Consider the following 57,671-nt stretch of genomic DNA (forward strand, 5'->3'; position numbering starts at 1 on the left):
TACAGTTTTCATAGCGGATAGATTCCTCCTGTTGCTTTTTTGGTTTAGCAACTTAACTGTAACACAGAGGTTCTCTATTCGCTATACTTTTTTTGCTTTTTGTAACACATCAATTGTAATCCTACACCCCCACAAAATTGGTTACAAAATTTTATTTGATTTTTACATTTCATAAGTGTATAATTATTGTGTATTTATCTGCCGTATTTCAGCGACAATGTTGCCGGATAAAAAACTATGGACCGGCATTAATGCTGCTATCGGCATTCGGAGGATATTAATATGAAAAAGAGATTTATTTTAACCTCTTTGGCTTTTATATTGACTGCTTCCACACTGTTTGGCTGCTCTTGTATGAGCAATGAGCAGAACAAGATTGCAAAAGAAAACGAAAGCGTTTCTAAAACAATCGCCGAGGAATATCTGAAGTCTAACTATGAAAACGGCACAGTGAACAGCTTAAGCTGCATAACCTACACGCCAAAGGAAAGCGCACTTGGCAGCCGCAAGGCAAGCAATTATGTAAGAGCGTCGGCAACGGTAAATGACAAAAACTTTTATATACTTGTAAACACAGACTCAAAGCAGTGTCTTGACAACTACAATTCCGATGACGTCAAGGAAATGATCAAGCAGCGTGCGGCGGCAGCTCTGCCAAACAGCACTCCGGCTGATATTACTGCAGAGATTTTTGCAAACATTGTTCCGGATGATATAAACGGCAACGATTACGAGGGGTATTTAAGCATTACCGATAAGACCGCCGACGATATACTGACAAGCGGCAACTACTCGGTGAATGTGACCTGCTCATACATTGACGATACGGCTGATTTTTCAGCAATTGACACCTCGTCATTTCTTCCGCAAAATGCTAAGTTCGGCAGTGTTACCCTTACATATTTAAATTACAAAGATGAAGCCCGTTTCCGCAGCGGCGGCAACGCATCATACACACTCAACGACAGCTTTACTTCAAGCTTTGACGGCTCCTCAGGTCAGCCTCAAAACGAGTACAAGGCTTACACCTCAATATCCGTTGACGATGTTGAAATTGCCTGGGATTCCACTAAGCTTGATCTAACCGTTGGCAAAGCTGACGATACTCCTGAGCCAGAGATAAAAAACGAGGATTACCCAAACCTTGTATTTAAGCCAAAGAGCGACAATGCGATTGAGATTAATTACAAGCTGCTTGATAAAGCAGAAGGCGTCGGTGACATTGATTTTTATTTTGACGGAACACTTTACGGCAGCTACGGAATTTTGAATGACAGTCAGAACATTCTAAACCCGAACACAGTAATGGAAATTAACGAAACCAGAAGCGGAGTTAATTTTGTTCCGTTCACGTTTGCCCACGATGAAGGCAGTTTCACACTTGCTATTTACACAGGTGAAGAGAGCAACACGCTTTCTGAGCTTGTAAGTGGTTTCCAAAAATAATACACAGCCGCACCTCAGCGTTGAAGTATGCTGCGGTGCGGCGTTTTATTTTTATATTGCTGACAAATCTTGACAAACCTTGTATAACTGATAGAATATATTTATTCTTTTCAAAATTTAAATTCAATTCGGAGGTCACAAATGATTGAATATTTAACAAATTACTTTTCGGCTTTTCAGCCGCAATCGCAGGAACAATTCACAATATTTGTTGTTATTTCAATGATTTTCTCTGCGCTGAGCATCTTTCTTGGCTACAAGCTCACAAAGCTGTGGTCAACTTTAGCAGGCGGAGGAATCGGTTTTATCGGCGGCTACATAATCGGCAGCATTATCTGGAACAACAGCGGAGCCGCCCTTATTTGTGCAATCGTACTTGCGCTTATTTTAGGCGCACTTGCATTTTTCATTTACAAGGCAGGAGTATTTCTGCTGTGCGGCGTTTCGGTATTTTTGTTGACCTATTCGGCGCTGTCAACATTTATTGACATACCAATTCTAACTCTTATACTGTCAATTGTTGCAGGAATAATAGCAGGCGTACTATCAATTATTCTGCTTCGTCCGTTTATTATAATCACAACGGCAATCAGCGGAAGCTTTGGCTTTGCACATTCGCTGTTCTCGCTATTTCCTGCGTCAACAGCAGTTCCGGGTTTGCCCACCGCAGCTGCAACAGCAAAATTTCTTGGTCTTTCGTGGCCGATAATGCTTGTCGGCGCAGTTTTGTCAATAATAGGTATAATTGTGCAGTTTGTTTCAACAAAGAAGCACGGATAATAGTAGAATAACAGCACACAACGCCCCTCGGTTTTATCCGAGGGGCGTTGTGCGTGGGGCTAAACAAAACGATTCAGCGCAGCGTCGTATTCATAATCTATTGAAGCAAGCTTGCTTTTTATCTCCTCTAAATCAACGCAAAGCGCAGCTCCAAGCTCCTCAAGGGAAGGATAAAAGTCCCTGAGCTGAGTGTTAATATATGATAACAAAATAGTCGGATCATTTGGGATTGACATATTTGTTCTCCTTTCACGCTTTTATCTTTATTATACACACAGCATTATCTGTGGTCAAATTTAATTGGCTTGTAAAAGTAATTGATAAACCGGGATTTGTCAATGGGTCTACATATATTCTTCTTTAACTTTGTCAATCGTTTTTCCGCCGATACCAAAATTTTCATCTGATGGTTACTTTTTAGCTAATTTATAGCTCTCATCAATTCTGCGGCAAATTTCCTCAGTAGATATCGATTTATCCAAAATAATGGTGTACCAACTCTTTTTATTCATATGCCAGCCTGGAAAATAGCATTTGTGATCTATGGTCTGGTTCATTTGCTCTTGTTGCAAGCGCAAATCAATAATCTCTACAACTTCATTTGAAGGTAAGCCAAGTTTATCTTTTGATACTGTTAGAATCAAACCATACCATTTTTTGCTGTCTTTTCTCCTCCATACAGCATTGTCTGAGAATTTAACCCACAAAAACTCAAGCTCATCGCCATAAGTATCTCGCACATAGTCAATTATCTCCAACGCCTGTTCCGCTTTGAACACAGACAACTCATAACATTCATCAGCAATCAACCTAAGGACACTTTCTATTTCAGCTCTCACTTCTCCAACAAAAGTTCCGGTTGCATTGGTTTTGTATAAGATATAAGGTTCATTCGTCTCGTTTTCGATAAGATTTGTTTCAACATTCCCATTCTCAGAAATAAAAATATGCAATGTAAAAGTATTTTCCATAATGGCGGTATCATAAATCCAGCAATTATCTTTTAATTCAAAGCCATAGCATTTCAGATTATTTATATTCAATTTTCTACCATAGAAAATGTCTTCAAACATTTTACTCCTACCCCACCTCTAAATACCGGTTGTGCAAACACCGATTAGTCATAGAAATATTATATCTTAGTCCAAAGCAACGGTCAACATCATTTAAGAAGTTTGAGTAACACCTTCCATTTCAGCTTACAACAAGTTCTCAGTTTTAAAATCAATTTACCGTTTTTCAAAAACCATAATATAAGTCGTCATATTTCTTATTCTCAAACGTTTTGTTTCAAACATTTCATCACTCCAGAAAATCAAATTTGCTTAATTTAAATTATACCATATCAATAAAAAAAAGAGAGTAGAAAACTCTACTCTCTTGTGGCTCCCCCAACTGGGCTCGAACCAGTGACATCATGATTAACAGTCATGCGCTCTCGCAGACGTTAATTCGTACATCATAGTAAATGGTTTGTTGCCTTGAGGGATATCGCACTGCAACAGTTTACGTACCTGATTGCAGTTTTATTCTTGCGTTATTATACACGCTTTGGTGTATTCTGTCAACCCCTGCTTACGATGCCAAGAACTGCTGATATGAAGCGTTCATTAAGATTTGTATTTCGTATCCTCTGGAGATGGACACTTGGCTTAGTAATTCGTCAGCTATCATTCGCTTTCTTTCGAGTGATGCTTTGTCAAACTCATCAGCCCAGCTTACGAATTGGTTATAGTAATAATCAATCCTGCCCATTTCAGATTCTTCGTTTGCTAATCTGATTTCAAGTTCTTTAATTTCGGCTTTGTTGTCAGCAATCTTCTTTTTACTTCTTTCGATTGCTACAGCTAATACATCCGGAGTGAACTTGCTATCCCCTATCAGCGCGTTGGCAATTTCCTCTGTCAATTCACCGAGTTTCATCTTTTGGGACTCGGTTTCTTTCTCGAGGGTTTTGATTTGCTTTTTTATATCAGTCATCTGCGCCTTGAATTTTGATTCGAGAGCAACATCTCTCGGCGTCAGCTTAATCCTTTTAAAGCACTCTCGCATAAAGTCTATTACCTGACTGTCCACTCTGCTTGCTACATAAGCACTTTGTCCGTCACAATCGTTTCTCTTCATTGCTTTTCCTGAACAGATATATCGGAAACGTCTTGGTGTTTCATGTCTGACTCCATCCTTTGTGGTGTAGTGGTCAACATAACTTGTAGCGTTGAGCTTCTTGCCGCAATGGGCACAATATAAGGTGCCGGATAACATTGAGGAGGCTTTTGTATAACGGGCGATGTCCTCTTTTTCCTCTGCTTTATAAGATCTGGCTTGCAGAATCTCTTGAGCACGGTTGTAGGTTTCATCTTCGACAATTTGGAGATGTTCAAGTCTTGGTGATATAGTTTCTCCCTTGACTATGAATCCGCAGTAGAGTGGGTTCTGAAGAATTCGCTTGATTGTGATTGCCTGAAACTCGCTGCCTTTATGGGTTTTGATTTTCCTTGAATTCACATATTGAGCCATTACGAAGGTTCCTGCCCCTTCAGCCACCGTTTTATCGAAGATGGTTTTGACGATTGTTGCTTCTCTTGGTTCAACCTCAAGCGTCATCAGTTCCTTGCCACGCTTGTTAACCTGTCCGCTTTTTACGAGCTTATATCCAAACGGTGTTGTACCGCCTGTATATATACCCTGTTCGGTAAGCTGTCTGAGTCGTGTCTTAACTCTTGTGGAGGTTTTTCTACTCTCACCACCGGCTTGCCAGTAACGCATATAGTTGATGAGATAATCGGCTTCACTCTCGAATCTCTGTTGACCTTCTTTGGTTGACCAGACTTCTACGCCCATACTGTTAAACCATTCTACAATAAACGGCGTTTCGTCTTGCTTTCTTCCAAGTCGGTCAAACATGAATACGAGAAGAACATCGAATTCGTGTCTTTCTGCTGCTGCCTTGAGTTCTTGGATTGCGTCACGGTTCTCGGCGCTAACTTTGAAGCCTGAAACACCTTTTTCCATAAACTCTTTTTTGAGCACCCATCCATTTTGACGTTCCGCAAACTCTCTACATTCTTGCTTTTGCATCGGAATGTCATCCTTATCAACCTGTCCTTTGGTCGAAACTCGGTAGAGACAATACACAGTTTTGAATGCTTTTTCTTCTCCAACTTTCTTTTCGGGAGTTCTACGATTCAGTTGAATCATTTTGAATCCCCCTTCCTAAATCCACATATGTTATTATTCTCTTGAACTGTGGCGAGCGGTTCAGTGATTATATTAGTACGTGATTTGCAAGTTAGTTGAGATTCAGCATTTAACTGATATGTAAATTTAATTGTATTCTGTGTGGTTGGTGTGAACATCTAATCAATCCTTTCTTTCTTGTTCGCACCCCACACTAACGGGTTTGTATTCAGATAACGAGATTTCTCGTCTATGTTCATTATACCATAAATACTTTTAATATCCAGACCAATGAGGTGCGAACATTAAATATTTGTTTTTACGCAGCAGGCTTGATTCTTTTTTCATAGGCATCCGCAAGTCTTTTAGCAGCTTTTTGGATTCCACTTTGCTCACATTCTTTAAGAAAGAAAACTGTCACACTTCCTATCTTCATAACATGGTCTTGATCAACATCGTTTCTTTTTTCAAACGGAACAAATGTCATTCGTTACCACCTTTCTTTTTTCCAATTTCTATTTTGTTCATTTCTTCGTCTGCTCTCGAAGCTACATTACAAAGGCACATAATCAGAACACCTAAGAATGCGCCTACAAACAATCCAATTATAAATCCTATCATTTTATTTCCTTTCCTTTATATATAGAAGTTTTTGTCTAATGCTTTTTCAATTTCGTTTTGGCTCTTCCATGAAAGCGTTCCTATTCTTTTAATCAACCGCTTTTTATCAATTGTTCTTATTTGCTCTAAAAGTAAGGTCGAGTTTTTAGTGAGAAAACTCTCCTTTAACTTTACATGCATAGGAACATAACTTTTCTTTCTGGTCGTCATAGGAGCAACTATCGTGGTAGAGCTGTATTTATTTCCGATGTCATTTTGTAAAATTACTACTGGTCTGACTCCACCCTGCTCACAACCTTTGACAGGATTTAAGTCAGCGTAATACACGTCACCTTTATGAATCATAATTTACCTCTTAAATATGTATAAGGCAACAACCACTTGGCTGATGCCTTATATTATCAATCATTATTTCTAATGTTGCACGATTGGACAGTCACTCTGCACATATATCTCCGTCAGCACACAGATCCGAGCCTCCTGGGAGTTGATGGTGTGCTTTTGCATCAATATATAGTATAGTCCTGCAAAGGAACTGTCCTTTGTCCGGTATTTATTCTCAATCCCCCTCGGACAACGGGAACACTTAAAAGGTCATGCATTTGACTCCATTAGCCTTTCAGCTACTGCGAGGTTCTCTCGCAGCCACACTCATTGCCTGCGACGGTTTTATCACGCTCGGACTGTGACTATGCGGAAGTATCATTATCCTCTCTGTTGGTTTTGGCTTTCTCGGAGTATGCCTCTCCGAGTCGAAGTCCTGAAGACCAACGGTGTTCGCTTCTGTAGCTCACAACAGAAAGAAAGTATTTTAAATGCTGATATTAAATTTTCAAAAAACAACATCCTGCTCTTCTTTCCGGCGAGTTAAAGAAAAACAGGCAGAAGTTTTTAACGCTTCCACCTGTTTGGACACTAAGAGCAGATTTTTTAAGTGTAATTTTAAAAAAATTTATTAAATTTTAATTTTTCAGCACTTTAACTAAAAATCAATAATCTTTTTATACAACATGGTATGTAAATTATTTTTTGCATACCATAGCGAATACCATATCGCTGTAGAAGAACAGCCCTCATATTCTGCTATTTCTCTAAGTTTCAATCCGTCAAAATAATACATATACACTCTCCTACGTTGTTTTTCTTTCAGGCTGTCTATTGCCTTATGTAATTCTGCATTACTAATTTTCTTCAGTACCGCCTCATCCATGGCGATAGACTTGAATAAACTTTTTTCATACAGCTTATTCTCTGTCGTTTCGGACTTTTCGTTATGTCTGCGAGCTTTTCTGCCTTGAGCAGAGTCATCTCTATGGTTTTTATTAAGCTCGTTATAAACTTCTTCACTGATTTCTATTTCAATATCCGAATCGTTATCAATAATTAATTTTGCGAAGTATTTAATTACTCCATTTTCTTCTTCGATTCTGCATTCATAGTTATCAGAAATATCTTTACTCAAAATGAGTTCCTCCATTCAATTTGAAATTCTTTAGTTTCAAACTGAACCGGAGGAGCACGGATTTTTCTGCTTCTGTGAAAAATAAAGAGAAATAACAAAAAATCACATAACATATGAGATGAATTTGTCGAACAAAAAAGCGCTGCATCGTCAGTTGACAATACAACGCTAAAATTGCTGAATATTCTACTTAATATTTCGTTTTTTCTATTTAAATAAGATTTTAAGTCAACGTATTTTGTAAAAATTTCCACCACTAAACATAATAGCAGTTGTTCTTACATTATTTTGTCGAAAATAAGTTTAAGTGATATTATTAAACAGCCTATTATAAAACACTGTCAAGTTCTATATAAATACCAAGGCGAGCTCAAAACTCATTATGAGCTTTGAACTCGCCCCTTTTTACTATAATTTTGTTTTACATAAGTTGTAATTTATTATTTCCTACTATTGTAATCCTTGTTTATTCTATCACTCCATGCGGGAGATAACGGTCTGCTTGCTCTTACTGAACACACCGTTTCGGCTACGGTATCAAAAACTACCGCTGTTCCCTCTTTGTCGGCATGGTAATTTACAGATCTGTCAGCTCCGATTCCATAGCGTCCCGCGGTTTCAACTGAGTCAATATTTGCTCCTATAAAAAGAAATTCCCAACCGTATTTTTTCTTCTGGCGTTTAATCATTTTCTTCAACTGATCGCTGCTATAGATATGGCTTGCGTTTTCCAATCCGTCTGTCATAATAACAAACATAGTGTTTTCGGGTACATCTTCTTTTCTTGCGTACTTATGGATATTGCCGATATGGTGGATTGCACAGCCTATAGCGTCAACAAGCGCTGTACATCCGCGAACCGTGTAATCATCCTCAGTCATTTTCTTAATCTCTGACAGTCTCACACGGTCATGCAAAACCTCGCTTACATGATCAAACAAAACGGTTGAGACAAAGCACTCTCCCTCCTGCTTACGCTGTTTCTCAATGAGCGAATTAAAGCCTCCGATAGTATCGCTTTCAAGTCCTGACATCGAGCCGCTTCTGTCGAGAATGAATACCAATTCTGTAATGTTGTTTTTCATAAAAATAACCTCCAAAAGTTTTATCGTTCGGTCTTTGACCTTGATAACATTATAACTTTTGGAGGTTTTTATTTGGTCGCTTTCGAAGCGACAATTTTATTGTCCCAACAAAACTTGGTCGAATTCAAACAACGCTTCATTTATTCTGAAGATATTGTATTCTTTCCTTTTTATAAAGAACTCAATAATTATATCAAATTTATTGCTATGGGAAAGTGCATAGCCTGCCTTTAAGAGCAAATCCCTTGTTTCATCCAAAGAAAGCTCAAGTGCTATCGCAAATGCGATTGCTGTCGTCTTGCTCGGCTTGTAATTCGGATTACTCCTGATTTTTGAAAACAGCTTACGGTCAATATTCGCCTTTTTGTAGCACTGAGAATCCGTCATTCCCTTTTCATCAATCTTTCTCAAAAGCATTTCAGAAAAGCTCTCGTCAATACTGCCGATTACATCCGACAAGTCTCGCATCATACTGCTTTGAGGGCTTGCACATGGGCGACATTCATCAAGAGGATATGTAGTAAGCCTTGTGCTTCTTCCCACATAATGTGCCTCTATATAGCACTCATCTATATATTCCGTTATATCGTCAATCAGTTTTTTGCTGATTCTGAAGCTATCCTTGTCATAAACAACTATGTATACAAGCATTTCGTTGTTCAGCAGAAATTTGCTGATCTCATTCATAGCAATGTACAATGCTTGTTCTTTAGGATAGCCGTAAACGCCTGAGGATATTAGCGGAAAGGCGACTGATTCACATTTGTACTGCTTTGCTAAGCTCAGAGAATTACGATAGCACGAGATTAACTGCTCCTCCTCTTGGAACTTACCACCGTTCCATACAGGTCCGACTGTATGAATTACATATTTGCAGGGAAGGTTGTATCCCTTCGTTATCTTTGCATCTCCCGTTTTGCAGCCGCCGAGGGTTCTGCATTCTTTGAGCAGCTTCTCCCCTGCTGCACGATGAATCGCACCGTCAACTCCTCCGCCCCCGAGCAGCGAGGAATTTGCAGCGTTCACAATTGCGTCGCATTTAATCTTTGTGATATCATTTCTTACAATTTGAATTGGCATATGTATTTCCTCTATTCAGCACAAGTTAAAATATTAATTGCTTTCTTATATTTTTCAACTCTTTCAATCGCCTTATTATCAACAACATCAAGTCTGCTCAAATCACTGTTGTGCTTCAAATCAGCTAATTTAACCTTGCTTGCAATTGGATTTGTTTTAATTATTTTTACATAATCAAGATACGGTATGCTGTCATCGTGAGTCATCAACTCTATCGCATTAATCACTTCACTCGGAAAGCCCTCGGATTTCAAATCTTCTATTGTGATATCGGTATCCTCAACCACATCGTGAAGCAAAGCTACACAGGTAGAGTATTCATCGTCCATCTGCTCAGCAAGATGAAACGGATGATACACATATGGCATACCACTTTTATCCACCTGATTTTTATGGGCGCTGAAAGATATATTCAATGCTTTTTTAGTAAGTTTGGTATACAACATATAAACCTCTCCCCCCCTTTTATAATCCAAACAACTACACAATTGGCTATCGTAGTTCTATTTTCATGGAATCCATAAAATGATGGCTCTCACAATACTGTTACCTAATTATTCAAACACACTTATATCAATCCATTACGCCATGCTTCATAAGTATCTTGAATTCCGTCATTATCCTTGATGTCATTTTCCATCATACGCTGATTTTTCTCATCTTCAAAACTGAATTCTTTTCCATGGATGCAGGGATAAAAAACTTTACATTTTTCTTGATTTACGGTTACTTCTAATATATTACAACCGTTTCCTAACTCCTGAAGATCTGAGATGACTCCAATTTGTTCATTCCCCAGAATAACCTTTTCCCCATAAGGCCAATCAAGATACCAACCTTTATCATAAGGAAGTGAAGTAATAACTTTCGGTCCCCAATTGAATGCACCCACACCAATCTTCTTTACCGTATTGGGAATTATCAATTCAAAAGATCCTCCACTATAAAAAGCATGAACATCTATCTCTTCAAGTTCTTCCGGCAAAATCATTTCAACATCTGTCGGCAAATAGCAAAAAGCAAATATACCTGCACTCAATATCTTTAGGTGCTTGGGCATTACAACTTTCTTTAATCCGGTGCAATCCCTAAAGGCGTGAACACCTATTTCAGTAATTGAATCGGGTAAATCAAATTCTTTTATCCCCTTGCATAAAGCAAAAGTTTCCTTACCTATAGAAACAATTGTAGAAGGGAATACTATTACAACGATTTCCGGATGATTAAAGAAACAAGAATCACCGATAACGGTTACCTTTTTATTGTTAATTTTCGAAGGAATCTCAACAAAATTGATATCATTAGAAATGTATTGCCTTAACACTACATAATCATCGTATTCTTCTGCATAGAATTTCTGGATTTGTTTTTTACTGTTCATTATATCCACCTGATACCTCTGCATGATCATTTCCTCCCATAAAGAATTATATAAAGATTATACCATATTTTCTGTCAGATAACAACTGAATTACTTATAATACAGATTCTTCGTTCTTATCTATATACCAATGCTTTCCATTCTTTATCGGTGTCTTATATCTGCCATTTCGAACATCAATAATTAGGTAATTATAATCCAATCCATAAATTTCAGCATACTCTTTGAGCGTAACATACTCGTCTGAAGGTATTATAGAATACTCGTAGTACTTAGCATCTAATTCTACTTTGTCAGCATACCATTTGTTGCCGATTTTCTTGGCAGTTTTCAAACTACCCTTTCTCGCTTGTCTTATCAAGGAAATACTCGATAAGCCTTTGGCTTTTGAGTATTCATCTAGCCTTATCATTCCTGTATTAACAATAACATTTTTTGACACAAAAAACTTCCTCTCAATAATATGGTATTGTCATATTACCATATATGAGAGGAAGAACTGTTTATTTGGTTTTTCAATAAAATCCATATAGTGATTAAGCTATTTCCAACTGCATTTGTTTCAGTAATTCTGCTAATACTCCGCCGCACATATCACCAAGAGTGTTTCCACCTTCTGCTGAATGAGTAAAGCTATATACGCATTCCACTTGGCTCTTATATTCTCCATTCAAGATTGGAATGAGCAATTCTGCGGTTATTTCAGCATCGTATAAAGCATTATGTACCTTTGTGTTATCAAATTTTATATCAAAATACTTTAAAGCCTCTTTTAAAGCTATCTGTTTCCTTTCACGCGTAATATTCATCATTCTCGGAAACACCTTTTGGAAGTCACGCCATTTTCTCATGTTGATTGGGAAAGTTATTCCTTTATAATCACACTCCGTCCTAAGTTGTTCTAAATCATTATTGCTCCAACTATAAATTCTTATATTACTGCTTTCACCAATCCACAAAGATAATTCATGTAAAGCAATCTCCAATATCTTTGCTTTCATAGTGGATGAAGATTCTATGCCTGTAAGTCTTGTTATATAAGGTGTAACTTGGTAATTCAGTTCCGGCTTAACAAGGCAATTAAACCTATCAACAATCTCCAAATTGCTATTAAGCTTAACAGCGCCTATCTCAATTATCTCATTCTTAAGTATATTAAACGCTTGTACATTTTCTTTTGAAATAGGATTCATTTCAAAATCCAAGATAATATGATAGTCATACATTATAAATCGTCACCTCAATCCAAAAATAGCTTTGCCGCTAAATCCACATCGTATGTTTTTGCAAAATACGAATTAAAGAATGCAATGTAGATTCTGATTTTATCTTCATTTTTATTTGTCGGAACAACCACATATGATTCTGACCAATACTGAACTCCTTCGAGCTTTTTAAGAATATCAATAGAATTCTTTTTGTCAACGACAACAAATGTAACGATGTGTTTCTTTGATGATAACATATAGATATAATCTAAAAGAAGGGATTCGATTTCAGCCTCTTTACACTCAATAGAGATTGTATCATATTCAACCTGAGATTTAAAGTTATTTATCATTTTCTCAAAACCGTTGTTTAACAACTTTTTGCGTGTTTGCTTATCGAACCTTTCAATATACGAAAGTATATCTTTAAGAACTTCCTGTCGATTGTTTTTATTAATAAACAATTTGCACCCTCCTAATTGTTTTCAAATTCTACCGGCTTCGTTATTCTGTAATATCTCATCATCTCTGTTTCTTTTTTCATGATAATCTTATTATTCGAAAAACCATTAAGAGATGTAGCCGTAATCATAACATCTCCGTTATCCATAAAAATATTGTCTATTCTAAATTTGACAATTCCTTCACGAACTTCATCGCCTACTTTATAAAATGTTCCTTTCGGATCGGGAAAAGGAAACAATCTCGCTTTTACCTCGTGTATCTCTATTTGAAGTTCTTCATAATTTAAAAATGAAACATTCATTAATCTGCAGATAACTCTCGCAAGTTTATTGGGATTAATCAACAGCTGAACAAATTCTTCGTTTTCATTTATGGAGCCGCGTCGTGATATCTGTGCGTCTAAGAGGATTGTATATGCGTGAATGATGTGTAGCTTTTTCTGCTCTTCTGAAAGATTGTTAAAAAGTTCACTCCAACAAATGATTTTATTTTCTATGCAATTTGCGTATAAAGCATATCTATACAATGTTGCTTCTTGTAATTCCACTTTCACATTGGTATCCATTGCTTTATTGATTTCGTTTACATAGTTTAAAATATACTCTTTATCCATTTCCTCATTCTCCTTAACAAATTATTTGGGTTGTATTTTTCAAATCCTATTATATAATAGGAGTCAGAAGGAGATGGGATTTATGTTTATCACTATCAATGGACATCTTGGCAGCGGAAAAAGCACGGTATGTGCGCTTATAAAAGAACAATATGATTTTGAGGTTTTTAATACCGGAAGTATACAACGAAAAATCGCAAATCAAATGCAGATATCCACTTTAGAACTCAACAAAAAATCAAAAGAAGATTTCTCTGTTGACAATTTGATTGATAATACGATTGTAGAATTCGCAACTGAGCATAATGGAGAGAACATTATCTTTGATTCAAGACTAGCATGGCATTTTGTGCCGAAATCATTTAAAGTGCGCTTAACTATTGATCCTGCAACAGCTGCTCAACGAGTTTTTAATAACCGAAAGTCACAAGAGGAAAGCTATTTATCTGTAGAAGAAGCGCTAGATAAATTAGCCGACAGACAGCAAATTGAAGCAGAACGCTACAAGATGATTTATAATCTTGATATTAATGATGAAAACAATTATGACTTGATTGTTGATACTTCCTACCTTTCTCCGCAGGAAGTAGCTGATATCATTATAGATAAACATAAACAATGGATTAAAACACCCTAAAATAAATTTGAACCCCTAATGACAGGGGTTCTGTTTTTAGTCACTATTTTCCAAATGACTTAGTATTTTATCTTTATAATCTTCCGCTGCCTTCTCACTATATTCTCGTGCGTCTTCCTCTACAGCTTGCCAATAGTAATCTTCGCTGTCACCATCTTTATAATTAGCAAACTCTTCTTTATATTGTATTGCACGATCAAACGCCATCAACTTCTTTTGTTCATCATCCACATTGTCATATAGATTTACCAGACTTCTTTCATAACTATGATAGCATTCATGAGTCACTGTAGAAAGCACAGAATAAGAACTATCTTCTTCAAGATGCTTAATGTTAATCAAAACTGTATTGTCCTGATATATGTATTCTCCTAAAAGATTGCTTTTAAAGGCTTTAGATTTGATGTAGATAGGTTCCTGAATTCCTAGTTTTGCCTTCTCTGCATTACAAACCACTTGCAGAACATCTAATTTTTCGTTTGGTGTCAACTTATCCCACGTATTCTGTTCGAGTTTATCAAAAGTAGCGGCATTATCCTCGTAATACTCAACAAAGCTTTGAGCACCACTTTCAGCTTTTGCATTACTTGGTCTGAACAATTGTATACCTGTTACTGTTGTTGCCAACAAATAAACGACAACGAGCATTGAACAAGCTGTTACAATCGTTCTTGTTCCAAGAATACTGAAACGTTTAAAGTTAAAATATTTGGGCTTTCTGGTTGATAATGAACTTGAAAACTTCTTTGTCATTGCAATGTATACTACACTTACAAATATAGCTATCACTAAAACTGAGATAATAAATGCTCCCAAATAATTATAATACGCAATAGCTGTGTAAATAGATAATGGAAGTGCAATATTTATAAAAGTATTAACAGAATTCCTTCTACGCTCCATTGTTAAGGCAATTCCAATAAAAACAAAAACCCCCACAATTAAATACAATATCCATTTGGAAATATCGTCATCAAACATAAATATATTGGTAAAACAAAGCAGCTTATACCAATATATCGCATATATTGCCCAAAATACATTTTCTATAATATATCCCCACTTGCTCATTGAGTTAATATCTCTCACAATTGCACCTCCTCTGAAAATTTCAACCCTATTAGTATGTATCCCCTGTTTTCACTGCACAAATCATTCTTTCATATAATTCATAAGGATAGCGTCCCAACTCTTTCACTTTCCCATCGCCATGAAAGTCCGATGCTGCAGAATACAAAAGACGATGCTTGTCCGCAAGAAATTTTAGTTTTTGCCTTTGTTGTTCGTTGTAGGAAGTATAATAAACTTCCATTGCTCCTTGATTATATGTTATAGTTTCGAAATAACTGAGTAAACCTTCTATTTCTTCCGCATCGAGATTATAGTCATAAAGATGGCAGATAGAGGCGATACCGCCTGTTCCAACAATAGCCGCTACTACTTCCGATAGTGAAGCATAATATATAGCGTTGGAAACATATGCAGGCTTATCTTTGCCTAAATATGTATCAAAGGCATCATCCACATCTTTAGAGAATCCCTGTCTAACCATTTCAACCGCTATATGCTTTCTGCCTATCGTTTTCGAATTACACCTTGAAACCAGATCCTCGTAAGTACACAGTTTTATTCCGCACTCCGATTGGAGCTTTGATAAAATCTTCTCGACATAAGGCCGCATACTATCACGATTATGTTTGAGTATTCTCTGTATGTCACTATCAAATATATCAAATCCTATACCGCCAATATGAAGACGTATTATTCGTCCTCTAATAGTTTTATAGTGACACGAAAATTCGCAGCCTGTCGGGAGAATTATTTGAGGATACTTGCTTCTCAACTGTTCGAGGTTCTCGTTTACGGCGTTATGATCCGTCATACAAAGAACCTTAAGTCCCAACTTTATAGCTCGTTGCACTAATTCTTCCGGACTATAAATCCCATCTGATATTGTCGTATGTGTATGAAGATCTATCATTCGACTTCCATCCCTTCTTTTTAATCTAATTATATCATATATTTCATTACCACCACAGAAAAAGTTCATCAATAAAATATCTACAAGTTATAAAGTTGTCATTGTTAGCACAAATCATAGATAAAACGGTCCCTCTTGAGTTGTAAAGAGGAACCGTTTTTATATTACAAAGGAGGTTTTACAGGAAAATCAACGCCTAAATGTAGCAATTTGATACTGTGTTTATTGCCCACATTTGACACTTGCCGACGTTAATCCAGTCTTTTGCAGATGACTTAATTTTCTTCTTTGCAATATAAACTCTGTAAACAGAGTGATCGTTGCCGAGCTTGAGCCTTCTTCCGGATTTTGTGTCGAATTCACAAATCCATCTTCCTCTATTATCTCTTAAGGTAATATGTATTTCGCCGCTTGTTTTTCTTCCTGTCACATCATAAGTATAGACTTTAATGTATCCGGCTTTCTTGGTATTGGACAGTCTTACGGTTGTGTAACCATTGGCGGTATATCCGGAATCGAACCTACCTGTTTGCCACGAGGCTGCCGATACAGTTACGGCGAAAGATGCGAAAATGCTCATTACGATGATTAACATTGCGGCAAATGATAAAATTCTTCTTTTGTTTGTCTTTAACATGATAATCTCTCCTTAAAATATAGTTATTCATTATTGGCAGTTTTTGAGGATACTTTATTGGCCGTCCTCTACATCTTAAGTCCTTCATACAACATTTCTCCTTTCATTTTCTATATTATAATTTATCTATGCTTTGATATTGTGATTATCATTTTTCAGTACTCTTTTGGTTTCTTATTTCATTCAGGCTAAAGCGATTGAAAATGCTTTATCTAAAATTTCGAAAGGATCCCAATGATTAGCAACATCGAATTTCTTGATATAGTCCTTCTTATTCCTCTTCTTAATAAAATAATCGGCAATCAAGAAAACCGATTCATTATCATTCATAAAATATGAATAAAGGATTCTGATCTGCATATTTGATTTCTGGATTTTAAATGTAAAAAATTTTCCGTGTTTATCGTATTTCACCTTATCGTCATTAAAAATCCGTTCAAATGAAATTCCTTGTTTTTCGTACATTTTGATCCGTTTATACAACATTTTAATTGAACTGCATATCGCGTCTTTTACCTCTCTAGATTCCTTGTAATAATCTTTTTTATAAATATACAATTTCATATAAAAAAACTCCCCTTACAATTAAGATTGTATCTTAATTGTAAGGGGAGTTTAGAGCAATGCTGTGGTTTTTATTTATTCTGTATATAAAAAACCTTCTTCTTGGACTATGAAGCCTTTTTCCTTCATTTTGCTTCTCATATAAGCAGTTTATTTTAGAAGTTATTTATAGCATCAATGATTTCGCTTCTTGAATAATATTGATCCATAGTCTTTGAGTTACTGAAGTCAAACGCATTATTCAATTTTGCTTTATAGTAATCTTCATCTACAGATTCATTGTCAATAAACCATCCCGGATTGTCAAATCCATTTTCTTCAGGTAGAATTGTTCCTTGAAACAGCGTAGACAGTGAATTATTCTCCATCTTATAAACACTATCAGTGAATATACCATGATTTATATACTGACAATAAAACCAGCCTTGCTTTTCATAATACCTAACTTCGCCATATCCTATGCCCTGTATTTCTAATTTCCCATCTTTTACCCATGCCATTCTTGTACCACCAACCGCTGAACCGGTAAAAATCAATTCCGGAATATCATCGTTATCTATTTTAATCAAGCTAAATGATGTCGGATCTATATCATTTGCAATCATATCAGTATAAAGCTGTTTCCAATCATCATTGTTATTATTTTCTTCCTCTGCTGATATATCCTCCTGCTGTGAGTTATTGCTCGTGGTGGGATATACAATGATTGCATGTAACTTAGGATTATGTTCTTTCAGCCAATCTTTTTTTATGTTTCCTCCATCATATGAACTAAGTAATGTATTATCCGCTTTAAATAAATATATCGTTTGACTTCCTAATGTATCAGTATAATAACTATAATCGTTACCACCGGCTATACCGCCACAGTCAAATTCTCCTAATGAAGTAGTTAACTCATTATATGTCATATTAGCTTTGATTTTATCGGTAAGCTTTGCGTTGTCAAGTAGCGCTAAAAATGAATAATTTTTATAACTACCGCTCTTTATTTTTTCCTTGATATTTAAACCGTTTTCATAGTCCATTACAGCATCATCAATGTAAAAAGCAAATCCGGGTAGTGTTTTGTCATTATACATTATAATCGTAGGACTTGTATAATAAACTAATTTATCTCCACCATATTCCACCTCGAAATCCCCGCCCATAATATCAACAATTTCAGGCAAAGATTTATCTATTAAATCCTCTGCTTTATATTCTGTATTAATTTTTTCATCGGATAATCTGGTGCTATCATCGCCCCAAATTCTAACATTGGCAATACATCCTGTTTCTTCGTATACATCTGCATTTGTATCCTTTGCTTTCTCTAATGCGGTTTGAATATCTTGATATTTTTTATCCGAAACAGTAACCAATTCATCAAAAACAGATGATATCATTTTCAAATTATACTCTGTGGGAATCTCCTCTGTGTTTCCGATAACTGCTTTTGCTCCTTTTGTTACGAATGTATTTACTAATATATCATCCTTACCAGAGTCACACGCTCCTAAATAAATTATACTGGAATCCAGATTCTCTAAGTACTTTTCAAAAAACTTATATGATACCATTACATATCCGGAATCACTACAAAGAATGCGTCCGGTTAAGTAATCGTTGGTGTATCCTAAATTTTGAATATAGTATATGGGATCGAGTAAAAACTTCTCCTCATCCAACTTTAAGCCTGTCAGTAATACAGAATGAGTTTTTGTGTTATAACCACCATGACCATGCCATATAACTATTTCATTTGGCCCTATGCTTTTTAGCAAGTCTAAGGTAATAGTTTCATTATCATAGTTATTTTCAAAACTATACTCGTTAAGTACGGATTGAACCTTACTTGCTGCTCCATCAACACATTTACTGCCTAATTCCTGCAAGTCTGAAGGATACATGGTTAAGCACGGCTGATATGTAGAAATAGTTGATGAATCTATTCCTTCGACAAGGGGAATATAAATATACTCTACTCCGCTATTAAATTGAATCCATACAGACTTTCCTTCGGTAATTTCATAGTCTTTTATTTTTTTGTTTTCATATAGTTCTTTTGCGTATGCTCCAACAGCCAAAACAGAACCATTTATATTGTGTTTTTCTATATAGCCCTCAGAGTTTTTATAACCCGATGTAAGCTCTGACACATAGTTTTTAACATCGAAATAGTCCTCAAAGCCTTGTTGGACTATTTCGCTTTCAGTTTTCTCTTTGTTGAATACACCACTACATACTAAACCAACAGTGCCTAATACGGCAACCAACGCTATTGTTACAAATAATGGTATTAAGTGCTTCTTCTTTTTCTTTGGAGCTTTCGTGTTAGAATCGGTTTTTTCTGTAATTCGGCTACCACACAAAACACAGAATTTTGAACCATCATCTATTTCTTTTCCGCACTTAGGACACTTCATTTTGTTTTCCTCCTTAAAATATTAGCTCTGCACATAAACTAATGCGCAGAGCTAAGCTTACATATTGCTTGATCTTATTATCCTTTATACGAAAGGCATCCCTGTCTTTCTCTAGGATAGTAGTAATGTCCGTAATGGCTGCAATACTGTCTGCCATTGGAATCCCTGTCATAAGGATTCCAGTAAATACATCCATCTGAACAATTGTGTCCGCACATTTTTCCGCAGGGGAGTTTGATTTCCTGCTTAGCCTGATTGTTATTCATTTTGTTCACCTCCACTCTCAAGGAACTAAATCAATTGTATCACACATTATTTTAATGCTGTGATTTTGACTTATCGCCTTGTAGGAGATTATGCGAGATTTAGGAATCACAATCGGGAAATATAATTCTGTAATAGTTAGTGGTAAACACGAAAATATTGTTTTAATGTACTCTATGTCGTCTTTTGACAGTGTTTCTTGTCCTTTAATATGGGAATGAAACAGACCACAAAACAAGATATTATTCTTTTGCCATTCGGAAAGTATATAATTCAACCTTTCGACATTAGGAACATATATTGCCGACTCTAATATCTTATTACAGTTGTCAAAAGCTACCGTATCAACGATAGTTGAAGATGATCCAATTATACCTCCTGTTTCCGGTGGAACAAGGGGACAGAAACTCAAAATTTGTTTGTAAACCGACTCTTTAATTATCATATCTTAACCCTTGCAAATATAGGTCTTATAGTATTTTTCAAGAAAATCAAATATCTCTGATTTAGCTCTCATGATGATACCATTCATTTTTTCTATGCTTACCGGAATCAGCTTATCCCTTTGCGAAGTCAATCTATATTTAAGAGCGTTGTCCTCAAAATAGAAATTTTCAGCTAACTGATCTTCATCGGTAAAATCTTCAAGATTTACATTTTTGAGTTCACCTGACAAAACAACATTTTCGTTATCGGAATAAAAATCCACTATAACGGATTCGGTTATTGTATTATGAATACTGCTTTTATAATCAAATCCGATTTCTATTTGTCCTTTTACTCTGGAAAACCCAATAATATAGTAATACTCACTTTTAACCATAGTTAAAAGAAGAATCGTATTATTAAAGGATTCTCTTTTTGATGATGAAATATCTACTTTATAGAATTCTTCTTTCATATTATTTCCTCCATTCCGACCATATTATATATTAAGACTAGATACGAAATGGAGAATCAATTTTTTATCCAAACTCAGCTTCATTCATAAATGAATACTCTATAATGTTTTCAAACATCTCAAATGGAATTGATGATAACAATGATAACATTATAAGGTTTTCAAATCTATTTGCCGGGTATAATCTTGACATACCGCAGCGTACAAGCATTGCATTGCATTCATCAATAAAATCAAGGTAATCTGAATTAGTGTAGCTACCCTTTTCCTCTGATTCACGAGAAAAAACATAGAATTTCATAAACACTAAGTCTTTGCGTGTGACGGGTTTACGTTCTTTTCGCAAATCCTCTAATCTATCGCTGACCAGCATATTCATTGTAATTTCTTTTGGTAACGCAGTTGTCTGTATCTTTTTGCTTTTCTGTCCTGCCTCACCATTGCTTATAGGGATAAAATCATTACTATAAATCGTTTTGTTGTTTTTCTGACGTTTGTATGTTACTCTTGGCACAAATTCATACATTGCTCTCGCCAGTTGTTCAGAGTTTGTTACTTGAACTAACTCATAAGTGCCGCCGTTGATATTTGGAAGCTTAGATTTCTTTATAGCTTTGTCATACAGAATCATAAATTCGTTGTAGGCAGTCTGAGAGTATCCAGCAAAATTTGGAATGTTGATAACAAGAAAATCCAACAAATCATCTTCTGTTTTAATTGATTTTTCAAAGGAAGTCACTGCAAACTCAGTATAATTATTTATTGGTTGTTCCATATTAGGTTTAGAGGCTTTAACTGCATCATTAAATCTTTGCTTTATTCTCAGATAATCACCATAAGTATTGATGCTTTCATTTGACTGACAGTAAAGTGCAATTATTTCTTCAGGATCACGGTAGTTATAGGTTTGTTCAGCAAGCACATCTGTTAAAAATTTTTTCATTTCTTCTGATTTCATATGCAGCGCAAAGCTAAGAAGAAACATCTTGGAGCGCATACAAGATGTTGTAGAACGCAGCAATCTTCTTATTTCCGGTTTCGGGATTTCTATCAAGAGATCGCCTGATTCTGATGTATTGTATTTTTCATTGATTGCTTGGAATATCTCAATGTATTCATTTACATCATCATTCTGCAAATCATAGTTTTCAGATTGATAATCTTTCAGAAAGTATTTTTTTCCGTTAAAAAGCTCAACGGAATAGCCACCGTCACAAGACTTTCCGAACTTATTGCAAATATAACGTCTGAGTGCGGTCCCCAAAGGCATAGAATATCTAATATCTTTTAGATATTCTATTAGCTCAGGTTCTCTGTCCTCCAACGCTGATATATCATCCTCTATTTCGTAGATCCTGTCTAACCCCCAATCAGTTATTTTAATTTCTAACATTTGTGTGTAATTGTCATTATACATTTCACTCATAGAATTAAACCTCCTAATTGTTATCGTTCATGTTATCTACCATTCGTTTGATTAAATCATCCATTTGCTGATCTTCTGCCTGTTTTATATTAGTGCATACCAGTTCATATAATGGATTCTCTTGTTCTTCAAGCTCCTCAAGTAAAGCTTTCGCTTTCTTAAAATAGTCAATAGCAGTTCTAAAATCCTCTTTTAAATCCAAGAACGCAACACCAACAAAATTCAACTGGCTTGCTTGAATGACTGATTTTTCAAGTTTAGCCTTTTTAATTAGTTTTCGTGTCATTTCTAAGAACTCAAAGGAATCGAGATAACCACCGTACTTGAACACACCTGATACCTTTTGCAAATAGTCTATACGCTCAATGCTGCTTTTGCCGTATTTCTTTGCAAAGTTTTTATCTTCTTTAAGTGCGAAATCATAAGCGTTTTGCCCCTTGTTGCTGGCTAACAGTCCTAATACAATACCAGTGCAAATATAAACTTCAGTAGAATAATCACTTTCATTTACTTTATCAATCTTATTGTATAAATCAAGAAGTAATGATAAGTTTTCTTCATATCTGTTCTGACTTGAATAAACAAGCGAAAGATTATATTTAGCGGTAATATACTCAGTTGATTCGATAAAATCATTTGATTCATAAAATTTGATGGCTAACATTATGTATTTTTCAGCAGTTTCCGAATCATCTAAGTTGTGTTCAATCCAACCGTAGTTTTGACAAATCAGAGCTTCCATATAGTTGGAAGGATTAATTATATCAGGCTGTATCTCCAAAAGGATTTTATAATACTTTTCCGCTTCGGAATATTCATCCTTTTTGTAATGGACGAGGGCTATATTATTGTAAATCAATAGATTAACTTTAGGGGATAAGTTATATTGAGTTACTATCTCATTACACTTTTCAAAGTCCTTTTCTGCTTCTTCGTAATCGTTTAGATAAGTATTATATACTCCTCTATCCTGATAGCAAGAAAGCAGATTGAAACTAAGTTCATTTTCAAATAAACTTATAGCTTTATCTATGTAAAATAATGCTTCTTTATTATTCTTTTTTCTTGACTTAATACGAGCAAGAAATCTGAAATAAATAACTAAATATGATTTTGCATATTCTAAAGTTGTTAAGCCATCAATTAGTTCTTTAACTCTATCTAAATAATATTCGGCTTTCTCTATTTCGCCTTTACGCTCATGATATACTAAAAGAACTTCTAAAGCTACAATCTTACTTAGGCGGTCAACATTCTTTGTGCTGATAACCTTGTTAGATAGAGCAATCATCTCATCATAGAAGCCCAATTCAAGATACACTAAACCTACACTACGAATAATGTCGGAAAGATAATCAGCGCCAGAATACTTTGTTAAATCAAGTTCTTTTGCAAATTCCCCGGCAGCATAATAATCGCCTAATGCAACATTAGCTGAGATTAAATCCATTTTTGCTTTTGTATAAGCATAAGACTGTTCTTGATTCTGTTCCTCGCAGATTTGTATCGCACGTTCTGCAAGTTCTATTCCATACGGAAAGTTCGCATTATCCAGCATTTGAAAGGAAAGGATAGAAAGGAATTCTGCCATCTCTAAGGAATCACTACCGTAAGTACTTTCGATGAAAGCCATGTTTTCAGCTATCTGTCGATTAGCTTCTGTTTCTTCATGATTTAATAAAGAGTAAACCCACCTGTACTGAGCTATGTCTTTGTAATACGGTGATTCTTCGCCAAGTTCTTCTCTTAACTCAGAAAGTAACTTTTCATATTCCTGTCGAGCTTGAGAAAATTCACCGGAATCTAACTTTTGCGATAATACATCCTCAAATGATGGCTCTTCTTCGTCTTGAGGTGAGGTTTCGTACTGTTCCAGCAAAGATGAATAGTATTCTACATCATCCTGATGTCCTAATTCATCCGATAATTTTATTATATCTTTAATAACTCCATCTGCAAATTCAAGATTATGTTCAATAATATGGTTAAGGAGCTTTTTATATTGCTCTACAGCTCTTTCTAATTCATTATTATTTTCATAACATTCCGCTATTCCTAATATTGCATCACTAATGTCGTTATATAAATCCTCATCAGGTTCTTCGCTACTACAAAGACTTTCTGCAACATTTATAGCTTCGCCATAATAATAAATTGCCTTAGAGTTAGAACCAAATCTTGCTTCATAATCTCCCAATTTGTTGTAAACGACCGGAAGAGATTCATAACCACCGATTGCTTCTAAATCCATTAAGGCTTTTTGCAGATACCTTTCTGCCTCTTTTTGTCTGTATAATGAGAGATAAATTGAACCTAAAAGATATGCGATAATTGCCTGCGATTCCTCGCTTTCAGTCTTATATCTTCTATCAAGCTGTTTAGCAGTAGCTAATGCTTTTTGTAATACAGATATATGACTTGTTTCATCTTTATAGCATTGGTTTTGTAAGTGTTCTGAAAGCAGATAATAACTTTCTTCCTTTTTAAGATTTTGTTCCGAGATAACATCAGACACAATTGAGTGCAAGGAAATCAAGCTACCGTTGTTCTCAATCCAACCTTGACTAATTAAAGCAGCAATTATTTCTTGATTTATAGATTTTTCGCCACAGGCTTCTATAAATTCACTTTCTTGAATGCCATAAACAGATATTAGTGTCATATTCAATAATGTCTGTTTCTCCACATTTTCAAGTGCGCTAATACTGAATACAGTATGCAGATGATTGTTTATTTTGTTATAAACATCAATATCCTCATCAGAATAATCGTATTCATAAAACACTCTTGTATCTATTGTGTTAAGTTCTTGTTCATTCAACTTTTGAATAATCGTGTTAATACTGATAGCTGTTCTTTTAATTAGCTTTGCAATCAAAACAAGCAGTAAGGTATTCTGTTGTATATTTGCTACCAGATCTCTTATTTCTTCATCTGTTAAAGGTGTTTTTGTTATTGCTGTATGCAAATAGAACAATCTTCTGCTATCCTCTAGTGATAAAGGAGGTAGAGGTAGAACTTTGTCCTCATAGTAATCAGCCGCCGGCATACATCGAGTTGTAAAGATTACTTTAAAACTATTACCATTAGTAGGCAGAAACTCTCGTAAATACTTATCGTAAGTTACATTGAAGTTGTCAATTATTATCAATGTATTTGAATCGCATTGATGGAGTAATTTATTTTTCGTTTTGAAAAGTTCATCTATATTATCGTAATCTTCGTCATTTATTCCGCTGATTGGCATGGCAGCAACTAACGCTTTTAACGAATCTACATATTTACAAAACTGTATCGTATGATAGTTACTTTTAAATACTTCAACATACATTTTTGTAATTTCTGATTTTCCCAATCCTCCCATGCCTTTTATGAAAACAAAACCATCATCTGTTAATCTTTGATGTATGTCAAATAATTCTTCCCTTCGTTCAATACATACCTTTGTCGGTTGCCAAACAGGAAGATTGAGCAGATAAGGCTTCTTATTATCAAGACTTGACAGAATAAGGTTAAGTTGTTCCAAAAGTGCTTTTGTACTTTTGTATCTTCGTCTTACAGAAATCTGCAAGGTGTTGAGCAGCAATTTTTCTATTTCGTATTTTGCTTTTGGTGAAACACCATTCATTAAAGGTGCTTCATCATAATTGAATTCTGAATCATGTTCCATCTGTTCGTGAGTGGGAGCCTTTCCGAACAGTCTGAAATAAAACATTGCTCCAATTTCAAAAATATCAGTAGCAATGCCAATTTTGTTTAGTTCTCGTCCCACTAACTCTGGGACATAATATATTCTTGGGTTAGGAATATAGGATACTTTCCCTTTTTTTAAATCATCTAAACTTAATAAGCTGTCATAGTCAAACAACTTAATCAATTCTGTCACTTTATCAAGGACAAAAATATTCTCCGGCTTAATATCACAATGGACAAAACCTGCATTGTGATACATTTCTACCGCCTTTGTGACAGAAATCATCAGCTTTACAAGTGAGTAAATGCTATCATCTTTAATCTCATCGTAGCCTTTTCCGTAATCATAAGAAGAAAGAGTATATAAGGTATTATTTCCTTCATACAAGCCGAGCTGTACCGGATGATAGTTTGAAGCTGCTTCATTTTCTGAAATATAGTTATTGATAAACCTATATGTTTCCCGGTAATCATTTAAACCATATTCAAAGCGTTGCTTATGTTCATCGGGGATAATAATAGAGTGATCTGCGTTTCTGCTAACGTCGCCCAAATATGCAGGACAATATTCTTTTAGAATTCCTCTGTGACGAATGTTATCTGCTTCATAAAATGAAACAACATAAGCAACACAGCTGCCTCCGGCACCCCTTTTATACTCAATAGTAAACTCTTTGACTTCATTACTCGAATGAAGTTTAAGTTTAGATTTTGGCTTTATTTCTCTTGACATAATTCCCACCTATAAAGATTCAATTAAACAGCAATAGCCTTTACCATATTTTACTACGGAAAAGTCTTAGCGGTTTTCTGCTATTATTCATCACCAAGTAATCTTGTAGATGTCATACGGAATTTATACTCATTTTAGTTTTAATAAAGAACTTCCTTAAATATTGCTTTTATACTATTCACAACAATCCTCAGCTAGTCTTGCAAATACAAATTCAACGAATAATCCTAATTTTTTGAGGTTCATTATCATTTGTTAAAATTAAGTCATAGTTCTGACCAGCAACCGTTATTTTATATTTCCCGAACGAATTTGATAAGGTATACGAATAGTTTCCTTCATATGTAAATTCATCGTCTGCTCCAGCTTCTCCTACAGTGGTCAAATAATAATAATCGGCGGTTTCATCTTCCTTAAACACAAGTTTATAGTAATAATAGTGTATCCAGAATCCCGATTCCATCTGACTATTCTTTTAATCAAAATAGTTTTCTCTTTCCTCTTTTCCACTTACCAGACTTTACATCACCATTAGAATACTGCCAAACACCTTCGCCGTTCCAAGGATTTCCTTCTAAAAACTCTCCACTCCATAATGTTCCGTCATTCCATAAAATTTTTCCCTCACCATTTTCTATACCATCTATAAAGTCTCCTTCATATTCATCTCCATTAGGCCATGTATATTTTCCCTTACCTGTACATTTTCCATCTATAAAGTCTCCTTCATATACATCTCCACTAGGCCATGTAAATTTTCCCTTACCTGTACGTTTATCATCTATAAAGTCTCCTTCGTATATCTTTCCATTAGGCCATGTATATTTTCCCTTACCTGTACGTTTTCCATCTATATAGTCTCCTTCATATACAGATCCACTAGGCCATGTATATTTTCCCTTACCTGTACGTTTATCATCTATAAAGTCTCCTTCGTATACATTTTCATTAGGCCATGTAAATTTTCCCTTACCTGTACGTTTATCATCTATAAAGTCTCCTTCATATACATCTCCATTAGGCCATGTACATTTTCCCTTACCTGTACATTTATCATCTATAAAATCTCCTTCATATACCTCTCCACTAGGCCATGTAAATTTTCCTTTACCTGTACGTTTTCCATCTATAAAGTCTCCTTCATATACATCTCCATTTCCATAAACAGCTTTCCCGTAACCATTAGGGCGATTGTTATCCATAGGACCTGTATATTCAACCGTTCTACCATCAATTACAAGTTTGACCGAAACGTTATCACTAACAACACTTAATGTATCTATATCTTTATCAAAAGAGGTATTTTTAGAGGAACCAACTTGCGGAATAAAACCAAATGATAACAAAATTATGTTTATCCATTCATGTGATATCCCGTAGTTCTTACTCATTGTATACTCAAACTTAGATATTTCCGCAGTATTTACTGTATCTCGAGATGAGTACAACGAAAATAGTTTGTCACAAATTTCTTCATTTGAAGTCAAAATTTGCCTTATAACTCTTCTCTCAAATTGGGCTAGAGGTATCAAATCATCTAGCACGGAACATAGGATTTTAGGCTCCTTTATAATTTCAGCTCCACGTTCGTCTATTATCTCACTTATTACCTTTGCTATTTTACTTTGTGTTTCCATAATACAATCCCTTCTAAGTTATAAGTTTTTATCACTTATATTTTTCTTTTACTTCACAATATTTCGCCTCTGCTAACCCAAAACCTGCATCAGCAGACTTCCTGTACCACATTAATGCATTAATACAGTCTTCTTTCACACCTAATCCATTCTCATAGCAAAAAGCCAAATAAAAAGATGCATACTTCTTTGCTGTTTCAGAATTTGCTCTTTGGGCAGATTTAAGAAACAGGTCAAAGGCACACTTAAAATTCTGCTGTACTCCTAAACCATCATAATAACATCTGCCCAGATTAAACTGCGCTGTATCATCACCATTCTCGACAGCTAACTTATACCATTTAACAGCCTCATAATAATCTTGCACAACGCCATTTCCATTATAATAAATATCACCAAGTCTATTCTGAGCCCAAGAATTGTTTTGAGCCGCCGATTTTTTGTACCAATTTAGTGCTTTTAAATAGTCTTGTTCACAACCAATTCCAAACTCGTATTTATATCCCATTTCATATTGTTTCCATTCATCTAAAAGTCCGCTTTCTTCATCCTTATTTTTATCCCCTTGATTCTCATAATTATTTTTTAATTCGATTGCTCCAAAAAATGCAGATGTAGATATTTCAATCCATTCATCAGATATTCCGCAATTATTTTTCATTAAGTACTTGAACTGGGATAATTCAATCTCTTTATTGATATTTTCCATAGAATACAAAGAATGCAATTTATCACATAATTCTAAATTTGAAGTCAAAATCCGTCTTATAACAGTTCTTTCTGTTCTCGCTTGTGGTATTAAGTCATCAAGTATTGAGCAAAACACTTTGGGTTCTTTAACTATTTCTATTCCTCGTTCAAGTATTATTTGTTTTATTATTTCACTGATTGTTGCATCATAGTTTATACTATTTCCAAAACTATTTGTGACTTCTTTTACTGTTTGATCCATTATTTTATCCATTTTATTTTCTCCCTCAAATACTTTGTTTTATTGCCTAATTCTTGTTTAATCATCCTCTACAGTTGAAACAATTAATGTATCAAAGCGAGCTTCTAATCTATTTGCACTAACTTTCGACTGAGCTTATAGTTTCTCTAAATGGATATACTAAGTATAATTTTTCACACAACTCATTATTCGCTGTTAGAGCACGCCTAATAACTTTTCTCTCAGCAAAGGCCTCAGGTGCTAAATCATCAAGCATAGAACACAATATTTTAGGTTCTTTTATGATTTCAATTCCTCGTTTCTCTACGATTTCATCTATTATCTTTGATATTTGAATTTGATTATTCATAGAAAAAGCCTCTTCGTGTTTTATTTTTAATATGATTTGTGAAACATTTAAACGTATAGATTGCAAGCTCTTTGTTTCAGTTAAAGCTAAAATCTTAACTTTTATTATCTTACCAACCTCAAATTCATTAGAAATATCTTTTTATAAAAATCGCAAAGTTTAGAAACATGTATAAATACATCAATATCTGAAATATGTTAACAAAAGCACCAAATTTTACAATGTCTATCAATGTTTAGTTTAAGACAGTCATAACAAATACACCTGTATAAACATCGACTACAAATTGGTATTCGCAAACTAATCTTAAATTAATTCTTTAAGGCTTACACGCTTTTTCTCAAAGTCTATACTATCAATCTTAGCTTTAATAATATCGCCAATACTATATTCATCTGAAATTTCGTTTTTATCCTTTTTTGAAAGCTTAGAAATATGTATTAAACCATCGACGCCATGAATAATCTCAACAACTACACCAAATCTTGTAAGTCCTATAACCGTAGCATCTACAATAGTACCTATCTGATATTTTTGTTTAAATGCAAGCCATGGGTCGTTATTAGTAATTTCATTTTCGAATAATTGTATGCCATTGGTATTATCAAGACACCATCCAAAAGCATCGGCAAATACAGATATAAAAAAATTAATCCACTCATCTGAAACACCATATTCACTTTTTATATTATATACGAATTTTGATATATTCATTGATAGGTCTGATTCTGAACAATAATATAATGAAATCAATTCATTACATAACCCAGAATTACCTAATATGATCCGTCTAATAATTTTTCTTTCTCGTTGAAGTTTAGGGACGATATCATCTAGTAAAGAACAAAATACATTTGGATTCTTCAGAATATCAATTCCCCTTATTTCAATTATTTTTATTATCGCATTTGATAACTCTTGTTTTTGATAATCCATAAATCAACCCTTCTATCAAACATCACATATTAATTTTTAGGTCCTATTTTTGCCAACACAACTCTTTTTCGTTCCATCTTTCTCTTTACCGTTTGCTTAACACCAAATAACCTTTTCTAGTACAAAGTTTATTATTCTTCAACCCACTACCATCTTATATAACTTTATTTTTTAATTCCTATAAATAAACGCTTAACAAGCTCATTATTATTTTTTATACACATCATTACCAAACCTATAATTTATGTAAGCATAGAATTATAACAAGAAATAATCAAAAGTTTATCCTCAATACCTTGTATTTCTTTCTTTATCTCTTTTCTTCTTTTGCCTGCAAACACACCCCTCAAAGAAGATAACTCTTCTTCAAGTTGTTTCTTTTTTAATTTTAGTTTTTCTTCTTCACTTTTTTCTATAGGTTTATTTCTTGATTTCTCTTCTACAGTTGTATTAGTTCTTTCAGTATAATGAATCTTACTTTCATTAGTAAAACCACTTTTTATAGTTTGATTTTTACATAATGAAACATAATCATCTATATTAGAAAACAACCTCCAACCGTTCACATTACATTGACCATAATGATTATCACCAATTGCCACTAGAGTACCGTCTTTTTTCAATCCCACAGTAAATGTTCCTGATGACGAAACAGCAACAATATCTTTCCAATCATCAACACTGAATTGTCCATAATTAAATTTTTGCTCTCCTTCATATTCCGTGGATATAACGGTTCCATTACTTCTCAATCCAACAGTATGGTAGGGATTTGCAGATAATTGAATTACGTCACTAAAACTTGATACTTCACACTGTCCACGATAACCTGCACCAATATAATTGGTCGTAATGACAGTACCATCAGAACGAATACCTGAAGCGTGTAATTTGCCTGATGAAATCTCTTTTATACTATTCCAGTCATTCGTCGAACATTGATTATAACTGTTTAAACCTGTACTTAAAACAGTTCCTTGTGAGGTTAATCCCATTGTTAAAGCACCATTAGCAGATATTTTTTTTATGTCTTTCCATAATTCGACATTACATTGACCATATTTATTTAAACCAGCTGCTACAACTGTTCCATCGGATTTCAAACCAAACGTACAATTAAGCCCAGTTGAAATTGCAATAATATTTTTCCAGTTACTCACATTGCATTGTCCTACATCTTTTATATTTGGCTCTAGTATTTGTGTTGCTACAACTGTTCCGTCAGACTTCAACCCTACTGAATGGAAAGCATCTGCAGAAACTGCTACGATATCTGTCCAGCTTGATACATTGCACTGTCCGGCCCTATTATCTCCCGTAGCAAGCACTTTTCCATTTTCACATACAGCTAATGTATGGAATGCTCCTGCTGCAATTTTCTGATGCAACCATCTATTGTATTCAACAAAACTTTTAGTCGACACAGAATCTTCTGTTGCCACACTTGGCTCGTTATCTTCAACTTTAAGAGGTAAATCACTGGTAAAGGAAAAAGCATCCAATATAACATTAATCCATTCGTTAGTAATGCCTAAATTCTTATTCATAATAAATACAAATTTATTCAATTCGGTCATATTTTTTGAATCATAAATCTCATATAACCTCTCGCAGACATCTCTATTGGAAGTTAAAACACTTCTAATTACCTTTTTTTCGAAAAGCGCCTGCGGCGCTAAATCATCAAGCATAGAACACAAAATTTTAGGTTCTTTTATGATTTCAACACCACGTTTGCTTATTATATCGCTGATCACTTGTGAAATATCGTTTTTTGTTGTCATATTTGTTCTCCCCTTTGAACTATATTCTATATTTCAGAAAAGATTCTTCGGCAATCATTAAAATAATTTCTTCCTACCGTTTTTCCACTTGCCTGTTTTTATCGTTCCGTCCTCGTAATGCCATGTTCTGTTACCGTTATTATCTGTCAAAAATGATTGTACTACTTCACACACCATATGTATTATTTAAAATCATTTTTTAGTGCCTTCTTTCCATCTTCCTTTTTCAACTCTATCTAAAACACTTCCATAATCTGAGTGCCACACTCCCTTACCATCATAAGGGTTAAGATTGGTACAAGAACCTTCAAACTTTTCCCCATTAGGCCAAGTTATCTTTCCGATAAAAAAGAAGTCGCTTTTAATTAAATCTCTAATTCTATCTTTAAATTCAAAAGCGCTAATGTAGACACTCCATTTTGAATTTGATCTTGATGAAATCTCCCCTTCATAAATTGTTCCATCTGGAGTTTCCCATGTCCCTTCGAATGATGTTCCGAATGTTTTTTTTATCATTTCGCCTTTTAGAGTATTATTGTCATATCCTGTAAAACTGCCTTTTCTTACACAATTGTTATTTTCAAAAAAGCCTTCGAAACAATCACCATTACTCCAAACAAATTTTCCCTTTCCATTAAATTTATCGTTTTTGAATTTTCCTTTGTAGTAATTACCATTTTGGTATTTCTTTACACCATTTCCATCAAGATTTCCATCGACAAAGTCTCCTTCATATACTGTACCATCTTTCCACACATACTTACCTTTACCAAAAAAGCTATCATCCTTGAACTCACCTTCGTAATAACTTCCATCTGCAAATCTTTTTATTCCTCTTCCGTTATACTTGTCATTCTTAAACTCGCCCGTATATACTGTTCCGTTCTTTTGTGAAAATACACCTAAACCGCAAAAGAACCCATCGACAAAGTCTCCTTCATATGTGTTGCCATTTGTAAAAACAAATTTTCCCTTCCCATTAAATTTATCGTTTTTAAACTCTCCTTCGTAGTAATTGCCGCTTGGGTATCTCTTCACACCAGTTCCATCAAAATTTCCATCGACAAAGTCTCCTTCATATATTGTACCACTTGTCCACACATACTTGCCTTTGCCCCAAAAATTATCATCCCTAAACTCTCCTTCGTAGTAACTTCCATCAGCAAATCTTTTTATTCCTCTTCCGTTATACTTATCATCCTTAAACTCACCCGTATATACAGTTCCGTTTTTTTGTGATAATACACCTAAACCACAAAACAACCCATCAACAAATTCTCCTTCATATGTGTTGCCATTTGCAAAAACAAATTTTCCCTTCCCATTAAATTTATCGTTTTTAAACTCTCCTTCGTAGTAATTGCCGCTTGGGTATTTCTTCACACCAATTCCATCAAAATTTCCATCGGAAAAGTCTCCTTCATATATTGTACCACTTGTCCACACATACTTGCCTTTGCCCCAAAAATTATCATCCCTAAACTCTCCTTCGTAGTAACTTCCATCAGCAAATCTTTTTATTCCTCTTCCGTTATACTTATCATCCTTAAACTCACCCGTATATACAGTTCCGTTTTTTTGTGATAATACACCTAAACCACAAAACAACCCATCAACAAATTCTCCTTCATATATTGTGCCACTTGTCCACACATACTTGCCTTTGCCATTAGGCTTATTGTTTTTAACTTCTCCCTCATAATAATCTCCATCTTTATACTTGATTGTTTCAATTGCCTCTGAGTTAAAACTTATCTGTTTCTTTTGCCGTAAATGATTATCTTGTGAAGAGTTTGATTCTGTGTAATCTTTTCTATATTGAAACAACATTTTAAACAATAATTCAATCCATGTATCAGAAACTCCATAAATCTCATTTAATTCATAACTCAATTTATTTAATTGTGTATTGTAATCAGTTTCGTTTGATATTATCGCACCATAAAGCAACTCACTAATCTTTGGATCAATCATTAATATTCGTCTTAAAACTTTACGTTCTTTTTTGCAACTATAAGCCAAATCGTCAATAATTGAACAAAAAACTTTGGGATTCCTGATTATTTCAATCCCTCTTTCATTAAATACATCTCTTATCACAATAGAAATTTCCACTTCGCCCATGTTTCCTCCAAAGCACTCTCAAATATATATCGCAAATCTATCCGAACAACTTTTTTCTTCCATTCATCCATTTACCGGACTTTACTGTACCGTCATTGAAATATCAAGTACCTTCCCCTGTATATGGTTCATTGATTTTTAGGATTCCTTTCCATTGGGTGTTGTCGTACCAATAGAATACTCCTTCGTGCATATCACCATCAAGGAATTCGCCTTCATAACGATTACCGTTATCGTGAATCAGTTTACCATAGCCCGATTTCTTTCCGTTGACAAATACACCTTTTAATGTAGCTAGCTCTTTTTCGAGTTGTTTTTTGATTATTAATAATCTTTCTCTTTACCACAATTTGAACATTTTTTTGTAAAGAGTCCCTTAAAAGCACCTCCGCAATGCTGACAAAGATTTTGTGATCTATACTGAGCTTTCTGCTTGATTATGCAATATTCTTCTGTCGCTGCTTGCTTTGTCTTAGATTTGTAATTTTCAAACTCACTTTCCCATGTATCAAAAGAATTGAATAGTTTTTTATTTAAAGCATTGTTTATACCATAAAAACTACTTCCAACGGAATCAATAGTTCCATCTTTTTTTACACAAAAAGTTGTAAATATTTGCTGCTGTCCCATAGGAGCGAGAGCAACAACGTCTTTCCAATTGTAAATATTTGCTTCACCAAAAAAATTATGCTTTGTTGCAACAACTGTTCCATCGGCCTTGACTCCAAATGACGTCCAACCATTAGAAGAAATAGCTACAATATCCGTCCATTTTGATACATTACATTGACCAAATCGATTTTCGGATCCAGTAGTACAAACCACTGTTCCATCTCGTTTAAGTCCTAAAATACTATCCATAGTTGTTGCAATTGCCACGATATCTTTCCAAGACTGAGTATTATAGTCGCCATCTCTATTATTACCAGTTGTCACAACTGTGCCATCGGATTTTAACCCAACGGTTCTTTGGTAGTCTGTTGCAATTGAAATAATATCTGTCCACTCAGATACATTACACTCTCCATATCTATTTAGGCCCTGTGCTATAACGGTACCGTCAGATTTAAGTCCAACAATATGTGACTTACTAGACACTGCAACTATGTCAGTCCAAATTGAAAGATCAAAAGTATAATTGACTCTTGGATGGGCATCAAAATCGGTAAAAGTGGCTCCTTCAGTTATAACTACACGACCATCTGCTTTAATACCAACGGTGAACCCGCTACCTGCAGAAACAGCGACAATATTTTTCCAACTCGAAACGTTGCACTCTCTGCCATCTTTGCCACCGACTGCCCATACTGTTCCATCTGAACACACTCCAGCAATATGGTAATTAGATGCCGAAATAATTGCACCTTGTATTAAAGCAGCACTTCGAACAACCTCACATCGTTCTTTGAAATATTTGTCCGCTTCTTTTGCAATACTCAAAAGGTCTTGCTTAAACTCATCATCAGCATACGAAAGAGCTCTATAAAATAATTTATCTGTTGAAACCCCAACACAAGAACAAAGGGCTTTGATTGTTTTAGCTCTTTTTTCAGCCATCAATTTATACAAATATACTATTGCACAATATGGATCAATATCTAAGATTTTTTCACAATATGTGCGGGCATCAGAATAGTCACCATCCTCAAGAAACATTTGAGTTCTTTTTAATAGAGAAGTGACTGCTGAATCAGTGTGTGTAGGATTTTTGAAAAGATCGCTATTCTCAAACTTTATAATGGATTCATCACAATCAACTTTATGTGTGTCTTTCACAGCAACTTCAAACACATATTCACGCTCAAAATATTCAAAGAGTAAAACAGCAGATTCCTTGGCCCATTCTCTTGACATTCCTACGATATCGATAATTCTACTAATAACCAATTCAATTGGTGCGTTGTAATTAAAATGCGCCATTTTGACAATCTCAGTTTGATAAAGAACATTGATGAAAATCTTTGTCTCTTTTTGACATTGCGGCACCAAATCTAACAACAAAGCCTTGATCTTATCAGGCGAGTAGATCGTTTCTATCCCATATGTAGTTTTTATGTAGTCAAATGCCTTTGCAAGTTGATTTATGTTATCCATTGATTCTGCCTCCAGTATGGACTAAAAAAAGCCCACAATTTTGTTTGTCATTTTAATACATTCTAGACTGTGTTGTCGCTAACGATTTTTTATGTATCTAAAAGATATCTATAGATGCTTTTCTATCATTAGCATAAATGTAATTCAAAGCAATTAATGTTTCAAATACACCTTTTTCAACTGCAATTTTAAAATATTTTAACGCATTATTAAGTGATTTCTTGACATATTCGGCACCCCAAAATTACTTTGCTACAAAGTGGATGTATACTAAAAAAGTAGACAAGAATGATATAATAGAAGGTAAGAAAAAACAAAATATAGAGAAAAAATAAATGGCATGCAAAAAAACAACCGAAACTATTTTTCCCTCTATTCTACTAACATTAATTGTGTCATCAGCACATAAACCAACAACACAAAAAATATCGATAATATTTCCCTAATTTTTTACTGAATAAGCCTTCCCTTGCCTGTAATGATTCCATCCAACAGTACCATTCTCAAAAAAGATAAGTAATATTCCATAGTTAGTGCGTATAAGATATCTTAGCTTAGTTAAATTCGCATCAGTATAATGATCAATTATTAGTAGAGGATAAATCTGTTCACAAATCTTAGGATGAGGTATTAACGTGCATCTAAAACCGTTCGTTCATGAGCTTGCGGAATCAAGTCATCTAACATAGAACAAAATGTTTTTGGTTCCTTTATTATATCCAAACCTCTTTCGATAATAATTTGTTTTATCCCCTCAAAAATCTTTTACTCATCATTAAGAGCTCACTAATGTGATTTGATATAATTAATCCAACAACTTAAATTTAACAGATTAATAAAATTCATTACTTATAATCCATATTTCAATTTTTCTTCGAATGTCATGCTTCGCTTCAATTCCTCTATTTTATCTTCTGCTTGCTTATAACCTTGTTTTGCAGACTTATTATAATATATAAATGCCGAAGTAAAGTCTTTCTGTACATGTAAGCCATTTTCAAAAAAGAATGCGGTAAAATATTCGCCTTCACTATCTTTCTGATCAGCTGATTTTTTATACCATTTCCATGCCTTTTTATAATTTTGTTTGCAGTAGTAGACTTTTGCCACATAATTAAAGGCAGGAACATAACCCATATTTGCTACATGCAAAAATTGTACTAGTGCATTATCCAAATCTTTATTGTTAAAAAAACGTATACCATTAACCATTGATTCTTCCGCCCACCATTCGTGAACATTAGAAACATCAATGTAATCACCACTTGTTAGCTTTTTCTTTTTTAATGAATCCTCTTTCTTTTTTGTTACTGTATTGAATTCCTGCACATCTCTCACTTGTGCGTGTGATATAATTGTTGTTTCTATTTTTGAGAATGAAAACGATATCGCTTCACAAATTTTATTTACCCAGTCCTCTGATAAACCTTCGTTGTCAAGTAATTGATGTCCAAATCTGTCAATTTTTTCTTTTAACTGCATTTTATCTAATTGATCTATATTTTTCAAAATTCTTGCAGATTCAGAAGAAAGAGCTTTGTAAAGAATATGTGCATCTTTTTTGTATTGCGGTGTTGTATCCATTATGTAGCTATTCAATTTAGAGGGCGTACTTAACACATCTGGTCCATAATAATTAATGGCGTTACACAATGCCTTTGGAAAAGTGTCTACGGTTACATTATTTAATTCAATTTTTGTTCTTATTAGTTTTGAGCAGAAGGGACAAGTATTAACATTGTTAATACTCTCATCCTCTACAAACCACTTTCCGCCACAATAATTACAAACTAATTCTTTCATTGCTTCCTCCCAAAATACACCTTTTTATCAAACAATTTACCACTCATCTTCATCTATATCGCCCCAACTGTCGTATTCGTCCTGATAATTACAAAATGAAAGCTTTTCTTGTATTTGCTCTTCTGAAATATGATCTCCTGGACAACCGATAAACAAATCAGAAAACAAATTCGTCATAGAATCAGTAATATTATTAATATTTTTTATCTTATATACTGATTCAGAATAACCGATAAATTGTTTTAGCGAGCATAAGTCAACAGTTTCATTTATTCCAAATGCATGTTTTACTGAACAATTAACCCCTCTGTTTTTTGTTTGATAGTTTCTAAGCCATCATGCCAATTAGTTTCTAAGCCATCATGCCAATTATCAGAAAAAAGCCATCACTAAATAATAAGATGATTGGTCTGGTATAACTATCAAAGCTACCTCTATGCATATTTACTACCTCAATCTTATACTTGTCCCAAATAAGGATATTTCAAATGGTTCATTAATTGGGAATACTTTTTTGGGAGCTAACATATAACTTTCTTCATTTGACGAAATAATAACAATATCGTCATCAAGCATATTTCTGTAACCGATAAAATCAAGGTCGTCTTTTTTTCTTACAATCTGTCCAACAGGCTTTAGCGCTTCTCTATCTTGACACCATTCCAACTGACAACGATATAGTCTTGTTCCTTGAGTTGCCGGGATAGTATAATATGGTAATTCAATATAATGGTTAACTTCATAGTTATTGCCGCATTTATCGCATGAAGTAGTACCTGAGTTTTTCAGAAATATCTCATTTCCACAAGAGCATTTAACAATATCGCTCCTAAATCGTGTCAATGCCTCTAGCCAATACATTTCCTTTATTCTCTTACTGGGTGTCATTAGTACTTCTTTGCTAAATGCATTGATAAATATTCTCTTTAAATATTCAGGTAAACAATTCCAAATCTCGATAGTTTGTTTCTGTAATCTATTGCTTGGACGATTAGAACTATCTTGTGTGTCAAAAATAAAAACCGGATTGGTTCCGTAGAGTTCTTTTTGAATACTATTAGTTATAACTGTAGTGTCGATCCATTTCCTTCCTTCCAATGGATGATTTGCTAATATAATTAAAAATACGAGTACAGATATTGAATATCTGCCGGCTTGCGTATTATATGTTTTCCCCATAACAATTTCAGGTGCCAAGAATCGGGGATTCCCCATAATTTCTGTATTAACTCCGTCAACTGTAACATTATCCACCCCAGTAATTTTTACGTCTCCATTGATGGGATTCACAAAGATACAATCATCTGAAATATTATGATACACAAGCCCCATATTGTGCAAACAATGAAATGCAGATACGATATTAATACAGATATCAGTTGCTATCTGAAATGATTTTATAAGTTTTTTACTTAAAAACACAATATCTCTTAATACATAATATCCTTCTGGTCTTAAATCCATCAAATAGCCAAATGAATCTTCAATTTTCTCTGTTACTGCTTCGGGCCACATAAAAGCTTTTGCCGGGGATTCTATTTTTGAAATGTTTATCAAATTTTCATAAAATCCATCAGTTTGCTTGAAAAAAGAATCCTTATACCATTTCAGCGCCTTAATCTGATCTTCATATTCAACACGGTAGACACAACTCTGTCCGCCCTCAGCTATTATATCAAGTATTTTTATATCCAATCCTTCAATGGTTTTTATTATCTCATTACAACTAAACCTTTTCACTTTAAGCACCTCTCAATTGTCTTTACCAAGAAACATTTTGTTTACAAGATTAATTTTATCCTTATTAATCAACGTTCCATCCTGCCAGCTTTTCAAATCTAAAGCGACATCTAATGCTTTTTTTATTGCGGGATAAATCAAATCATCTTTTATGCAAATGATTGAATCTAATCCAAGATTATTCGAAAGATTATTCGAGACTTCATTAACATTACCATCATCTGAATAAGCAATTCCAATCTTTCGGCTGCTATTAAAAAAGTGATTGTTTTTCAGTCTGCTTAATCCATAAGTAAAGCTATCATAATCAAAATCAGAGCATGTCATTGATGTGATCCAAATTATTATCGGATAAAAAAAGCCACTATCCATACCAAACAACAAATTATTCTTGTTAAGGTTTTTTTCTAACTCAATCATCGCTGTTCCCATATAGCTTGCTCCACCACATTGAACATCAATCCATTCAAAGTCCTCTGATGATATCATTTGCTGCTCAGGTATCCATTGAGTTTTAACATTATACAAAAGAACGGATACATTGGCACTATAATCTGAATCATTAAACAATTCATTTATATATCGTATTGCCTTATCCATAGCCTCATTAAGATAACCACATTTACTTCCCACCATACTGCCGGAAGTATTAATAACAAAAACAATTGGCTGGACTATTTTTGCTAAAAACGTTTCGTTCATATTTGGCATTTTAAAACTCCCCATTAACTGTTATTCCTTAAAATAAGATAGAAAAGATACAAACTCCTAAACCTTTTCTTCAGTTATTAGCTGATTAATATGTTTTTCCCTTTTGATTAGCTTTCGATGGCATTGATATATACTCTAAATCCGTCATAGATTGTATACAGTACTGCAATTACATTCACAAAATTATTGCTTATTGTCCTAATCATCAAGTCAAGCATTTTTTGAGAGGATTCTGGTGGCTTAGATAAAAGAGGAATAGTATTCAATCCAAAATCACGAGAGATATTAAGGCTCAAAGATTTTTGCATATATACATTTTGAGATTCATCTGACACATATTTTTTTCCAACACCAGACTTTTCATTAAAATTTCCGAACACCATCTGTTGAATACAAATTGCTTGTCCAGCGGAAAAAGGTATTTTATTATCTCTTCTGTATATTCTAGCTCTAGGAGAATCCCACATTTTATATGCAGCGTCTATAGCAAGGAACAGCTGATCATAAGGTTCCTGCGGAAACTCATCGAATGTCCATTCTTTATATTTCTTTATCAAAAGATGTACAATTGATTTATAGTCATCTGCATTTGGTATTACACTTTGATTATTTAAACCACTTTCGGTTAACCCTTTAGTCTTCTGCCAATACTCACTAATTGCTTCCTCAATGTATTTCTTTGGAATTTCTAATACTTGATCCATAAATCTAACTATAAACTGACAATATGTAGACCAAGCCCACTCTTTTCCCATATAATCAGCAAACTGCTCTGTTACCTTTTCATTAAAACCTATGCAAATCACATCATCTATAAGTCCCGGCATCTTAACGGTTGGGCTCACGCATAATGAGAGTATCAGAGGATTTAATTCATCTCCATATCTCTTGCCGGTTATTTCTTCCAACTTAAGAATTTCGCTTTTAACTTCTGCTTTTAATTCATCTCCTAACTTGCTCATATTTTCATAATAGTTCGTGTTTTCTTTTGAATTGATTATAATACCTTGAGGAACTGGTATCCCCATTTTTGTTAATTTAGATAGATGTTGAGCTTTTACTCCGGTTAACTCAACATCTAATTCAGCAGCAGCTAGAAAATCAAACACTCTTTTATATCCTACATTATTTGATTTCCCCTGAATATGGTCTTGTTCCTTAGTAATCTCTGTCTCACTCTCTGGTTCATTCTGTCCTTCAACTTGATTATATACGATTACTTCATCAGAGTCCCACTTAAGCGCTACTGTTATCCAACCTACCACATTACTAGCATATTCCTTGCTCATAAAGCACTCATCCATAAGAATGCTTGTTGCTTTTTTTATAACGATTTCTCTTGAAGCTTTTGATGAATTGCCAGTTAACAGAATACTAATAAAGTCAGTACCACAACAATTCTTTAATAATCTATATTCTTTAGTTAAGAATGGGGCATAGTCACTGAAATAAGACAGCAATAACCTTTTGTCCTTTAAAACATCAACACCATATTCATCTACAATAAAGCACAATATCTCTTCCGGCTTTTTCCTTTCAAATTGAACAAGGCTTTCGCCACAAAATGGACATACTAGTATTGATCTAGAACTATTCCATTCACTATTACATTTTTCACACTTCATTTATACTGCTCCTTATGTATTAAATAACCCACTAAACATTATTTTTTGTTGCATTTATTTGTTGCATTTATTTGTTGCATTTTTTCCTTAAGTAATCAAAACCAAAATTTTTTAAGTTCTTCTGCAGCTGAATCATCACCTTTAGCTACTGCTTTTCTTAGTAAATCTTTTGCCTTATTTTTATCTTTTTTCACTCCAATACCGTTTTTATATAGTATTGCGAGTGCTCTTGCTGCTTCAAAACAGCCAGATTCATATGATTCTTTTATGCATTTAAACGCTTCATCCGGTTTGTTAAGCACAAATGCGTTTATCAGTCCTAACCGACACAATGCATATATCGAATCTTTACGAGCAGCTTTTATATAATAATCAATAGCTTTTTGAACATCGGTATTTACTTCCCATCCATTTTCCATTATTGTTCCCAAAAGGGAATATACTTTCCCATCATCAAGTTTATCTGCAAAATCTGATAATGCCCAAACTAAAAAGCTGGGCTCATTATCAAATTTTTCTAAAATCATTTTCTTTACAGAGTCTCTTAGCTCATCTGAAAACTTTCTAATCACAGTATTATCTTCATTGTGTATAAAATAATCAGGGTGAGTTAAATCCACAAAATATATCCGTGTGAGTAAATACAGCCCTTCATTAATCCCTAATACACTTGCTTTATCGTAAAGTGTAATAGCGTATTCTATCATATTATCATCGCCGTATTGATACACTAAATCTGCCATTTTAATCATTGTCCATTTCACATCTTCTGAGTCACTAGAAGATATTAAATGGCTAGCTTTTGAAAGGTACTGCGTTGCTTTGTTTCTGTCTTTTCCCACCCCTATACCTGTAAAAAACATTTCCGACACTTTAATTGTTGATAGAATATTGTCGTGATTAGCTGAAGAAAAATACCATTTAAACGCCTCGTGTTCATCTTTTTTAAAATGGAAACCAGTTTCATAAGCAGTTCCCATTACTCGTTCAGCTTCATCATATCCATTGTCGGCTGCCTTTTGATACCAATAAAAGCACTTATCTTCATCGTAGAATTCATCTTCAAAATAACGTTGAGCTAATACATATTGTGCAGCTGCGAACCCATTATTAGCAGCCTTAGTTAAATAATAGAATCCTATATCGGTATCATAAAGCTCAAAGTTATTATTAAAGTACCAAAAAGAGATCATATATTGCGCTCTCTCGTTTCCTAAATCAGCTGCTCTTTTGATATATTGAAACGCTTTGCTTTTATCTGGTTCTATCCCTTCTCCCAGATAATATATATATCCTAATCTCATAAGAGCGTTTATATTATCATGTTCAGCTGCTTTCTCATACCATTCACGAGCTTTAACATAATCACGTTTTATGCCTCTTCCAAAATAAAGCATATCCCCAACAAAATTCTGAGATAAGAAGTGTCCTCTTTCTGCAGCAAATAAAAAGTGCTTATATGCTAGTGAATAATCTTTATCTATTCCCATTCCGTAATAGAAAATCTTTCCTAGTTCATAATGACATCTCTTATTACTAGTATGAGAAATAGAAGAAAGCATTTCAAAGCCAATTCTCTCTTGCTTTTCAACCGGATTTCCATACAAATAACACTTGGCTACTTCTACTTTCGCTGCAACATGTCCTTGAACGCTTGATTTTTCTAACCATTTTAACCCTTCGTTTGGATTCTTTTCACCAAGCGTTCCATACATTAAGTCAAATCCTAAAAAGTATTGTGCATCGCTATCTCCATATTCACACATCAATACTAAGTTTTTCTTATTTGCAACATATATTTCTTTTGCCTTTATTTCATTTTTTTCACATCCTTTTCCCATTCGATACATGTCCGCAATCCACGCTTTTGCTAAAGGACAGTTTTCTGCATCTGCATTATATTTGAAAATACTACGTGCTTTATCATAATTAACATCGCACCCTTTACCAAAATAATACATTTGCGCTAGTTTTGTTCCCGCTAAAGTATTTCCGTTATTATACGCTTTCTCAAATCGTTCTAGAGCATCCTTAAAATCCTCTTGTACACAAGAACGCATTCCTAATTGATATTCAATATTCTCAGATTCATACTCGTATTTTTCTTTACAGAAGCCAAATTTAAGACGAGTAAATTTATTCTTTCTCTCAGTATTATTTACAGTTGTCGATTGAAAATCATTTTCAATGTGTTCCAACTCTGATATTTCAGCTTTTTCAATTTTTCTTTGTTTAGTTAGAGATTGGGCTTTTGTTGAAGAGAGCTCCCATTTTAGCGCTATGGTAATCCAATTAACCACATTGCTGGCATACTCCTCACTCATAAAGCATTCATCCATAAGCAACCTAAGAGCTTTTTTTATGGCTATCTCTTTTGACTCGTTTGATGAAGAATCACTGGACAAAAGAACACTAATGAAATCTGTGCTACAGCAGTTCTTTAGTAGTTTGTATTCTTTATTCAAGTGCGGGGCGAAGTCGCTGAAATATGATAACAATAGTTTTTTCTTCCGAAATACATCAATTCCATATTCTTTCATTATATAGCTCAATATTTCTTCAGGCTTTTTTATTTCTGATTGAACAAGACTCTCACCGCAAAACGGACATACTTGTATTGGTTTTGAACTATTCCATTCACTTTTGCATTTTTCACACTTCATTTTTTCTCCTATCCATTTAACGCTTGATACCGGTACCTTTTGATTTCCCGTGAGTAGTAGAAGCACTTGTTTTACTCGAAGATTCAGTATTACTCTTTATACTTGATTTAAAGCTATCAATTTTTTGATTTGCATTGTCATTGCTTTTGCTGGATTGCTTAATTGTTTTTGATAATTTCGTATTTAGGTCGTATAGAGGAGCTTTTGGATGTTGATTACCCCTAAAACCATTCATTTCTTTTGTTTTGGGATCGTAGTAACCGTTTGTTTTATTATGATAGCTTCCTCGATGAGCACCGTATAAATGCTCTTTTTCGGTCAAAAACTGAATATTCTTAGAATCACCAGCAAACTTAGGGTATGTACTGACAGATTTCATGTGATGCCCATCATATCCAGAAACAGAACCACGACGTATCAATTCTTTCTTTTCTAAATTTGTCCATTGACGAGTGCCTTTACCTTCTAAAACTCGTTGCCTTTCTTCTTTCCAAGCCTGACGAACCGCTTTTTGTCTTTCCGCAGTCAGTTGTTTCTTTTGCTTAGGTGTTAATGTGCTATTGCTCATTCTGCTCACCATTTATTTCCACAATATATCCTTTAATCAATTCATCTAACCAAAATTTTAAATTACTCCATTGATCAAACAATTCATTATTCTCATGATCCCACTGAATAATACACTCTGGTTTCTCCATTTGAATGCACAAATAATCACCAAAGTTATATTTGCCAAAGATTAGATACTCTTCAGGAATACTCATTGATTTTTTTATAACTTGATTTGCTTTTATCACATCATTTTCGCAATCAATACCATAGATAATAGTACCAGGAATAAATATTTCTCCACCGTTAAAAAGACTAATCAACTCTCGATAACTTTCGGGTAATTCAATATTATTTTCCTTTTGGTATTTCTGAATATCTTCTTTTGAATACGGTGGCATTAATTCGCTATTTCCAATCGACCTTACCTGATTTATCAAATTCTTCATAATTAACATAATAATCACCTTGAATTTAAAATTTATCCCCAGTCACAGTAAACCTTTCTGTGGCTGTTACTATATTTTCCATTGATGTTCCGCACCAGTGGCAAGGTAAGTTTTCTTCACCATTCCAACATGTCAACTTTTGGCATGTACCACACTGAACAAAACTTTTTGATCCACAATAAGGACAACCTGGGTATTCTTCTGTTGCAAAAAGATTACCCACAACCTTGTTGGTATCATATCCTTCATTTTTTGCGTGCCTAGCGTTTATCTTAAACGCCCAAGTTCTATACCAGTCTCCATCTTTCATCTTTTGGACTCTAACACCAAAAGCCTTTTTTTCTTTGTTGCACCTAATTAATATAATATTTGCTTCCATTTTCTTTCCTCCAGTATTTATTACCATTCATCATCGTCCCAACGAGGAGTTTCATCCTGTTTGGAAACTTTTATTAACCAGATATTATCCTTATCGGAAACATAATCTCCGTCTTTTAAGTAAGCTTTAATAAAATTGGCAGTACAGCTCAAAAAAACATCTTCTAAACCCTCGTTTATAAATGTTATCTTTCTATCATTAATGGAGCATCGTAATGATGCAATAAATGTTTGCTTAATGCAAAAACACTCTAATTCATCAAACAAAAAGGTTCTAGCGCTTTGTCTTTTAATACAATAGCTAATACTGATTTTTTCATCGAGTTTGTTGTTTATCAAAACTGAATGATTCGTTTTTGATAATTCAAAAGCAATAGTAAGGGCTTTATCAGGGGAAGAAGGTCGTATTTGACACAAACAAATGTTTTCTTTATCTAATAAAACCAGTTTATTGTTATCACGAGTCATAATTTCAAATACTGAACTATAATCCTCTTCTGATTCTACTTCTAATCCCAATGGTATATCAATTGGAGAAATTATCTGTTCAAATGCGTCTAATCCATATGGACTAATAATTGCTTCGGTTGTTCTAGTGAATTTTTCTAAATAAGACATATTATTGTCTTTTTCAATAGGAATGGCTATTCTTAATGAATTATTAAACAGGGAGTTTTTATACAGGTTTTCTATTGCGGTATAAACACCCTTATTTTGTGATGTTGCTGAAAGTAAAGTAATTATTGGTTTATAATATCCATACTTTCCAAAGTATCCTTCAAAATATTCTTTTACTAATACTGAATCACATAAATATTCTAATGAATTACACATATCAAAGCAAAAATCTGATTCTAATTCAGTATAATAAAAATCCTCTATGTTAATAAAACCACTTGTAACGTTTTGCACTTTCCTTAAAGCTGATATTATCAATACTGCAATATTATAATCCTTATGTTTCTCCGAAACATCTGATAAAATCTCACCAATAGAATACATAACTTCATTAATGGTTGCAAGAGATTCTCCATTCATTTCATTTGAATTATCAACTATGAAAATAAATGGCAGCGTTTTTTTGAATGTTTTTTCATTCGACATATAATTACCTCTTTATCAATTCTTATTATTTCTTTTCCACAAAACGGACAGTATTTTTCTTTTCTATTATTTGAAGCTATTAGTTTCCATTCTTCTTTACAAGCAACACACCGCATAAATAACCCTATAAATAAAATCCATTTTTTCTAAAACAACTAAATTTGTGATTAATAGCAAGAGCTCCACAGTCTTTCGACTGTCGGAGCTCCATGTTCGTTTTAATGCATTGAATTAATCTGTTGCGCTTTTTAATGCGTTCAACTTTTCGACTGTTTCTTGTCTTTTTCTCTTATAATCTTCGTACTTGTCTATATAAGGGAAATATTGGGATTCAATCTTTTCCTTGCTTTCTTCTACGATAACAAGTTCATTCTCTGCATCGGCTAATTCGAGATGAAGCTGCGCCAGCTTATCTTTTAATTGAGATAGGTTATCTGCAGAACCAGATAGTAGCTTTATCAAGTCAACAGCCATACTTGGAAGTCCATTAAATTGATCAGCGTGTTCATCCATTTTTTTCTGCTGAACCTGTATTTCGTTTGCAATGTCGTTGCATTGCTTTTTTAACAATTCGACCTTAGATTTAGCTTTTTCATATTCAGAACAAATCTTGGTATATTTATTCTTCAAATATTCGAACTTACCACCGTTTTCAATAGAGTTAATTCTATCAGTATATATTGCTATTTCATCCTCTATGTCTACTAACTTGTTCAATTCTGAAAAATCATCTAAGAAACACTTCGTTCTTTCAATATCAACAATACCACATACAGTTACATCATCTGCACTTCCGTTCTCACTTAAACGGCTCAACTCTGTTGATAGATAATTTTCTAATTCTTCAATACCGTTTTCACATGCATATTTAAGTAATTCTCGATAATAGGCGTGCATTTTTTCCATAGACATAGGAAAACTATCTTCCACTCCATCGCTACCCGCTACACAAGCAATTACCGGATTCTCGTCCAAATCAATAATATAATAGCGACAACTCTGAGCTGCATCTGGATCACAGAGAGATGTTGTAGCGTTTGCTAGACATCTATCATCCCAAGGTATGGGTTGTGATACATTTCCTTTGCAATCAAACACATCGCATCTTCCATCACCTTGCTGTAACAGTAATAAATATCTCTCCGTTAATAGAGCTGATATTAATGTAGTGCCATAAGCTTTTTCAATCATCTTTCCCTTAATAAAATTGGGAGAATATAAGGGGGCATTTGAAAGTTCTTCCGCTGAAAACGGATTGTTTTCAAAGTCTTGATATACTTTCTCCGTCCACTTGCTTACAATACTATTGATTAAATGTGCAATTATCTTATTTGATTCGTGCTTATCGTTGAGCAAAAGGTCATCCCAGTTCTGCTGTTGAATCTCTTTGGAAAATGTTTCGAGTTCATCACAAACGACTTCGCAAATATACTGAGAACCTAAAGAACTTCTTATGCAATTAGAATCGCCGTGACCATCGGCAACAGCAAAAATCTTTGCTGTGCCGAGATCGCGCTTCATACCATAATCCTCACAAGGAATGTCTTTTTTTATATGACTGTAACCTCTAACTCGGTTATAGAAAACATCATATGACAAGGAAATCTCTCCTCTCTAAATCCGAGTTTAGTTTAATTCCAATCGTCATTATCGGCTCCCCAGCCATTGTCACCATCATCTCCACCAAATCCATCGTCTCCACCAAAATCATCACCAGAATCGCCAATAATAACGGGATCATTCTCGTCGCCTTTTTCAAGCTCTTTAACCGCTGTTTCAGCAATTTCGTCGCCCTTTGCATCTCCAGCGACACGAGATTGTCCAGCTAACAGTGAGGCTGATACAGATACCGCTACAATCAAATCCTTTAATTGTTCGGTATCATTAGTGCTAATTACTGCTTCTGAGTTGCCAACTAGTTCTTTCAAAACTTCCACATCGGCATCATCGCCAATTGCTATAGCAACTTTTCTAGAATCTTTGAACCATCTGTTGTTTTCGGTAACTGACTTTAACTCTTTCTTCCAGTTATCGGTGGGACCACCATCGCTCATAAAAATAATAACAGGAAGGCTAAATCCGGTCTCACTAACCAAAAAGGCACTGCGGCTTAGTTTTGAACCAAGCTCTTTCAATGCTTCTCCCAAGTCAGTTACTCCACCAGCGGTTGCATCATTCCAATAAAAATCTTCCAAAGCAACAAGTCCGCCTTTTGTTATCCATTTTGCTCCTGAAGAAAACTCCAAAGCAGCAATTTTAATCTCAGATTCGGGTAAATCGCTTGCTTTCTCACGAAGAACCTCTTCGCAGTCATGCATCGCTTCGTTTACTGCTGAAATACGATCTCCGGACATACTGCCAGAAGTGTCAATTGCATAAATGATTGGTAAAACCTTCTTAATTTTTTCTGTTCCTTGTGCAGGCATATTTTTATCCTCCTTAATTTAACTCAATTTTTTTATCAAACGCTTCAATTATAATACCACTCTTGAATGGAACAACACCTTTTGCTGGAACTTGATTAACTTTTCCGCTTGGCGTAGTTGCTTGAATAATATCTGGAAGCATATTTTTATAACCCAAAACGCTTGGATTATCTGGCTTTGATACAATCAATCCGACAGGTGTCAACGCGTCATCAGCATTACACATTCCCAATTGACATCTATAGATTCTAGAACCCTTTACTGCTGTTACAGTATATTGTGGGAGTTTGATAGAATGCTTAATTACAACGGGCTTTCCGCAATTATCACATTTAGTTGTTGTTGCGTTTTGCACAAATACCTCGTTTCCACAAGAACACCTTACTATATCGCTTCTAAATCTAGTTAATACTTTAACCCAATCCAGTTCTCTTAAGCGTCTGTTTGGATCTTTTAGCGCTTCTTGACTAAACGCTTTAACAAATTCATCTTTCAAATATTTGGGCATACAGTTCCAAATATCTATAACCCAACCTTGCAGTTTCCTATCCGGACGATTAGAAGAGTTGTTAGGATCAAAAATAAATAAAGGATCTGATCCATATAATTTATCCTGAATCTTGTCAGTTAATACAGTTGAATCAACCCATCTCTTTCCTTCTAACGGATTGTTTGTAAAAAGAATTAAAAAAAGAATAGCAGCTAACGAATATCTATCAGACTGTTTATTAGGAAGTACTTTTCCTTTTCCAACAACTATTTCAGGAGCCATATATCCAGCCTTTCCTAAAATACCTGTTGTTGTACCATCTGGAGCCACATTATCATTGTCACAGATCAATACATCACCATTTTTAGGGTTAATGAAAAAGTTTCCGTCATTCAAGTCCTGATAACTATATCCATTATTATGTAGAATTCTAAACGCAGAAACAATTCGAATGCAAACCTCTGTAGCTGCTTTAAATGAACCTAAGTTGTACTTCTTAGAACCAAGTATTTTACTTAATTCGTAATAACCTTCTGGTCTTAGATCCATCAGATATCCAAACGAACCTTCCGTTCTCTCTGTTACAGCTTCGGGCCACAAAAAAGCCTTATCAGGAGATCCCTTATCTGCATTTCTTTTCAGATTGTCATAAAACGCATCCGGATTTCGCAATGATGACGGCTTATACCATTTAAGCGCTTTCTTTTTTCCGCCGTACTCGACAAGGTATACATAACCTTGTCCACCTTCACCAATGTTTTTGATGATTTTAATCTGTGCTCCGAAATTGGTCTTTAAAACCTTTCCCGGTTCAAATTGTGCCATTACCATACCACTCCTTTGATTGTTATTTTGGCAATTTATCAAACATAGATTGTTTTATAAAACTAATTTAGACTATAAATGAGCATTTAAACAATCACACAAAAGTGTGAAAGAGTTTATTATCTGCGTTCCTATAAAAATACACTTCACCATTAACCATTCTGTTTATCTGCTCAGGCTTTACAATGTATTCTCTTTTGATATTATAGTTAGTTGTTGTAGTATTGTTCTTGCCGGGGAACAAGGAGAAGGGGCTGTGTCGCATTGAACCTTTTGAATAAGATGTAGACGCTTCTTCTTTATTATAATACCCAATTGTTTCTGCCCACTTAGAACTTGTTGCACCAGAAGAATGACTAAGAATAATAATATTATCGCTATTACCGACAAGTGTACTAAACACTTTATCGTCGCCTTCACAACTTGAAAGTATATCATCACCAGATGCCACAAGTTTGCATCTGGTGGATTTTTCGACAAAGCACTTTTTTAATACTTCCGTACTTGAACACGACAGATTATCAGTTATTAATGCAAGCTCTTTTCCTTTTCTTAGCTCATTTCTCACTTGAACTAAAAGCATTCCAATTAAAAGCGCATTAGCATTTGAGGAAATATTAATGACTATTACTTTATTGTTATTTACTGCTTTAACTATGTTTTTGCGCAATTTGGGATTTCTTGCTAATAAAGGTTCGGCTTGATCATATAAGTCACTAATCAAAGACTCAACCTTAAACTGCTCCGACTGTCCCATCATAAGTTTAGACTTAATAGCTTGACCTTGTGTATCGGTGATCTTTCCATTATTAATCAAATCATCGATAAAATCGAAAAGCTGTCCATGCGGACATTTATAGAACATTCTAAGAGTTGGTTGAAGTTTTTTAACACGAAGATAGTCACACATACCCTCTATGTAGTATCTTGCATTATTCTTTATATCATAATCTGCAGTTGCAGTTTCAACCAAAAGCTTGGTTATTTCTTTAGTACTGCAATTTAAGAAAGGTTCAAGTTGAGGTGAATTAGTATCTATAAAAGCAACACTATTTGCAGTTATTTTTGATGCCAAAGTGCTTTTCAGATAATCATTATTTTCATGGATTACGACTGTCGGGATTCCTTGACTATGAGTTTTAATAATTAATTCCGAAAGCCATTGACTTCTTTCCCTTATGTTGCCTCCAGAAATAAGAGTATTATTAATTGAGCTGCCAGAATTTATCAGCTCATCAACTGAATTATGTTTTTGTTCAATCACTCCCCGATTTATTCTATCAATTTTCTTTCTCGTGTTCTTGTTAATCAATGAAATAATACCATTTATTATTTTTGCAAAACCATTCCAGATTAATGCAAAAAAGCTGAATATCATTTTCATTATTAAAAGAAACCAGCCCATACTAATTATATCCTTTCAAAGACAAAATTACTTATACATTTCAAAATAGAACTTAAAAGGCTTTTGAAAAGGCAAACCCACTATTGCTTCTCCGACTTTTAAATTGATTAAATCCCAATCTTCCACAGTATATCCTTCTCGTCTATACTCTATATATTTGTTATCTAATCCTCTATATTGCTCTAAAACGATGTTTTTTCCAAACAAATCTCTTACAAAATTTCTGGTTGTAGTGTCGTTTGCTCTGAATGCATATATTGACGAGAAACCAGCAGCGATATTTCTCCCTTTTTCGAGTTTATAGATTTCATACAGTTGTTCTATACTCTGAAGGCCCGCAAATATTTTTACCCCAAGGCTCCTGCCAAAATTCACTCCATCATCAATGTGTTCGAGTCGTGGAAGCAACTTAAACTCATCGCAAAACAAATACACATTTCCTTCAGTTTTTGTTCTTCCCAGAGCTTCTTTCAGTGCAAGATCAAATAGGAGAGAATAGATCGGTGTCAAAACACTACCTATTGATAAATCATATTCGATAAATAATGTCCTACCGCCTTTTTTTCTCACAAAATCTCTTATCGAAAACATCCCATGACCAGAAAAAACTCCAATGAATAAATCACGGATAACTGAATATAATTCAGATAAAACACCTTGTGTTTGCTGTCCTTCCTCTTCAATATAGGATATTACAGAAGTGAATTCGGGAAAATGACTTAATGTGGTAACTATTTCGCTAGAATCATGACCGTTTAAATACTCTAAAAGTTTATCGTTATAAAAATATTCGCTAGCTATCGAACTTTTCGCACAAGAAGGATTATCCATTTTTGCGCCTTTAATGAAAGATGTAATAATGGCTGCTAAAAGATCTCTTGCTGCGTTTGGGAAAAAAGCATTGCTAGAATTCTTTTCTGTTCTTTCCTTAAAGAATGATTTACATATTTCTTGAGTATTTATATTAAATCTATCTTCGTCCCAACCATCAGCCAAGATTTCTCGAAAAATATTCCATCGAACAGATTTGGAGATATATTGAGGCGAGTTTCCAATTACTAAGTCACCGTTCCGGGCGAACTTATTATAAAAATCGCCCTTACTATCAAATATAATCATAACGTCATTAGATGTCATTCTGCTCTTGATTTGATTAATAAAATGGTAAAATAACGTTGTTTTTCCACACCCAGTTCCACCGATTAGCATAGAGTGTTTACTTAAAACATCTTGATTTAAAAGAAACGATGCTCTTTGATCATTATGCTCTCCATTTAGTTTAACCAAGCCATTAGAAACTACTGGGGGTTTATTTTGATTTAGTATTGATCCATACAGCAATGTCTTTGTTGCCATAGTTTATCCCAATCCTTTATCTTGTTTGACCGCCTTTTGTTCTTCCGGCGTTTCCTTTTTGTCCCGGTGTAGGCGCATTTGTTTTTTTTGCTCCGTTGTTTTTCACTTTCGGATGTTGATAATTTTTAACTTTTAAACTCTCTTTAAAACTGTTTACATTATTGTTTGCCATAACCATATCTCCTTTATCTATTGAATTTTATAAATCCTTTACTTTCGCTTTGTTGATTGAAGTTAATAAATAACAAAGCAAATAACAATTTACACATTTCATTTTTTCTATCAAATTCTATTAACCAAAGTTTTTTTTCATTATAAGAAATCATTTTATGAAAAAGTTGTATTCTTTCTGTTTTTTTAGCTTTGTACTTTCCCCTTAAAGATCTAACATTAAATATTGTTCTTGTTTTTTTCTCAGAAAGCAAACAAATTATTTGATGTATCTGTGGAATACTAATCATATGATTCTTAACACAAGAAAATATTATATTTCTTACATTAATAAAATCATCTTCTGGAATACTATAATGCAGCTTATCAATTTCACCTATTAATTTTCTTTCTGTAATTGGGTCAAGTCTAATATAGTTTTTCATACTAAAAATTCACTTTTAAGATTACACAGTTTATCGATTTTACATATACAACTGAATATAAAGGAATCTTGATGGATTCTTGTTTAATTATTAAGCTTATTTCTTGTAAAACCTCGCTAGTTGAGTTATAGTTTTGAGTTACATCAAAAATTGATAGTTTCCTTTTTTCTTTGGATATTCTCTTTAGATTAACTTTAAGGTCGTTTTGATTCTTAATCTGTATTATCTTTCTTTCGTTGACTCCTTTATTAATACAATCTGGATATGGAGCTTTATTCCAAAAGTGATCTCGTGCGATAAAACCATCTGATACATTATAATAAATAACAGATTTAACCAAACTATAAGTATTACAATCCCATGTCGAATCCACATGATATATACCATTTGGACGTTTTATGATATTCCAAGCATGGCGTTCTCTGTTGCCTGTTGATTGGTTAATTGCAAACCCACTAACAATAATACAAGGTATTTCAAATTCATCACACAACAATTTCATCGCTTTTGAATAGCCTTCACAAACTGCTTTACCTAATACTAAAGCACCATAAACATTATATAAATCTTCTTGTTCGAATTGATATGAATATTCAACATGAGTCAAGATATACTTGTAAACGAAAACTTCTCTATCTATGTTTGGTTTATAATGCGTTCTAATCTCCTTTATCTTACTAAATATTTCTTGTTTTTTTGTTTCTATTTGTGAGCGTGAAAACAAAAACTTACATGAACAAATTGTATTGAAGGATGTAATCGAAAAAGATATTTTTGACATATCAATATAAAATAATTCCGGATTATCTTTCAATATACCCTCGATTATTCTCTGAAAATCCAGGTCTTGATATGAGCCTATTATAGTACATGTATCTTTATAAGATAACCAGTTTTGGAGTAAGGCATTATAAACCCTTTGTTCTCTCTTATTTAGTGTAGAAAAGAAATATTTTGTAAATACCTTAAAATGCACACTAACATCCCTTTAATCTATTATCTAGTCTTTTTGTATCTATCGATTGTGAATAACGATTCACGAATAATTTATAAAATCCCATTAGAAATTATACCAAATAGCACGAATAGTGTCAATTGCACTACGAATTTATTGTGGATTATGCTACAACATGTGTGCTCCTATTTGTATAAAATAACGAACACGATTTAACTCATAAAAGCAAATACTTATTAACCGACAAACTCAAGGTCTATGAATCATAAAACAAGCTGCATAAATAGCACAGATAAGTTCAACCTTAGATTTTTAAACTCATATATGGGACTAGTTTTTATTGCTTAGTTTTCATAAAACCCTTACTTCTTTTTCTTGCTTTTCTGCATATTTTAATGCCTTAAAAGCACCGCCATAGTTTCTTTTTATATAACCAATTATAATATCACACTTATTTACTAACCATTGGTTTCTCTTGTTAATTGCTGCTTTATAATGTACTCCTGCTAACTCCGTTGGAATTATAACATCATCATAATACAAACCAGAATAATGGTTGTGGTTTTTATTTATCTCATTCGTCATATACGGCTTTACGCATATCAGCTTTATATTTGGATAGCGTTTCTTTGCTCTGCGAACAGCAGAAGAAAATAAACTATCAAATTCTCCCATTCCTCCTGTATAAAAATATACACATTCCTTTTCAATAGCTTGTTGAATCGCTTTATCAAGTCTTTCAGTTATATCCTCAAACACTTCTCTATGTCCAAATCCACAACACGCTTTACTCATACCCAACTCCGATTAGATATATTTTAGATATATTATATATTTATTTTTAACAGTATAACACATATTAGAATTAAAATAAAGTCATAATAAATATAAAGTGAGGTTTTATTATGGCTGTTAAGAGCTTATCCATTCGAATTGATGAAGAAATGTTAAACAAATTACATGTTGTGGCTGACTATGAAGGTCGTTCGGCTAATAGTCAAATTCTTATTTTGATTCGTGACAGTATAGAAAAATACGAAGAGAAACATGGAAAAATAGAAATATAAAATAGGGCTGTCAGCGACTTTTGCCACTAACAGCCCTATCCCCTATTCATTTCATTGTTTCGTACATTAATTTGACTCCAAGCTTGAATCCTATTGTAAACGCTTCGCATTCACCCAACGTGTTCCGCTCATTCTGATTAGCCTTTAATTTTTCGAATATCTCGGTTTGCTTATCTGTTAACGTTTCTTTGAGTTGATCTTCATGCTGAATAATACATTGCGTGAGTTTATCATACTCACTGTCCTTATGGACTACTCTATCACTCATAGCAACAGTTCCATACCATAAGCTTTCAATTAGTGTCATTGTAGCACCGCCTTTCAAGCACAACAGTATATCACAAGAAATTCAAAAAGCCAGACCAAAGCTAAATGTTTTTCAACTTGTAAAGCAGGCTACTGTTCTCTCCGTTATAGCGATAACGCTGCTCGGTTTCAATTAGCTTTGCTTTACGCAAATCCTTAACCGCTCTGCGCACTGTAGCCGCTGACAATTTCGTGTCGGCGGCTATTCTATTTACTGAGGGCCAGCATACTCCATTCTTGTTTGCTCTGTCCTTGAGATAGATATAAACAACAAAAGCACGGTGAGGTAAATCCATTCTGTAGATGGGATCAAGTCTGCCTATTTTTGCTCACCACCATTCCGATAAACTCTCGGCTGCATTGGTCGAGTCTGAGGCTTTTGAGCTTTCTGCTGCTCCATTACGCGCTTATTTCCGTTGCTTGATTTTGAGTCATCTTTTTTATCAGACTTCTTTTTTGAGGCAGGCGGTTTCATCTCTTTGTTCTCAGCAGGATGACTTGCCTGTTCGAATGGTACGTCTTTATTCGCTCTTGTCGCTTTTAGGTTACCTCCTGATGTTTTGTCATCAGATTTATCTTTCGCTGCCGTTAATAAATCCAGACGATATTTCTTAATTATAGCATCTGTGAGTTCCTTCTTTTTAGCATAATGCACCTCACGGTTTCCGTGTTCCTCTATTGAGAACGGAGTCTCGAAACTGATTCCCCATTTGAAGAACAGCTTTAGCTTAACCTTCATTGGATGCTCTGCTGTTTTCATCACTACAAAAGTTCCTTTAGGAAGG

Annotated in this window: 58 protein-coding genes (1 of these 58 running past the window's edge); 4 read left to right on the top strand and 54 right to left on the bottom strand. The window is 34.3% G+C overall.

Annotated elements, in window-relative coordinates:
- The first annotated feature begins 282 nt into the window (after positions 1-282).
- A complete protein-coding gene (locus tag GMA13_RS07190; protein ID WP_255884514.1) occupies positions 283-1,446 on the top strand; it encodes a hypothetical protein in 1,164 nt (387 codons plus the stop codon).
- 141 nt (positions 1,447-1,587) lie between these two features.
- The gene (locus GMA13_RS07195) at positions 1,588-2,226 is read left to right on the top strand and encodes a TMEM198/TM7SF3 family protein (protein WP_255884513.1); all 639 of its coding nucleotides are present in this window, start codon (positions 1,588-1,590) and stop codon (positions 2,224-2,226) included.
- Between the two features lie 59 nt (positions 2,227-2,285).
- Here the strand turns inward: GMA13_RS07195 and GMA13_RS07200 are convergent, their stop codons facing one another.
- The 15 genes from GMA13_RS07200 to GMA13_RS07270 all read right to left on the bottom strand — a co-directional run bounded on the left by GMA13_RS07200 (position 2,286) and on the right by GMA13_RS07270 (position 13,318).
- Positions 2,286-2,462 carry a DUF4250 domain-containing protein gene (locus tag GMA13_RS07200; protein WP_255884512.1) on the bottom strand — a complete coding sequence of 59 codons (177 nt, stop codon included), beginning with the start codon at positions 2,460-2,462 and terminating at the stop codon, positions 2,286-2,288.
- 174 nt (positions 2,463-2,636) lie between these two features.
- Positions 2,637-3,299, bottom strand: coding sequence for an MmcQ/YjbR family DNA-binding protein (locus GMA13_RS07205; RefSeq protein WP_255884511.1), 663 nt, complete (start codon positions 3,297-3,299; stop codon positions 2,637-2,639).
- A 502-nt stretch (positions 3,300-3,801) separates the two neighbouring features.
- Entirely contained in the window at positions 3,802-5,424 is a 1,623-nt protein-coding gene (locus GMA13_RS07210) for a recombinase family protein (protein WP_255910676.1), read from the bottom strand.
- A 298-nt stretch (positions 5,425-5,722) separates the two neighbouring features.
- Positions 5,723-5,890: a hypothetical protein gene (locus GMA13_RS07215; RefSeq protein WP_255910679.1), complete on the bottom strand. Its 168-nt coding sequence runs from the start codon at positions 5,888-5,890 to the stop codon at positions 5,723-5,725.
- Positions 5,887-6,024, bottom strand: coding sequence for a DUF3789 domain-containing protein (locus tag GMA13_RS07220; RefSeq protein WP_255910682.1), 138 nt, complete (start codon positions 6,022-6,024; stop codon positions 5,887-5,889). The genes GMA13_RS07215 and GMA13_RS07220 overlap by 4 nt, the downstream gene beginning before the upstream one ends.
- A 15-nt stretch (positions 6,025-6,039) precedes the next feature.
- A complete protein-coding gene (locus GMA13_RS07225) occupies positions 6,040-6,369 on the bottom strand; it encodes a type II toxin-antitoxin system PemK/MazF family toxin (protein ID WP_305119716.1) in 330 nt (109 codons plus the stop codon).
- 637 nt (positions 6,370-7,006) lie between these two features.
- On the bottom strand, positions 7,007-7,486 hold the full coding sequence (locus GMA13_RS07230; RefSeq protein ID WP_255910685.1) for an RNA polymerase sigma factor: 480 nt from the start codon (positions 7,484-7,486) through the stop codon (positions 7,007-7,009).
- A 440-nt stretch (positions 7,487-7,926) separates the two neighbouring features.
- Positions 7,927-8,571, bottom strand: a complete 645-nt coding sequence (locus GMA13_RS07235) for a hypothetical protein (protein ID WP_255910688.1) — start codon at positions 8,569-8,571, stop codon at positions 7,927-7,929.
- A 96-nt stretch (positions 8,572-8,667) separates the two neighbouring features.
- Positions 8,668-9,651 carry an O-acetyl-ADP-ribose deacetylase gene (locus GMA13_RS07240; RefSeq protein WP_255910692.1) on the bottom strand — a complete coding sequence of 328 codons (984 nt, stop codon included), beginning with the start codon at positions 9,649-9,651 and terminating at the stop codon, positions 8,668-8,670.
- An 11-nt stretch (positions 9,652-9,662) separates the two neighbouring features.
- Entirely contained in the window at positions 9,663-10,097 is a 435-nt protein-coding gene (locus GMA13_RS07245; protein WP_255910695.1) for a GTP pyrophosphokinase, read from the bottom strand.
- A gap of 122 nt (positions 10,098-10,219) precedes the next feature.
- Positions 10,220-11,032 (bottom strand): leucine-rich repeat domain-containing protein, encoded by an 813-nt coding sequence (locus GMA13_RS07250; protein WP_255910698.1) that lies wholly within the window; start codon positions 11,030-11,032, stop codon positions 10,220-10,222.
- A 94-nt stretch (positions 11,033-11,126) separates the two neighbouring features.
- Positions 11,127-11,474: a hypothetical protein gene (locus GMA13_RS07255; RefSeq protein WP_255910700.1), complete on the bottom strand. Its 348-nt coding sequence runs from the start codon at positions 11,472-11,474 to the stop codon at positions 11,127-11,129.
- Positions 11,475-11,568: 94 nt separating this feature from the next.
- Complete coding sequence (locus GMA13_RS07260; protein WP_255910702.1) at positions 11,569-12,258, bottom strand: 3'-5' exonuclease; 690 nt, start codon at positions 12,256-12,258, stop codon at positions 11,569-11,571.
- A gap of 14 nt (positions 12,259-12,272) precedes the next feature.
- A complete protein-coding gene (locus GMA13_RS07265; RefSeq protein ID WP_255910704.1) occupies positions 12,273-12,704 on the bottom strand; it encodes a hypothetical protein in 432 nt (143 codons plus the stop codon).
- Positions 12,705-12,715: 11 nt separating this feature from the next.
- Positions 12,716-13,318, bottom strand: coding sequence for a hypothetical protein (locus tag GMA13_RS07270; RefSeq protein WP_255910706.1), 603 nt, complete (start codon positions 13,316-13,318; stop codon positions 12,716-12,718).
- A gap of 82 nt (positions 13,319-13,400) precedes the next feature.
- Between GMA13_RS07270 and GMA13_RS07275 the strand changes: the two genes are divergently transcribed.
- Positions 13,401-13,955 (top strand): cytidylate kinase family protein, encoded by a 555-nt coding sequence (locus GMA13_RS07275; RefSeq protein WP_255910708.1) that lies wholly within the window; start codon positions 13,401-13,403, stop codon positions 13,953-13,955.
- A 36-nt stretch (positions 13,956-13,991) separates the two neighbouring features.
- Here the strand turns inward: GMA13_RS07275 and GMA13_RS07280 are convergent, their stop codons facing one another.
- From GMA13_RS07280 to GMA13_RS07445, 36 genes are all read right to left on the bottom strand, one after another.
- Positions 13,992-15,044 (bottom strand): hypothetical protein, encoded by a 1,053-nt coding sequence (locus GMA13_RS07280; protein WP_255910710.1) that lies wholly within the window; start codon positions 15,042-15,044, stop codon positions 13,992-13,994.
- Positions 15,045-15,075: 31 nt separating this feature from the next.
- On the bottom strand, positions 15,076-15,936 hold the full coding sequence (locus GMA13_RS07285; protein WP_255910712.1) for a PHP domain-containing protein: 861 nt from the start codon (positions 15,934-15,936) through the stop codon (positions 15,076-15,078).
- Positions 15,937-16,132: 196 nt separating this feature from the next.
- A complete protein-coding gene (locus tag GMA13_RS07290; protein WP_255910714.1) occupies positions 16,133-16,573 on the bottom strand; it encodes a hypothetical protein in 441 nt (146 codons plus the stop codon).
- Between the two features lie 183 nt (positions 16,574-16,756).
- Positions 16,757-17,137 carry a hypothetical protein gene (locus GMA13_RS07295; protein ID WP_255910716.1) on the bottom strand — a complete coding sequence of 127 codons (381 nt, stop codon included), beginning with the start codon at positions 17,135-17,137 and terminating at the stop codon, positions 16,757-16,759.
- A 155-nt stretch (positions 17,138-17,292) separates the two neighbouring features.
- A complete protein-coding gene (locus tag GMA13_RS07300) occupies positions 17,293-19,545 on the bottom strand; it encodes a zinc ribbon domain-containing protein (RefSeq protein ID WP_255910718.1) in 2,253 nt (750 codons plus the stop codon).
- A 77-nt stretch (positions 19,546-19,622) separates the two neighbouring features.
- Positions 19,623-19,811 carry a hypothetical protein gene (locus GMA13_RS07305; RefSeq protein WP_255910720.1) on the bottom strand — a complete coding sequence of 63 codons (189 nt, stop codon included), beginning with the start codon at positions 19,809-19,811 and terminating at the stop codon, positions 19,623-19,625.
- Between the two features lie 446 nt (positions 19,812-20,257).
- Positions 20,258-20,710 (bottom strand): hypothetical protein, encoded by a 453-nt coding sequence (locus tag GMA13_RS07310; protein WP_255910722.1) that lies wholly within the window; start codon positions 20,708-20,710, stop codon positions 20,258-20,260.
- A 64-nt stretch (positions 20,711-20,774) separates the two neighbouring features.
- On the bottom strand, positions 20,775-22,136 hold the full coding sequence (locus tag GMA13_RS07315; RefSeq protein WP_255910724.1) for a hypothetical protein: 1,362 nt from the start codon (positions 22,134-22,136) through the stop codon (positions 20,775-20,777).
- Between the two features lie 13 nt (positions 22,137-22,149).
- Positions 22,150-26,562: an NB-ARC domain-containing protein gene (locus GMA13_RS07320; protein WP_255910726.1), complete on the bottom strand. Its 4,413-nt coding sequence runs from the start codon at positions 26,560-26,562 to the stop codon at positions 22,150-22,152.
- A gap of 479 nt (positions 26,563-27,041) precedes the next feature.
- Positions 27,042-28,199 (bottom strand): MORN repeat-containing protein, encoded by a 1,158-nt coding sequence (locus GMA13_RS07325; RefSeq protein WP_255910728.1) that lies wholly within the window; start codon positions 28,197-28,199, stop codon positions 27,042-27,044.
- Positions 28,200-28,230: 31 nt separating this feature from the next.
- Positions 28,231-29,163 carry a tetratricopeptide repeat protein gene (locus GMA13_RS07330; RefSeq protein WP_255910730.1) on the bottom strand — a complete coding sequence of 311 codons (933 nt, stop codon included), beginning with the start codon at positions 29,161-29,163 and terminating at the stop codon, positions 28,231-28,233.
- Positions 29,164-29,269: 106 nt separating this feature from the next.
- Positions 29,270-29,500 carry a hypothetical protein gene (locus tag GMA13_RS07335; RefSeq protein WP_255910732.1) on the bottom strand — a complete coding sequence of 77 codons (231 nt, stop codon included), beginning with the start codon at positions 29,498-29,500 and terminating at the stop codon, positions 29,270-29,272.
- Between the two features lie 306 nt (positions 29,501-29,806).
- Positions 29,807-30,436: a S1 RNA-binding domain-containing protein gene (locus GMA13_RS07340; RefSeq protein ID WP_255910734.1), complete on the bottom strand. Its 630-nt coding sequence runs from the start codon at positions 30,434-30,436 to the stop codon at positions 29,807-29,809.
- 242 nt (positions 30,437-30,678) lie between these two features.
- Positions 30,679-32,220 carry a hypothetical protein gene (locus GMA13_RS07345; RefSeq protein ID WP_255910736.1) on the bottom strand — a complete coding sequence of 514 codons (1,542 nt, stop codon included), beginning with the start codon at positions 32,218-32,220 and terminating at the stop codon, positions 30,679-30,681.
- Positions 32,221-32,412: 192 nt separating this feature from the next.
- On the bottom strand, positions 32,413-34,344 hold the full coding sequence (locus GMA13_RS07350; RefSeq protein WP_255910738.1) for an MORN repeat-containing protein: 1,932 nt from the start codon (positions 34,342-34,344) through the stop codon (positions 32,413-32,415).
- A 103-nt stretch (positions 34,345-34,447) separates the two neighbouring features.
- Positions 34,448-34,669, bottom strand: a complete 222-nt coding sequence (locus GMA13_RS10625) for a hypothetical protein (RefSeq protein ID WP_370687064.1) — start codon at positions 34,667-34,669, stop codon at positions 34,448-34,450.
- Positions 34,669-36,438 carry a hypothetical protein gene (locus GMA13_RS07355; RefSeq protein ID WP_255910740.1) on the bottom strand — a complete coding sequence of 590 codons (1,770 nt, stop codon included), beginning with the start codon at positions 36,436-36,438 and terminating at the stop codon, positions 34,669-34,671. Before GMA13_RS07355 ends, GMA13_RS10625 begins: the two co-directional genes overlap by 1 nt.
- Positions 36,439-37,287: 849 nt before the next feature.
- Positions 37,288-38,241: a hypothetical protein gene (locus GMA13_RS07360; protein WP_255910742.1), complete on the bottom strand. Its 954-nt coding sequence runs from the start codon at positions 38,239-38,241 to the stop codon at positions 37,288-37,290.
- Positions 38,242-38,688: 447 nt separating this feature from the next.
- Positions 38,689-39,981 (bottom strand): hypothetical protein, encoded by a 1,293-nt coding sequence (locus GMA13_RS07365; protein ID WP_255910745.1) that lies wholly within the window; start codon positions 39,979-39,981, stop codon positions 38,689-38,691.
- A gap of 12 nt (positions 39,982-39,993) precedes the next feature.
- Positions 39,994-40,692: a hypothetical protein gene (locus GMA13_RS07370; protein WP_255910748.1), complete on the bottom strand. Its 699-nt coding sequence runs from the start codon at positions 40,690-40,692 to the stop codon at positions 39,994-39,996.
- A gap of 107 nt (positions 40,693-40,799) precedes the next feature.
- On the bottom strand, positions 40,800-42,317 hold the full coding sequence (locus GMA13_RS07375; RefSeq protein WP_255910751.1) for a PEP/pyruvate-binding domain-containing protein: 1,518 nt from the start codon (positions 42,315-42,317) through the stop codon (positions 40,800-40,802).
- A 95-nt stretch (positions 42,318-42,412) separates the two neighbouring features.
- The gene (locus tag GMA13_RS07380; protein WP_255910754.1) at positions 42,413-44,980 is read right to left on the bottom strand and encodes a tetratricopeptide repeat protein; all 2,568 of its coding nucleotides are present in this window, start codon (positions 44,978-44,980) and stop codon (positions 42,413-42,415) included.
- A 16-nt stretch (positions 44,981-44,996) separates the two neighbouring features.
- The gene (locus tag GMA13_RS07385; protein ID WP_255910757.1) at positions 44,997-45,548 is read right to left on the bottom strand and encodes a hypothetical protein; all 552 of its coding nucleotides are present in this window, start codon (positions 45,546-45,548) and stop codon (positions 44,997-44,999) included.
- Positions 45,538-45,987, bottom strand: coding sequence for an SMI1/KNR4 family protein (locus GMA13_RS07390; protein WP_255910760.1), 450 nt, complete (start codon positions 45,985-45,987; stop codon positions 45,538-45,540). The genes GMA13_RS07385 and GMA13_RS07390 overlap by 11 nt, the downstream gene beginning before the upstream one ends.
- 16 nt (positions 45,988-46,003) lie before the next feature.
- A complete protein-coding gene (locus GMA13_RS07395) occupies positions 46,004-46,357 on the bottom strand; it encodes a TerY-C metal binding domain-containing protein (protein ID WP_370687065.1) in 354 nt (117 codons plus the stop codon).
- On the bottom strand, positions 46,332-46,412 hold the full coding sequence (locus GMA13_RS10630; RefSeq protein WP_370687066.1) for a hypothetical protein: 81 nt from the start codon (positions 46,410-46,412) through the stop codon (positions 46,332-46,334). The genes GMA13_RS07395 and GMA13_RS10630 overlap by 26 nt, the downstream gene beginning before the upstream one ends.
- Positions 46,378-47,460, bottom strand: coding sequence for a hypothetical protein (locus GMA13_RS07400; protein WP_255910766.1), 1,083 nt, complete (start codon positions 47,458-47,460; stop codon positions 46,378-46,380). Before GMA13_RS07400 ends, GMA13_RS10630 begins: the two co-directional genes overlap by 35 nt.
- 231 nt (positions 47,461-47,691) lie before the next feature.
- A complete protein-coding gene (locus GMA13_RS07405) occupies positions 47,692-49,059 on the bottom strand; it encodes a protein phosphatase 2C domain-containing protein (RefSeq protein WP_255910769.1) in 1,368 nt (455 codons plus the stop codon).
- A 32-nt stretch (positions 49,060-49,091) separates the two neighbouring features.
- The gene (locus GMA13_RS07410) at positions 49,092-49,886 is read right to left on the bottom strand and encodes a hypothetical protein (protein ID WP_255910772.1); all 795 of its coding nucleotides are present in this window, start codon (positions 49,884-49,886) and stop codon (positions 49,092-49,094) included.
- Positions 49,887-49,899: 13 nt separating this feature from the next.
- The gene (locus tag GMA13_RS07415) at positions 49,900-51,201 is read right to left on the bottom strand and encodes a serine/threonine-protein kinase (protein WP_255910775.1); all 1,302 of its coding nucleotides are present in this window, start codon (positions 51,199-51,201) and stop codon (positions 49,900-49,902) included.
- Between the two features lie 94 nt (positions 51,202-51,295).
- Positions 51,296-52,606 (bottom strand): hypothetical protein, encoded by a 1,311-nt coding sequence (locus GMA13_RS07420; RefSeq protein ID WP_255910779.1) that lies wholly within the window; start codon positions 52,604-52,606, stop codon positions 51,296-51,298.
- 27 nt (positions 52,607-52,633) lie between these two features.
- Positions 52,634-53,962 (bottom strand): type IV secretory system conjugative DNA transfer family protein, encoded by a 1,329-nt coding sequence (locus GMA13_RS07425; protein ID WP_255910782.1) that lies wholly within the window; start codon positions 53,960-53,962, stop codon positions 52,634-52,636.
- 16 nt (positions 53,963-53,978) lie between these two features.
- On the bottom strand, positions 53,979-54,134 hold the full coding sequence (locus GMA13_RS07430; RefSeq protein WP_255910785.1) for a hypothetical protein: 156 nt from the start codon (positions 54,132-54,134) through the stop codon (positions 53,979-53,981).
- A 13-nt stretch (positions 54,135-54,147) separates the two neighbouring features.
- Positions 54,148-54,558, bottom strand: a complete 411-nt coding sequence (locus GMA13_RS07435; protein ID WP_255910788.1) for a hypothetical protein — start codon at positions 54,556-54,558, stop codon at positions 54,148-54,150.
- Position 54,559: 1 nt separating this feature from the next.
- Positions 54,560-55,534: a transglutaminase domain-containing protein gene (locus GMA13_RS07440; protein WP_255910791.1), complete on the bottom strand. Its 975-nt coding sequence runs from the start codon at positions 55,532-55,534 to the stop codon at positions 54,560-54,562.
- Between the two features lie 330 nt (positions 55,535-55,864).
- The gene (locus tag GMA13_RS07445; protein ID WP_255910794.1) at positions 55,865-56,308 is read right to left on the bottom strand and encodes an SLOG family protein; all 444 of its coding nucleotides are present in this window, start codon (positions 56,306-56,308) and stop codon (positions 55,865-55,867) included.
- Between the two features lie 110 nt (positions 56,309-56,418).
- Here GMA13_RS07445 and GMA13_RS07450 point away from each other — a divergent pair, with 110 nt between their 5' ends.
- Positions 56,419-56,580, top strand: coding sequence for an Arc family DNA-binding protein (locus tag GMA13_RS07450; RefSeq protein WP_255910797.1), 162 nt, complete (start codon positions 56,419-56,421; stop codon positions 56,578-56,580).
- A gap of 46 nt (positions 56,581-56,626) precedes the next feature.
- On the opposite strand, the gene GMA13_RS07455 is transcribed toward GMA13_RS07450, so the two are convergent.
- The 3 genes from GMA13_RS07455 to GMA13_RS07465 form a co-directional block, all read right to left on the bottom strand.
- Positions 56,627-56,887 carry a DUF6809 family protein gene (locus GMA13_RS07455; protein ID WP_255910800.1) on the bottom strand — a complete coding sequence of 87 codons (261 nt, stop codon included), beginning with the start codon at positions 56,885-56,887 and terminating at the stop codon, positions 56,627-56,629.
- Between the two features lie 61 nt (positions 56,888-56,948).
- Complete coding sequence (locus GMA13_RS07460; RefSeq protein WP_255910803.1) at positions 56,949-57,182, bottom strand: helix-turn-helix domain-containing protein; 234 nt, start codon at positions 57,180-57,182, stop codon at positions 56,949-56,951.
- A 23-nt stretch (positions 57,183-57,205) separates the two neighbouring features.
- Positions 57,206-57,671, bottom strand: the 3' end of a protein-coding gene (locus GMA13_RS07465) for a type IV secretory system conjugative DNA transfer family protein (RefSeq protein WP_370687063.1). Its footprint extends 1,604 nt past the window's final position; only the last 466 of its 2,070 coding nucleotides appear in the window; its start codon lies beyond the right edge, outside the window — the gene reads right to left on this strand; its stop codon occupies positions 57,206-57,208.

The organism is Ruminococcus sp. zg-924 (genome assembly GCF_024433635.1).
Classification (GTDB): domain Bacteria; phylum Bacillota; class Clostridia; order Oscillospirales; family Acutalibacteraceae; genus UBA7067.

Bases quoted from the DNA above. Each gene is read 5' to 3' on its own strand.
- GMA13_RS07240 (WP_255910692.1), bottom strand. From the start codon at position 9,651: ATGCCAATTCAAATTGTAAGAAATGATATCACAAAGATTAAATGCGAC.
- GMA13_RS07215 (WP_255910679.1), bottom strand. From the start codon at position 5,890: ATGACATTTGTTCCGTTTGAAAAAAGAAACGATGTTGATCAAGACCAT.
- GMA13_RS07390 (WP_255910760.1), bottom strand. From the start codon at position 45,987: ATGTTAATTATGAAGAATTTGATAAATCAGGTAAGGTCGATTGGAAAT.
- GMA13_RS07305 (WP_255910720.1), bottom strand. From the start codon at position 19,811: ATGAATAACAATCAGGCTAAGCAGGAAATCAAACTCCCCTGCGGAAAA.
- GMA13_RS07275 (WP_255910708.1), top strand. From the start codon at position 13,401: ATGTTTATCACTATCAATGGACATCTTGGCAGCGGAAAAAGCACGGTA.
- GMA13_RS07200 (WP_255884512.1), bottom strand. From the start codon at position 2,462: ATGTCAATCCCAAATGATCCGACTATTTTGTTATCATATATTAACACT.
- GMA13_RS07310 (WP_255910722.1), bottom strand. From the start codon at position 20,710: ATGAAAGAAGAATTCTATAAAGTAGATATTTCATCATCAAAAAGAGAA.
- GMA13_RS07260 (WP_255910702.1), bottom strand. From the start codon at position 12,258: ATGTATGACTATCATATTATCTTGGATTTTGAAATGAATCCTATTTCA.
- GMA13_RS07455 (WP_255910800.1), bottom strand. From the start codon at position 56,887: ATGACACTAATTGAAAGCTTATGGTATGGAACTGTTGCTATGAGTGAT.
- GMA13_RS07410 (WP_255910772.1), bottom strand. From the start codon at position 49,886: ATGCCTGCACAAGGAACAGAAAAAATTAAGAAGGTTTTACCAATCATT.
- GMA13_RS07330 (WP_255910730.1), bottom strand. From the start codon at position 29,163: ATGGATAAAATAATGGATCAAACAGTAAAAGAAGTCACAAATAGTTTT.
- GMA13_RS07355 (WP_255910740.1), bottom strand. From the start codon at position 36,438: ATGGATAACATAAATCAACTTGCAAAGGCATTTGACTACATAAAAACT.
- GMA13_RS07415 (WP_255910775.1), bottom strand. From the start codon at position 51,201: ATGGCACAATTTGAACCGGGAAAGGTTTTAAAGACCAATTTCGGAGCA.
- GMA13_RS07295 (WP_255910716.1), bottom strand. From the start codon at position 17,137: ATGAAATTGTATATTTATAAAAAAGATTATTACAAGGAATCTAGAGAG.
- GMA13_RS07290 (WP_255910714.1), bottom strand. From the start codon at position 16,573: ATGTTAAAGACAAACAAAAGAAGAATTTTATCATTTGCCGCAATGTTA.
- GMA13_RS07225 (WP_305119716.1), bottom strand. From the start codon at position 6,369: ATGATTCATAAAGGTGACGTGTATTACGCTGACTTAAATCCTGTCAAA.
- GMA13_RS07190 (WP_255884514.1), top strand. From the start codon at position 283: ATGAAAAAGAGATTTATTTTAACCTCTTTGGCTTTTATATTGACTGCT.
- GMA13_RS07385 (WP_255910757.1), bottom strand. From the start codon at position 45,548: ATGAGCAATAGCACATTAACACCTAAGCAAAAGAAACAACTGACTGCG.
- GMA13_RS07315 (WP_255910724.1), bottom strand. From the start codon at position 22,136: ATGAGTGAAATGTATAATGACAATTACACACAAATGTTAGAAATTAAA.
- GMA13_RS07380 (WP_255910754.1), bottom strand. From the start codon at position 44,980: ATGAAGTGTGAAAAATGCAAAAGTGAATGGAATAGTTCAAAACCAATA.
- GMA13_RS07445 (WP_255910794.1), bottom strand. From the start codon at position 56,308: ATGAGTAAAGCGTGTTGTGGATTTGGACATAGAGAAGTGTTTGAGGAT.
- GMA13_RS07300 (WP_255910718.1), bottom strand. From the start codon at position 19,545: ATGAAGTGTCCTAAGTGCGGAAAAGAAATAGATGATGGTTCAAAATTC.
- GMA13_RS07360 (WP_255910742.1), bottom strand. From the start codon at position 38,241: ATGAAAGAATTAGTTTGTAATTATTGTGGCGGAAAGTGGTTTGTAGAG.
- GMA13_RS07450 (WP_255910797.1), top strand. From the start codon at position 56,419: ATGGCTGTTAAGAGCTTATCCATTCGAATTGATGAAGAAATGTTAAAC.
- GMA13_RS07235 (WP_255910688.1), bottom strand. From the start codon at position 8,571: ATGAAAAACAACATTACAGAATTGGTATTCATTCTCGACAGAAGCGGC.
- GMA13_RS07285 (WP_255910712.1), bottom strand. From the start codon at position 15,936: ATGATAGATCTTCATACACATACGACAATATCAGATGGGATTTATAGT.
- GMA13_RS07435 (WP_255910788.1), bottom strand. From the start codon at position 54,558: ATGAAAAACTATATTAGACTTGACCCAATTACAGAAAGAAAATTAATA.
- GMA13_RS07220 (WP_255910682.1), bottom strand. From the start codon at position 6,024: ATGATAGGATTTATAATTGGATTGTTTGTAGGCGCATTCTTAGGTGTT.
- GMA13_RS07425 (WP_255910782.1), bottom strand. From the start codon at position 53,962: ATGGCAACAAAGACATTGCTGTATGGATCAATACTAAATCAAAATAAA.
- GMA13_RS07270 (WP_255910706.1), bottom strand. From the start codon at position 13,318: ATGGATAAAGAGTATATTTTAAACTATGTAAACGAAATCAATAAAGCA.
- GMA13_RS07350 (WP_255910738.1), bottom strand. From the start codon at position 34,344: ATGGGCGAAGTGGAAATTTCTATTGTGATAAGAGATGTATTTAATGAA.
- GMA13_RS07400 (WP_255910766.1), bottom strand. From the start codon at position 47,460: ATGTCGAATGAAAAAACATTCAAAAAAACGCTGCCATTTATTTTCATA.
- GMA13_RS07205 (WP_255884511.1), bottom strand. From the start codon at position 3,299: ATGTTTGAAGACATTTTCTATGGTAGAAAATTGAATATAAATAATCTG.
- GMA13_RS07250 (WP_255910698.1), bottom strand. From the start codon at position 11,032: ATGAACAGTAAAAAACAAATCCAGAAATTCTATGCAGAAGAATACGAT.
- GMA13_RS07210 (WP_255910676.1), bottom strand. From the start codon at position 5,424: ATGATTCAACTGAATCGTAGAACTCCCGAAAAGAAAGTTGGAGAAGAA.
- GMA13_RS07245 (WP_255910695.1), bottom strand. From the start codon at position 10,097: ATGTTGTATACCAAACTTACTAAAAAAGCATTGAATATATCTTTCAGC.
- GMA13_RS07195 (WP_255884513.1), top strand. From the start codon at position 1,588: ATGATTGAATATTTAACAAATTACTTTTCGGCTTTTCAGCCGCAATCG.
- GMA13_RS07395 (WP_370687065.1), bottom strand. From the start codon at position 46,357: ATGGAAGCAAATATTATATTAATTAGGTGCAACAAAGAAAAAAAGGCT.
- GMA13_RS07325 (WP_255910728.1), bottom strand. From the start codon at position 28,199: ATGGAAACACAAAGTAAAATAGCAAAGGTAATAAGTGAGATAATAGAC.
- GMA13_RS07335 (WP_255910732.1), bottom strand. From the start codon at position 29,500: ATGAATAATCAAATTCAAATATCAAAGATAATAGATGAAATCGTAGAG.
- GMA13_RS07340 (WP_255910734.1), bottom strand. From the start codon at position 30,436: ATGGATTATCAAAAACAAGAGTTATCAAATGCGATAATAAAAATAATT.
- GMA13_RS10630 (WP_370687066.1), bottom strand. From the start codon at position 46,412: ATGAAACTCCTCGTTGGGACGATGATGAATGGTAATAAATACTGGAGG.
- GMA13_RS07370 (WP_255910748.1), bottom strand. From the start codon at position 40,692: ATGCCAAATATGAACGAAACGTTTTTAGCAAAAATAGTCCAGCCAATT.
- GMA13_RS07460 (WP_255910803.1), bottom strand. From the start codon at position 57,182: ATGGATTTACCTCACCGTGCTTTTGTTGTTTATATCTATCTCAAGGAC.
- GMA13_RS07320 (WP_255910726.1), bottom strand. From the start codon at position 26,562: ATGTCAAGAGAAATAAAGCCAAAATCTAAACTTAAACTTCATTCGAGT.
- GMA13_RS07345 (WP_255910736.1), bottom strand. From the start codon at position 32,220: ATGACAACAAAAAACGATATTTCACAAGTGATCAGCGATATAATAAGC.
- GMA13_RS07430 (WP_255910785.1), bottom strand. From the start codon at position 54,134: ATGGCAAACAATAATGTAAACAGTTTTAAAGAGAGTTTAAAAGTTAAA.
- GMA13_RS07420 (WP_255910779.1), bottom strand. From the start codon at position 52,606: ATGGGCTGGTTTCTTTTAATAATGAAAATGATATTCAGCTTTTTTGCA.
- GMA13_RS07375 (WP_255910751.1), bottom strand. From the start codon at position 42,317: ATGAAGTGTGAAAAATGTAATAGTGAATGGAATAGTTCTAGATCAATA.